Here is a 57671-nt window from a genome sequence, read left to right as displayed (position 1 = left end):
TCGACCTGGCCCGCGACCTCCTCGACGCCAAGACCGACGTCTACGGCGCCGCCGACCGGTTGCGTTCCTGGCAGATCTAGGACGCCCGGGACGCGCGACGACCGGCGGCAGGGTCCGGAAGAGATCTCTAGGAGCGTGCGGGGGGTCAGGCCCGCGGCCGGCGGTGGGGTCCGGGGGAGGCGCCCTCGGGCGGCGCTCGCCCGGAGCGGCCTTCCGGGCCGCCGGCCGAGGGCGGGAGGAACAGGGCCGGCGGCCGTTTCGCGGGGGAGAGCCGCCGTCCCGCGCGGGGCCTCGTGAGAGGAAGGGCCGGGACCAGTCCACTACGGCGCCCGGTGCCCGGGGAGCGTGCGCGCCGCGCCGTCGTGTGCGCGTGGTTCACACGGGGCGCGCGGGAAGAGCAAATCCGTTGTGTGCGGGGCGAATCGGGCTCGCGCTGTCGACTTTCTTTCAACAAGGTCCGGGATGTCCGGGCGGCTTGTTGTGCGCGACTCAGTTGTGCAATGGTGAACCACTCGTGCGGGGGGCCGGGGCCGGGGCCCGCTGTGTTCGCCGGCGGAGGCGAATGCGCACTCCCCGCCGCGCCGGACAGGTACGTACCGAAGGAAGCCGCCCAGTGCCGACCTCGCACCCCCCTCGCCCGCCCTACCCCCCGCCCGGCCAGGGGCCCGGGGAATCCGACGAGGCCCTCGCCGCCGGGACGCGCGGCGGGACGGACACCGAGGTCGCCCAGTCCACCGCCCTGCTCATCGCACGCCACTGGCGGCCCGTGCAGGAGTACGCGGCCGTCTGCCTCGCCTCCACCACGAGCGCCGCGTCCGCCGCCATGGTCACCACGGCCGCCTTCCACCAGGTCCTCGACCGGCTGAAGCTGGGCGAGCCGGGGACCGCGCTGCGCCCCCGGCTGCTGGTGACCGTGCGGGACACGGTCCGGCTGTGGGCCGCCGACGAGCAACTGTCCGGGGTGCTGCCGGACCTGCGCAAACCGGCGGGTGCCCGGGGCATGCGGACCGCGAAGTCCATGACCCCCGACAACCGGGTCCTCACCGAACGCTCCTTCCAGAACCTGCCGCCGGTCGCCCGCTGCGTGCTGTGGCACGTCGAGGTCGAGGCCGAGCCGATCACCGTCGCCGCCGGTCTGCTCGGCATGGACCCCGAGACCGTGACGGCCGCCCACGAACAGGCCCGGGAGAAGCTCCGCGAGGGCTGTGTGCGCGCCCACCGGGAACTCGCCCCCAGCAAGGACTGCCGCTTCTACAACCGCCTCCTCGACGTGCCCATGCGACGCGGCGGCGACCTGCTGCCCGACGTCCGTCAGCACCTGGACGCCTGCCGCTACTGCCGGGCCGCCGCCGAACAACTCGGCCACTTCGAGGGTGACTTGGGCGTACTGCTCGCGGAAGCCGTGCTCGGCTGGGGCGCCCGCCGCTACGTCGAGTCCCGCCCCGGGCGGGTCCGGCAGCAGCCGGTCCGGCTGCGCGGCTCCGCCCGGCACCGCGGCCGCCGGGCGCGGGACAGGCGCGCCACCCTGCTGGCGCGCATACCCTCGCCCCGCCGTCGCGGACAGGACGGCGGCCCCGCCGCGCAGCGGACCCTGTTCAAGGGCGTCGGCCTCGCCTCGGCCGGTCTGCTCACCACCCTCCTCGCCGCCGGCCTCTGGCCCGACGACGGGGGCGCCGACCCGGCCGCCGCCACGAGCAGCACCACCGGCGGCGGTGTGGCGTCCGGCGCCGACTCCCAGGGCGGCCGGCCCAGCGCGGCCCCCTCGTCACCGGGCACCGCCCCCGTGCCCGCCACGCTCCGCGAGGCCCGGCTGCGCAACGCCGCCGCCGACCTGTGCCTGGACATCCGCGGCGGGGCGAGGGCCGGGGCCGCCGTCGAACTGGCGGACTGCTCGACCGAACCGAGCCAGCGGTGGACGTACGAGGACGACGGCCGGCTGCGCAGCGCGGCCGCCCCCGAGCTGTGCGTGGACTCCCACGCGGACGCCGGCGTGGTCATCATGGGCGCCTGCGCCGACTCCGCCGACACCCGCGCCGACGACGTCCGCTACGACCTCACCGTCCAGGGCGAGCTGCTGCCCCGCTGGGACGAGGCGCTCGCCCTGGCCTCCGCCGGGCAGGAACCCGGCGCCGACGTCGTCGTCAAGGTCCGTGACCACTCCACCGGTCAGCGCTGGCTGCCGGAGACGGCCGTGGCCAGTCCGGGTTCCCTGTCGATCACGGGCACGGAGGCTCCGCCGGCGCGGCCCGTGGACCTGGCGGAGCGCCGGGCCTGAGCGTCCGCGGCCGGCCGGCCCGAGGGCCGGTCACCAGCCGGGGCCGGACTGTTCGACGAGGTCGGCCGGGCCGACGGTGGCCGGGGTGGCGTGGCCGGAGAGGGCGAGGGTGAGGTCGAGCTCGGCCAGGAGGCAGCGGATCACATGCTCCACCCCGGGCTGTCCGTCCAGGGCGAGGCCGTAGACGTAGGGACGGCCCAGCAGGACGGCCCGGGCGCCCAGGGCGAGGGCCTTGAAGGCGTCGTCGCCGGTGCGCACCCCGCTGTCGAACAGCACGGTCAGCCGGTCGCCGACCGCCGCCACGACCCCGGGCAGCGCGTCGGCGGCGGCGATCGAGCCGGCCACCTGCCGGCCGCCGTGGTTGGAGACGACCACACCGTCCATCCCGGCGTCGGCGGCCAGCCGGGCGTCGTCCGGGTGCAGGACGCCCTTCAGGACGATCGGCCCGTCCCAGTGTTCCCGCAGGAACGCCAGGTCCGGCCAGGTCTTGCCGGGGTCGGCGAACAGGCCGACGAACCGCAGCACGGCCGCGTTCGGGTCCTCGTGCACCGGCTTGGCCAGGCCCGCCAGGAAAGCCGGGTCGGTGAAGTAGTTGGCGGTGCCCACGCCGTGCAGGAACGGCAGGTACGCCTGGTCGAGGTCGCGCGGCCGCCACGCCAGCAGCGGGGTGTCCAGGGTGACCACGAGCACCGTGAAACCCGCCGCCCTCGCCCGGCCCAGGAAGCTGCGGGTCACCTCGCGGTCCTTGGACCAGTACAGCTGGAACCACCGCTCCGCGTCCCCCATCGCCTCGGCCACCTGCTCGATCGGTGTGCTGGACGCCGACGACAGGACGAACGGCACCCCCTGCGCGGCGGCGGCCCGGGCCGCGGCGGTCTCGGCCTCCGGGTGCACGATCGACAGCACGCCGACCGGCGCCAGTGCCAGCGGGGCGGGCAACGGGCGGCCGAGCACCTCGACCGACAGATCCCGCTCGCGCACGTCCCGCAGCATCCGCGGCACGATCCGCCGCCGCAGCAGCGCCGCCCGGTTGGCCCGCGCCGTGCCGCCGTCGCCCGCGCCGCCCGCCACGTACCCGACCGGCCCCGGACCGAGCCGCCGCTCGGTCAGCTCCTCCAGCCGGGTCAGGTCGGTGGGCAGCCGGGGGACCGCGCCGTTCATCCCGTTCAGATAGATCTCGTACTGGAAGTCCGCCCAGTGCTTCGCCATCCGTCCCACCCCGCCTGTCGTCGTCGAGCACGCGCCGCCCGCGACGATACCGGCGTCGACACCCGCCCCGACGGCCGCTCGCGACCCCGCGCGGGTGAACGGGAGAGGTCCGGCGGGGGTGCGGCCGGGGGCAAGCGGAAGCGGAAGCGGAATGTTTCCGGACGATTGCCGAAGCTATGGAATCCGGTCACTTCGGCGCACCGAGCGATCATGAAGCGCTTGCTTACGGACTTGGAACGTTCGAATTCCGTGACTTCACGCCACTGCTTCAACACGCAAGGTTACTGAAACCCATGGGGTCGATGTGAGTTTCGGCTGCGGACTCGGCAGACTCGCGCTCGCCGCGTCCGGCACCCACAGGGCCGGGCCGGCACACCCTCGAATCGAGCGGAAGGATGCACACAATGCGGAACACCGCGCGCTGGGCAGCGACCCTCGGCCTCACGGCCGCCGCCGTCTGCGGACCCCTCGCGGGGCCCGCGCTCGCCGCCCCGGCCGCCGCCCCGGCCTCCCTCTACGCCCCGTCCGCCCTGGTGCTGACACTGGGCCACGGAGAGAGCGCCGCCGTCGCCGGCCCGGCCCGCGCCGTCACCCTCACCTGCGCGCCGCGGCCCTCCGGAAGCCACCCCGCCGCCGCCCTCGCCTGCGCCGAACTGCGCGCCGCGGACGGCGACTTCGAGCTGCTGGCGGGCACCGGCGGCGGTATGTGCACCCGGGAGTACGACCCGGTGGTCGTCACGGTCGACGGCGTGTGGCAGGGCAAGCGCGTCTCCTACGAACGCACCTTCGCCAACGAGTGCGTGAAGAACTCCTCCGGGAGCAGCCTCTTCACGTTCTGAGACCGGGATCGCGTGGCCACGTGGACGCCGCGAGAGGCTCGTGACGTGGGGAGTACGGGCCACTGACACGGGACCACCGCGATCTCGCACCAGGGGCCGGACGGGCGGAGTGGGGCCGCCCGCCGGCCCCTGGGATCATCCGGACTCCGGCTTCTCCCGGGTCCGGTCACGATGGCTGGTGTCGCACCACGGGTAGCGACGACTGCGGCGGCAGGTGCACAGGGCGACCCGGAAGCGGTCGGAGACGACGGTGGAGCCGTCCTCCAGCTCCACTTCCACCGGGCCCTCGACGAGCAGCGGGCCCCGCCGCCGGAGGGTGATCCTGCGGGGCCGGTCAGCTGGGGAGTTCGGCACGGACGACCACCAGTTCCTCGGAGTTCTCGTCGTCGGACAGCAGGCCCCGCCCGCGCAGCCACTCCTTCCGGGAGCGCAGCACCGGCCCGAAGGGGATGCGACGGCGCCGGGTGACGGAGGCCTTCAGGCCGGCCGCGCGCAGCTGCGCGAGCGTGCGGTCCGGGTCGCTGAGCGCCGAGTGCACCATCAGCAGCACACCGCCGGGCCGCAGCAGCGCGGGCGCCTCCCGGCAGATCCGGTCGACGACCAGCCGGCCGTCGCCGCCCGCGTCCCAGGCCCTGGCCGTGCCGCGCGGCACCTGGTCGCCGGCGGGCGCCGGCACGTACGGCGGGTTGGTCAGGATGAGGTCGAAGGACCGGCCGTCCACGGGGTCGAAGAGATTGCCGTGCCGCACCCGCACCGGCAGCCCCGCCCGCAGGGCGTTCCAGCGGGTGGCGCACACCGCCCGCCAGGACACGTCGACCGCGGTGACGCGGGTGGCGCGGCGCGCCGCCGCCAGGGCCAGCGCCCCGCAGCCGGTGCCCACGTCGAGGACGTCGGCGCCCGGCGCGAGAGGTTCTTCGGACAGCGCCCCGGCCAGCAGGCCGGTGTCCTCCTGAGGGGCGTAGACGCCCGGAATGACCAGCGGATTCACGGCGACCAAGTACCCCGGTGCTCAGGATGTATGGGCCACCTCAGCGGGAAGGGGGGCGCGCAGCGAGGAGCGCCCCGCCCGCCAGTCGTCGAGCAGGCGTGCGGCGAGACGGTCCTCCAGCAGACCGGTGACGCCGATGCCGAAGGCGATGTCGGGGGCCAGCCACGGCTCCTCCTCCAGCAGCCCGCCGATGACGTCGTGGCGGACGACCTGCTCATGGACCGCGTCGGCTTCGACGTGCTCGTCGTAGAAGTACGCGGCGGCGAGGCCGGCGCCGGTGCGGCGCATTGCCTCGGCCAGCCGCCGGGAGCCGGGCGAGGAGGTGATCTCCACCGCGGCGAAGTGCCCGACGAGAGCGCCCCGCAGCGAGCGGTGCAGACCGAGCAGGGACATGAGGTTGACCGTGGCCAGCGTCTGCGCGCACGCCGCGTCGAGATAGCGGCCGTAGGTCGTGTCCAGGCCCAGGTCGGTCATCAGGTCCGCGAACAGGCGCGCGTGGACGCGGTCCGGGCGGCCGCCGCCGTACTCGTCGAACTCCACCGCCGCCATGGCCGCCTTGGCCCGGCCCCACAGCCGCGGCAGCACCCAGGCGTGCGGGTCGGCCTCCTTCAGGTGGTACAGGGAGCGCTGCGCCGCGTACTCGCGCAGCTGCCACAACTCGCCCTCGTCGCGCAGGAAGTGGGTGACGCCGGTTCCCTCGACCGGCTCGACGAGCAGCTCCGCGAGCGCGTCCTCGACGCTGTCGCACACCGGGGTCCGCGCGCGCAGGGCGGTCAGGAAGCGCCGCTCCAGAGCGGCACGGGTGCGCAGCAGGTCGGGGTCCCACTCCCGGTCGGGGTCGACGCCGGCGAAGCCCCGGTAGTGCAGTTCGTAGCAGACGTAGAGGGCGAGCTGGAGATCGTCGCCGTCGACCGGGGCGCCCCCGACCGCCTCGGCGTCCGGCAGGGGGCCGGTGCCCAGCAGGTGGTCCAGGACGCCCGCGGAGAGCGGGCCCCGGGCGGCCGGCGGACGGGGTCCTTCCAGGTGGTGTGCCATGGGGGCCGGGTACCCCGGAGCCGGCCGGGCACCGCACGGCGGACGCGGCGGGGCCGGCTCAGGGGGCGATCGGCAGCCGGCGCTTGTGCTCGGTGAGCCGGTAGCGGCGGACGACGGCGGCCAGGGCGGCCTCGCCGACCGGCTTGCCCTCCAGGAGGTCGTCGATGTCGTCGTAGGTGACGCCGAGCGCCTCCTCGTCGGGCCTGCCCGGGTCCAGTGACTCCAGGTCCGCCGTCGGGGTCTTCGTCACCAGCGCGTCCGGCGCGCCCAGGGCCCGCGCGACGGCACGTACGCGCCGTTTGGTGAGGCCGCTGAGCGGCACCACGTCGGCGGCGCCGTCGCCGAACTTGGTGAAGAAACCGGAGACCGCCTCGGCGGCGTGGTCGGTGCCCACCACCAGGCCGTCGTGCGCGCCGGCCACGGCGTACTGGGCGATCATGCGCTGCCGGGCCTTGATGTTGCCGTGCGTGAAGTCCTCGTGACGGGCGTCGCGGAAGACCGTGCCGGCGGCCAGCACCGCCGCCAGCGCCGCGTCACTGGCGGGCCGCACATCGACCGTCAGCACGCGGTCGGGTCGGATGAACTCCAGTGCCAGCCGGGCGTCCTGCTCGTCGGCCTGGACACCGTACGGCAGCCGCATCGCGAGGAACTCCGCGGCCTGCCCGGCGGCGCGCACCCGTTCCACCGCGAGTTGGCACAGCCGGCCGGCGGTGAGGGAGTCCACACCGCCGCTGATGCCCAGCACCAGCGAGCGGCGGTCCGTGGCGGTCAGCCGGCCGGCGAGGAAGGCCACCCGGCGCTCGATCTCCTCCCGTGCGTCGAAGACCGCGCTCACTCCGAGGTCCCGGGCGATCTCCTGCCGCAGGGACGTGGACGCCGGGCCGGTCACGGCCGCTCCTTCGCCGGGCCGGCCGGCGGGGCGGGCAGCGGCGGGGTGCCGGTGACGGACAGGACGACGGAGTACAGCGTGGTGTCGGCGGCGATGAACAGGCGGTTGCGCTTGGCGCCGCCGAAGCGGATGTTGGCGGACCTGCCGGGGACCAGGAGGCGGCCCAGCAGCGTGCCGTCGGGGTCGTAGCAGTGCACGCCGCCGTCCAGGGCGGCGGCCCACAGCCGCCCGTCGTCGTCGAAGCGGATGTTGTCGAAGTTGCCGTTCCCGCACTCGGCGAAGACCTCGCCGCCGCTGAGGGTGCCGTCGTCGTGGACGTCGAAGACGCGGATGTGGTTGGCCCGGCTGTCCGAGACGTACAGCCGCCGTTCGTCGGCGGAGAAGACGAGTCCGTTGGGGCCGCGGAAGCCGTCGGCGACCAGCCGTACCTCGCCGCTGCCGGGGTCCACGCGGTAGACGTTGCAGGCGCCGATCTCGCTCTCGGCGCGGTGGCCCTCGTAGTCGCTGGTGATGCCGAAGTCGGGGTCGGAGAACCAGATCGAGCCGTCGGACTTCACGGCGGCGTCGTTCGGGCTGTTGAGTCGCCTGCCCTCGAAGCGGTCGGCGAGGACCGTGATCGAGCCGTCGTGCTCGGTGCGGGTGACGCGCCGGTTCCCCTGCTCACAGGTGATCAGGCGGCCCTGCCCGTCCAGGGTGTTGCCGTTGGGGTGACCGGCGGGTGAGCGGAACACGCCGACCGTCCCGGTGGTCTCGTCCCAGCGCAGCAGCCGGTCGTTGGGGATGTCGCTCCACAGCAGGTACCGGCCGGCCGGGACGTAGAGGGGACCCTCGGCCCAGCGGCAGCCCTCGTAGAGGGTCTCCAGCGCGGAGTCGCCCGCACCGCACGGGCGGAAGCGCTCATCGAGGATCTCGTACAACTGGTCTCGCTCGCCGGGCATGCCCGCCACCCTCACCCTCGGAATCGGATGTTGATCTGACGAAACGAAACTATGCAGAATGAGATTCGGCAGATCAAGCTCTTCACCGAAGGAGATCCGTTGGACGACGTCGATCGGCAGTTGCTGGCCCTCCTCCAGGAGGACGCCTCACGCTCGTACGCGGCGCTGGGGCAGGCCGTCGGACTGTCCGCGGGGGCGACCCATGAACGCGTGCGCAAGCTGCGCGAGCGGGGCGTCATCCGCCGGACGACCGTCGACGTCGACCCCGCGGCGATCGGCCGGGGCGTGCTCGCCTTCGTCATGGTGGAGTCCACCCGGTGGGTGGGCGACTCGGGCGAGCGGTTCGCCGCCGTCCCGGAGATCCAGGAGGCGCATGTCATCGCCGGCAGCGCCTCCGTCCTGCTCAAGGTCAGGACCGCCACGACGCAGCAGCTCCAGGACGTGCTGCGACGTGTCTACGCCATCGAAGGGGTCAGCGGCACCCAGGCCACCGTGGTGCTCGAGACCTTCTTCGAGCGTCCCGTCACTCCGTAGCCCTGCCCCGCGGCCCTCCCTCGGATTTCTCCCGCGAGTCCTCCTGGGCGCGCGGGTTGGGGGTGATCGCCTCGGCGGCCTCGCCGTCGTGGTCGTCGTGGTGGTGGTCGGTGGTGCGGCGCTCGGCCTCCTCGATCTCGCGGAGCACCTCCTCGAGGGCGGAGCCGGGGTGGTTCTCGGGCTGCTCGGGCGTGTCGGGCACGGGGGACGTCCTCTCTCGCCGTGTGGATCACATCAGTGCTGGGCGGAGGCGATGCGCAGGGGGACCGGGCCGGGCGGAGCCTCCTCCTCGGCGAGCCGGGTGACCTCCGCCCACCAGGACGCGCCGTCCTCGATGTGGCGCAGCAGCACCCCCTCGCGGATCGCCCACGGGCAGACCGTGACCGTCTTCAGCCCGATGAGCTTCATCGCCGTGTGGCCGACCACCGCGCCGGCCAGGCTCTGCGCGGCGCGCGGCGCGGAGATGCCGGGCAGCCGGGCGCGCTCGGCCGCGGGCAGCACCGCCAGCCGCGGAATGGCCTCACCCAGGTCGCGGCAGGTCAGCGTGCGTGCGACGAAGGGACCCTCACGGCCGGGCGGCGCCCCGCACAGCCGGCCGAGCTGCTGGAACGTGCGGGAGGTGACCACCGCCGTGCGCGGCCCCTCCCAGCGGATCCGCGCCGCCACGTCCCGCAGCTGGTGGCGGACCTTGCGGCGCAGCGCCCTGACCAGCTCCGGGGGAGGCGGGTCCTGGTCCGCGAAGAACTCGTGGGTGAGCCGGCCGGCGCCGAGCGGCAGCGAGGCCACGAAGTCCGGCAGCCGGCCCCGCCCGAACGCCACCTCGAAGGAGCCGCCCCCGATGTCCATGAGCGCCAGCGGCCCCGACCGCCAGCCCATCCAGCGCCGCGCCCCCAGGAAGGTCAGCTCGGCCTCCACCTCGCCCGGCAGGGTGCTCAGCGGCACGCCGGTGCGCGAGCGCACCGTGCGCAGCACCTCCTGACGGTTGGGCGCGTTGCGCACCATCGCCGTCGCGAAGGCCAACGGGCTCGTCGCCCCCCACCGCGTCGCCGTCCGGCCCGCCGCGGCGACCGCGTCGACGAGCCGCTCGACGGCCTCCTCGGGGATGGGCTCACCGGGCTTGATCTGTGCGGACAGCCTCAGCCGCCACTTCGCGGTGTGCACCGGCAGCGGCACCCCGTCCTGCGCGTCCGCCACCACCAGCCGCACCGTGTTCGATCCCACGTCCAGCACGCTGACTCTCATGGCGGGCGAGTACCCAGACGCGTGCCGTCATGCCCGCCGACAGGGCGCGTCTCGGCCATGCGCCGGCCCCCCGCAGCGGCGTCCGGGCGCGCTCCTCACCCGTGCCGCCGCCGCGCCGCGGGCCGGTCCGCCCACGAAACGCCGCCACGAAAAACGGCGGACTTTCGCCGGGCCGAGCCCGGGCGAAGGTCCGCGGCGGAGCCCGGCGCACCGGGTGGCGTCGCCGGGGGAGGGCGCCGCTGCGGGACGGCCGGGCGGGTGCGTGTCACGCCAGCTGCCGTCGCACCAGCTCGTGCAGCCGCCCGCCGGTGTCCGCCAGCAGCCGCGCGGGCGGGCCCTGCTCGGCGACCCTGCCGTTCTCCATCACCACCACCCGGTCGGCGTCCATCACCGTCGACAGACGGTGGGCGATCACGATCCGGGTGGCGTTGAGCTTGCGGGTGCTCTCGATGACCGTGCGCTGCGTCTCGTTGTCGAGGGCGCTGGTCGCCTCGTCGAAGAAGAGGATGCGGGGACGGCGGATCAGCGCCTGGGCGATCATCAGGCGCTGACGCTGCCCGCCCGAGACCGATCCGCTGCCGGAGACGATCGTGTGCAGCCCCATCGGCATCCGCTTGATGTCCTCGGCGAGCCCCGCCATCTCGGCCGCCGCCATCGCCTCCTCCGGCGTGTACGACTCGGTGCCGCAGACGACGTCCAGGATCGAGCCGGTGAACGGCTGCGCGTGCTGGAGCACGACACCGCACTGCCGGCGCACGGCGGCCTGGTCGAGGGCCGCCAGATCCTGGCCGTCGTACAGGACGCTGCCGGACAGCGGGCGGTCGAAGCCGATGAGCAGGCGCAGCAGGGTGGACTTGCCGCAGCCGCTCGGCCCGACGACCGCCACGAACTCACCCGGCCGCACCTCGAACGACACGTCGTCCAGCACGAGCGGACCGTCGTCGGAGTAACGGAACGACAGCCGGCGGGCCTCCACCGCCCCGGACAGCGGCCCCGGCCGGGTGCTCGCCGTACGCACCTCGGGGGTCGCCTCCAGCACCGGCCGGATCTCCTCGAACAACGGCAGCGCCGCCACCGCCGACACGAACGCGCCGGTCAACGAGGTCACCGAGGTCAGCAGCATCGTCATGGAGGTGTTGAAGGTGAGGAAGTCCGCCGCCGACAGCGCGCCGCGCGCCGGACCGGCCAGCAGCATGAACATCAGCAGCGAGCACAACGGCAGGTACACCGCGCCGAGCACCGCGTTGAGGTTCTTGATCCGGCCGAGCCGCTGCTGGAGCTCGCGGCTGCGCGCGAACCGGTCGGCCCAGGCCGCGTACGCGTAGTTCTCGGCGGCCGCCACCCGCAGCTTCGGCAGGCCGCGCAGCGTCTGGAACGCCTGGTTGTTCAGCTTGTTGCTCAGCACCACCAGCCGTCGCTGCCAGCGCACCTGCCACAGGCCGAGCGCCAGGAACACACCGGCGATGACGACCAGCATCCCGATCGCCGCGAGCGCCAGTGGCACGCTGTACCACAGCAGCAGCCCCAGGTTCATGGCGCCGATCGTCACCGACTGCGCCACCGACGGGCCGAGCCCCGCCAGCAGCCGGCGGATCGCGCTGATGCCCATGGCCGCGCTGGCCAGTTCACCGGTCGAGCGCTCGGCGAAGAACTTCGTCGGCAGCCTGAGCAGCCGGTCCCACACGGCCGGCTGGAGCGTCGCCTCGATCCGGCCCTCCAGGCGCAGGATGGTCAGGTTCTGCAACAGCAGGAACGCCGCCGCCACCACGCTGGTGACCATCACCGCCAGACAGACCTGCACGATCAGGTCCTCCTGGGCCCTGGGCACGTACTCGCCGAGCACCTTGCCCGTGGCGATCGGCACCAGCGCGCCGATCGCCACCGTGACCAGCCCGCTGAGCAGCAGCTTCGTCACATCGCCGCCGGTGCCGCGCATGCTGAACCGCAGCAGCCCCAGCGGGCCGAGCCGCCGCTCGGGCAGCGGCCGGTAGAACATCACGGCCCGCGGCTCGAACTCCTCCGCGTTGGCCTTCTCCACCGGCGTCTCCCGCCCGGTCGCGGGATGGACGGCGACATAGCCGCCGCGCCGCCACAACAGCGCGACCGGCGCCCCCGACAGGGCCCGGTGCCCCACCAACGGGCCGACGTCGTCCCGCCACCACCGCCCGTCCAGCCGGACGGCCCGGGTGCGCACCCGGGAGGCGAGGGCGACCCGCTCGACCGGGTCGAGACGGTCGCTGCCCGCCCCCATCTGGGCGGGCTCGGCGAGGGCGATCCCGGCGGCCCGGGCGACCAGACGGCACGCGGCGAAGGTGGCGTCCGCGTCCGCGGCCGTCGCGCGCTTGTCCGACCGCTTGCCGATCGAGGCGAGGAGTGTCCGGTCGGCCTGCGCCCGCACCGCCTCACCGGCCTTGATCCCGGCGGCCGTACGCGTCTCGTGGGTGCGCTCCAGCTGCTCGATCCAGCGGTCCAGCGTGGTCAGCAGCCGGTACTGCTGGTCGACCATCGACTGCCACACCGCGGGGTCCATCAGCAGGTCGGCGGCGGCCTCCGCGCCGTACAGCGAGCCGTACTGGACGCTGCCGGGCGGCACCTGCATCCAGAACACGTCGTCGTCGGTGACCTCGGCCGGCCCCTCGGAGGCCATCGGCGCCTGGAAGAGCACCGACAGACCGCGGCCGACCCCGAGGGCCAGCGCGTACTCCAGCGGGCTCGACGTCGGCGGTACGTACTGGGGGTTGCCGTACTCGTCGTAGGACCAGGTCTGGGTGTGCGCGGGCTGGTACAGCTCGCGCAGGTTGATCCGGTGCACCACGCAGTCGCGCAACGGGCGGGCGACGAGGGTGTGCTGGGGTCCGGTGACCGGGCCGAGCAGCAGCGAGCCCGCCTCCAGCCGGCCCAGGTGGTGCCAGTGGCCCTGCTGTCCGGCGTCCACCGCGAACAGGTCCAGCGCGCCGGCCGCGACCAGCCACAGCACCTGCGGGCCCTCCAGGTCCAGCCGGCTGAAGCCCGCGCAGTCCAGGCGCGCGCCCGACCGCCCGAGCGCGCCGAGGACGAGATCACCGTCGTGCATGGCCGTCACCGCTCCCTGACCAGCGCCGCGTACGCACCGCCGCGCACCACGAGGTCCTCGTGCCGCCCCCGCTCCACGACCGTGCCGTGCTGGAGGACGACGATCTCGTCGCTGTCGCGGACCGTGCTCAGCCGGTGGGCGATCACCACGCACGCGCAGCCGCGCCGGCGCAGGTTGTCCATGACGACCAGCTCGGTCTCCGCGTCCAGCGCGCTGGTCACCTCGTCCAGCACGAGGATGCTGGGCCGGCGCACCAGCGCCCGGGCGATCTCCAGGCGTTGGCGCTGCCCTCCGGAGAAGTTGCGCCCGTCCTGCTCCACCTTGCTGTGGATGCCGCCCGGCCGGCGCATCACGACGTCGTACAGCGCCGCGTCGCGCAGCGCGTCCACCACCGCGTCGTCGGGGATCGACGGGTCCCACAGCGCCACGTTGTCGCGGACCGTGCCTTCGAAGAGGAACACCTCCTGGTCGACGAAGGAGACCGAGGCCGCCAGCGCCCCGCGCGGGATGTCCTCCAGGCGCTGCCCGTCGATGCGGATCACGCCCTCCCACGGTGTGTACAGGCCGGAGATCAGCCGGGAGACCGTGGACTTGCCGCTGCCCGAGCCGCCGACCAGCGCCACCTGCCGCCCCGGTCCGACGGTCAGGTCGAAGCCCGTCAGCAGCGGCTTGTCCAGCGGGCTGTAGCCGAAGGTGATGTTCTCCAGCTCGACGTGGCCGTGCAGCCGGCGGGTGGAGTCGGCGCCGGTACGGCGGTCGTAGAGCGGGTCGGCACGGAAGTTCTCCACGTCCTTCAGCCGGGCCACGTCCGCCGCGAAGTCCTGGATGCGCCCCGCGACACCGTTGAGGCGGGTCAGCGGAGCGGTGAAACGGGTGACCAGCGCCTGGAAGGCGACCAGCAGGCCCACCGAGACATGGCCCTCGATGGCCCGCATCCCGCCGATCCACAGGATCAGCGCGCTGTTGACCGTGGCGAGCGTCGGCGCGACGACGCCCAGCCAGGCGCTCGGCACACCGAGCCGCTGCTGCTCCTCCAGCGTGGTCGCGTGCTGCCCGGCCCACTTGCGGAAGTAGCCGTCCTCGCCGCCGGTCGCCTTCATCGTCTCGATCAGCTGGAGCCCGGTGTAGGCGGTGTTGGTCAGCCGTGCGTTGTCCGCCCGCAGCTTCGCCGTACGCGTCGCGCGCAGCCGGATCACGATCCGCATGGCGACGATGTTCAGCAGGGCCACGCCGATGCCGACGAACGTCAGCTGCGGGTCGTAGGTGTAGAGGAGGACCGCGTACAGCACGACGACCACCGCGTCCACGCCCGCCGAGGCGAGGTCGCGGGCCAGGGTCTCGGCCACGGCGTCGTTGGACTGGAGGCGCTGCACCAGGTCGGCCGGGCTGCGCTGGGAGAAGAAGGTCACCGGCAGCCGCAGCAGATGGCGCAGGAAGCGGGCGCTGGACAGGGTGGAGGAGATGATCCGGCCGTGATGGAGGTTGGCCTGCTGGAGCCAGGTCAGGGCGAGGGTGAGCAGCACGCAGGCACCCATGGACGCGAACAGCACGTCCAGCAGCGAGGTCTGGCCGCCGATCAGGAACATGTCGATGTAGGTGCGGCTCAGCGCCGGAACGGCCGCGCCCACCAGGACCAGCAGCAGGCTCGCCAGCACCGCGGCCGGCAGGGTGCCCGCGGTGCCGCGCAGCCGGGCCGGCATCGCGCCCAGCACACCCGGCCGGCGCCCGCCCCCCTCGAAGCCCTCACCCGGTTCGAGGACCAGCACCACACCGGTGAAGCTGCCGTCGAAGTCCTCCATCGGCACGAAACGGCGGCCCTTGCCGGGGTCGTTGACGAACACCCCGCGCCGGCCGAAGCGGCGGCCCATGCCGTCGTAGACGACGTAGTGGTTGAACTCCCAGAAGAGGATCGCGGGGGCCTTCACCTCGGCGAGGGCCGCCAGGTCCATCTGCATGCCCTTGGCGGTCAGTCCGTAGCTGCGGGCTGCCTTCAGCAGGTTGCTCGCGCGGGAACCGTCGCGGGACACGCCGCACGCGATGCGCAGCTCCTCCAGCGGGACGTGCCGGCCGTAGTGGCCGAGGACCATGGCGAGGGAGGCGGCGCCGCACTCCACCGCCTCCATCTGGAGCACGGTCGGGGTACGGACGGTCTTCGACCGGCTCTTGGGAACCGTGCGCCGGGGCGGTGCGGCCCGGCGTCTGCCCCGGGTCTCCTGCGTGGTCGTCACGGAAGCAGCCAATCGACGGGACGCTGATCGGCCAGCCGGATGGAACCCGTGGCCATGGTCATGGAGGTGAGCGGGTACGGCGGCCCGTCCGCGGACGACCACGCGTAGCCGCTCTTCGTCGACTTCGAGGTGTCCAGGCGGACCAGGACGGCCACCGGGCGGCCCTTCTTCGTGAACTGCTCGCCCAGCTGGCTGTCACCGAGGAACGCGGCGATCTGCTGCGCCGACTGGGCCGTGCGGTCGACCGACTTCACATGGCCGCGCAGCACGCCGTAGCGCTGCGACGGCACGGTCTGCACGGTCAGGTCCACGGACGCGTTCTCGGGGATGGAGGCGGCGTTCTCCGCCGGGACGTACACCGTCGCGTACAGCGGGTCGTCGGCGCGGGCGACCTTCTCCACGGCGGCGACGTTCGCGCCGGTGGAGATGATCTGTCCGATGGTGGCGGCGAGCGCGGTGATCCGGCCTGCGGCGACCGTGCGCACCACGGTGTCGCCCTCGGCCGTGCGCACGTTCAGCACGGGGGCGCCGGCGGGCAGCCGCTGCCCCTCCTTGACGAGGACGGCGGTGACCTGGCCCGCGGCGGGGCTCTGCAGGATGTAGCTGCCCTCGCCGTGGGTGAGGACGGCCGGCGCGCTCACCGTGGAGGCGACCGAGCCGGTCACGGCCCACACGGACGCGGCCGCGAGGGCGACCACGGTCACGGACAGCACCAGCCACCCCTGCGGGCGCGCGAAACGCACCGGCAGGTCGAGTTCCTCCGGTGACTGGAGCTTGGCGAGGGCCTGTTGGCGGAACTGCACGGTACTTCCCTCACCGGTCGAGGAGCGGCGTCACGGCATCGACGAGTCCCGGAACCGCGGGCGGCGGCTCCGGGACTCGGCGGTCACACAGGTGCGATCAGAGACCGGCGACCAGGTTGGTGACCGGGGCGGTGTTCAGGCCGGTGACACCCTCGACGGTGCCGACGGCCGTGTCGACCAGGCCGGAGACCGGGGCGACGCCGTCCACCAGGCCGGTGACGGTGCCGAGGGCGTTCACGGACAGACCGCCGGAGACGTTGTCGAGGTCGGCGTCGGAGATCTCGACGGTCTCAACCTGGGGGGTGGAGTTCATGGTGGAACTTCCCTTCATATGGATATCTCACAAGGGGGAGCGGCCCCCTCTGGGGACAGATGACGGCCGCGGCCGCGGCCACCGGGCGCCCGTCCGAACGGGAGCCCTGCGTGGCGCTGCGGTGCGATGGATCAAAGCAGGTCCGGCGCCGACGCATCCAATCAACCACCCGTCCCACCTGGGCACTTGCGTCACAGGAGCGTTGAACGGTGCAGGTACGCCCACGCCTTGTCGATGACTCCTTCACACCTCCGGCGGCATCCGCTCGGATGAGCGGAAGGCGCCGTCGCGGCGAAACCGACACTCCCGCCCCAATGGCGTGACCGGGGCCCCGTGGTTGTGCAGAACCCCGGCTCGCGGTGACCCGCTTGGGCAATCGGTGTGCAGATTCTCTGAAGCGGGGATTCCGCTCACCGATCCGAACGGACCGTTACCGGCCGGTCACTTGAGGTTCTGGATCGGTGTGTTCCGACGGGTCGTCAGCCCAGCAGGGCGTAGACCGTGCTCGCCCGCGCCGCCAGTTCGCCCGTCCGCTCGGCCGTCATCGTGATGTCGGCGAACGCCATCCGGCGCCCGAGCTTGGTCAGGACCGCCTCGATCAGGACATCGGAATCGACCACCGCACGCTGGAACGACGTGGACTGCTGCACCGTCGTCATCGGCCCGAAGGCCCCTCGGGCGGCCGACACGGCGATCACGGTGGCGGTGTCCGCCGCCGCCATCAACGCCTGGCCCGACAGCCCCCCGCCCTCCCGGGCCAACGCCTGTGACCAGGGCAGACGCAGAGTCGCGCGGTCCTGGCCGAGGGACTGGACCGACAGGCCCAGGGCGAGCACCCACGGAGCGAAGTTGTCGGAAAGGATCTTGTCGGCTTCAGCGGTGGTCATCGTCATATGGGCGATTGTTCCCCGGCCGGCCACGCCGGACGCCGGTCATGGCCGATTCACGATTGCGCACAGAAAGTCGTCGAACCGAGTTGAACGCACCACCCGCCCCGTGCGTACTCACCGGCAACCAGGCGCCGCTGTACGGAGCTGCCGGCCACGGCAGCACGAGACCCCGTCCCCCCAGGAGGTCGAGAAGTTGAGTCACAAGCGAATTCCGAAGCGTAAGGCCGCGATCGCGGTAGGCGGCGTGGCGGCGCTCGGAGCGGCGGCGCTCCTGCTTCCCAACGCCAACGCCTCGCAGGACGGCGGCAACAGCACCGCGGCCGCACCGAAGACTCTGAAGGCGGCGGACGCCTCGGACCTCGCCTCGCAGCTGGAGAACCTGCTCGGTGACGCCTTCGCCGGCTCGTACTACGACTCCGAGCAGCAGCAGCTCGTCATCAACGTGGTCAACGTCTCCGGCGACGACAACAATGTGATCGTGCAGGCCAAGAAGGCCGGAGCGCAGGTCCGCCAGGTCGAGAACAGCACCGCCGAGCTGAAGGCGGCGTCGCGGACCCTCAAGACCGAGGCGACCATCCCGGGCACCGCGTGGGCGGTCGACCCCCGGACGAACAAGATCCTCGTGACGGCCGACTCCACGGTCACCGGCAGCAAGTGGGACCAGCTGGAGTCCACCGTCCAGAGCCTCGGCGCGGGCATGGCGACCATCAAGAAGTCGGCCGGCACCTTCAAGACCTTCGCCTCCGGCGGCGACGCCATCTTCGGTGGCGGGGCGCGCTGCTCCCTCGGCTTCAACGTCACCGCCGGCGACGGATCCCCGGCCTTCCTGACGGCCGGTCACTGCGGCGTCGCGGCCGAGCAGTGGTCCGACTCCGAGGACGGCGCGCCGATCGGCACCGTCGACCAGGCGACCTTCCCGGGCGAAGGCGACTTCGCGCTTGTGAAGTACGACGACCCCGCGGTCGAGGCCCCGAGCGAGGTCAATCTCGGCCAGCAGACGGTCCAGATCACCGAGGCCGCCGAGGCGACGGTCGGCACGCAGGTCTTCCGGATGGGCAGCACGACCGGTCTCTCCGACGGCCAGGTCCTCGGACTCGACGCCACCGTGAACTACCCCGAGGGCACCGTCACCGGTCTCATCCAGACCAACGTCTGCGCCGAGCCCGGCGACAGCGGCGGCTCGCTCTTCACCCAGGACGGCCTCGCGCTCGGTCTGACGTCGGGCGGCAGCGGGGACTGCACGGTCGGCGGCGAGACCTTCTTCCAGCCGGTGACCACCGCCCTGGCGGCGGTCGGCGCCACCCTCGGTGAGGCCGGGGCCGGTGCGGGCGCAGGCGGCGGGGAGGCCGGCGCCGGCGGGGAAGCCGGTGCCGGTGAGGAAGCGGGCGCGGGCGCCGGCGAGGAGGCCGGTGCCGGAGCCGGTGAGGAAGCTGGCGCGGGCGAGGAGGCCGGCGCGGGTGCGGGCGCGGGTGCCGGTGAAGAGGCCGGCGCCGGTCAGGAAGCCGGTGTCGGCGAAGTGGCCGGCGGCCAGGAAGCCGGTGTCGGTGAAGAGGCCGGCGGCGAGAAGGCCGGCGCCGGAGCCGAGGACCAGACGGGCGCGGGCGCCGAGGACAACTCGGGGCTGAACCACTGACCCCCCACTGACGCGGACCCGCCGCCGGCCCACCAGCGGTTCCGGCCGACGGCGGCAACGGTCCGGCCCTCCTGCACGGAGGGCCGGACCGACGCGCGTACGGGGTGGCTGTGTGCCTCCCGCTCGGAACCTTTGTCCGGCGCCTGACGGTGTCTGGGCGGACACCGCGCGCCTCCCGCCCCGCGCCTGACGGTGTGTGGGCGGACACCGCGCGCTTCCTGCCCCGCGCCTGACGGTGTGTGGGCGGACACCGCGCATCACGCCCGGCGTCCCGGCGGTCCGTCAGGGGCCTTCGTGGGCGCGTAGGAGCAGCAGGGCCACGTCGTCGATGCGCTCCTCCGCGGCCGCGTGATAGCCCACCAGGCCGTCGGCCACTTCCTCCAACGGCCGGTCGCCGGACTCGCCGAGCCGCCGCCCCAGTGCGGTGACGGCGTCCTCGATGTCCGTCCCGGGCGCCTCGATCAGCCCGTCCGTGTACAGGGCGAGGACACTGCCGGGGGAGAGGCCGACCTCCGTCGTGGCGTACGTCGCCTCGCCGTCGATGCCCAGCAGCGGGCCGCCCGCGAGGTCGAGGACACGCACCCGGCCGTCCGGCCGGCGCAGCAGCGGCGGCGGATGCCCGGCCCGCGCCATGACCGCGCGCCCATGCCCCGGATCCAGCCGCAGGTACAGACAGCTGGCGAACAGCTCGGCCCCGAGGTCGATCAGCAGCCGGTTGGTGCTGCGCATCACCTCCGCCGGCTCCTGGCCCACCGTCGTGTACGCGCGCACGGCGGTACGGATCTGCCCCATCAGCCCCGCCGCGGTCACGTTGTGCCCCTGGACGTCCCCGATGACCGCCGCCGGCAGTGGCCGTGAGGGCACCAGGTCGTAGAAGTCGCCGCCGATCTCCATGCCCCGGGTGGCCGGCAGATAGCGTGCGGTGGCCTCGATGCCCGGCAGTGGCGGCAGCGAGGGCGGCAGCAGCGCCGCCTGGAGCCCGTGCGCGAGCTGGTGCTTGGTGTCGTACAGCAGCGCCCGGTCCAGGGCCTGCGCGATCAGTCCGGCCAGACTGGTGAGCACCGCGCGTTCGTGGGTGGAGAAGGCGTGCGGCTCGGAGTAGGCCAGCACGCACGCGCCCACCGGACGGCCGGAGGCGATCAGCGGCAGATAGGCCCAGGCTGCGAAGCCGTCGGGGGTGGCGTGCCGGGCGGGGTAGAGACGCTCCAACTGCTGGACGGAGTCGAAGAACGCCGGCACGCCGTGCGCGAGGACGTGCGCGCCCGGTGTCGGCGAGGTCAGCGGCATCCCCTCGCACCGCTCCACCACCTGCGGATCGGGGTAGCCGTGGTGCCCCAGGACACGCAGCCGGCCCACCCGCGTGCCCAGCAGGGCCAGCGCCTGACTGCCCACCGCCGGGGCGATCTCCGTCGCCACCAGCCGCACCACGTCCTGCACGCTCACCGTCTCGGTGAGCGCTCCCGCCAGGCTCAGCGCCTGCGACATCGACACCAGCCGGGTCGGCGCGTCCCCCCGCGCCGGCCGGGCCGGGCCCGTCTCGGACACGCCCCGGGCCCGGCTGATCCGCAGACTGATCCCGGTGGTGCTCGGATACAGCCGGAACGACAGCCAGTCGGAGGGCGGGCGCAGCGCCACGAACGACGTGGCCTCCTGACTGAGCAGCGCCGCGCGGTGGCGCTCCTCGTACATCGGGTCGTTGAGCCAGGGCACCGACGCCCACAGCTGGGTGCCCAGCAGCCGGCTCGCCGCGACGCCGAGCAGACCGGTCGCGGCGGCGTTGGCGAAGGTCACCCGCCCGTTCAGGTCCAGCGAGCACAGCCCGTACGGCAGCCGCGCCACCATCCGCGCCGCCTCGATCGGGCCGAGCGTGTCGGCGACGGCGCCGATCGGCCCCGTGTCCAGCGGATCCGTCTCGGGCAGCACCGGACGGTTCTCCGCCGCCGCCCGCTCCAGCCGCCGCCCGAGCCGCTCGCAGGCCGACTCGAGCTCCTGGCGCTCCCCGTCGGACAGCTCCGGCGGGTGCGAGCCCGGCCAGGTCACGAAGACCGCCCCGTACACCTTCGACTCGGTCGCCACCGGCAGCGCCGCCAGGGCGAAGGGGTAGGGCAGCACCACGGCGATACGCGGATAGCTGCGGGCCATGTCCTCCTCGCCGCCCACCCACACCAGCCGCCGCTCACGGGCCGCATCGGCGACCGGGACCGGCGCGCTCAGCCCCACCCGTTCCCAGGGAGCCGCGAACGACCGGGGCAGCCCGGCCATCACCGCCATGTCCAGGACCGGTTCGTCGCCCACCCGCAGGTAGACGGCGCCGGAGTGCGCCCCGACGGCGTCCATCATCCCGGTCAGCGCCAGCGACAGCAGCGGATGGCCGACCGGCGCCCCGACGGCCGTCGGCGCCCGGCCGGACCCGGGTCCGTCGGACACGGCGACCACCTCCTCGCCCGGTCCCGCGCGTCCAGGAACCCAATCTGCCCCCTGGCGGCCCGGAGCGCACGGCGAGCGGCGCCACCGCCTACCCCGTCGCCCCGTGACCATGCCTCCTCAGTCGAAGCGCGCCGCGGCGTACGGGCGCCGGACGTGCGCCCCCGCGCCTCGCGATGGCCGGATCTTCGCGCCCAGAAACGGTCCGGGGACCCAACAATGGGGCACGCGTTCATCATCGGGAAATCCGGCGGCGGCAGGACCGAAGGGGCGGGGCAGTGATCCGGGTACTTCTGGTGCACGACGAGTGTCTGGTGCGAGCGGTCCTCGCGCAGTGGCTGTCGGTCCAGCCCGACCTGCGGGTGGACGACACGCCGTGGCGTGGCGCGTCGGCCCGGGTGCGGTCCGTGCGGCCCGACGTGTGCGCCGCCGACCTCGAGTGCGCGGACACCTACGGCATACCGCCGCTCGGCGAGCTGAGCCCCCGGGGTACCGGGGCGGAGCCGCCGCGGCTGCTGGTCCTTGCCGGTGCGAACAGACCGGGACTGCTGAAACGGGCCCTGGAGGCGGGGGCGCTCGGTTACGTCGACAAGGCGGGTTCGCCGGAGCGCCTGCTGCACGGGATCCGCAGGGTCGCCCAGGGGGAGCGTTTCGTCGACGAGTCGCTGGGGTTCGGTTTCCTCCAGGCCGCCGAGATGCCGCTGACCCGGCGGGAGCTGAGCGTGTTAACCCTCGCCGCCGAGGGCGCGTCGGTCGCGGAGATCGCCGGGAACCTGCACCTGTCGCATGGGACCGTGCGCAACTACATGGCGGCCATCACCCGCAAGACCGGGGCCCGCAACCGCATCGACGCCATCCGCATCTCGCAGGGCCAGGGCTGGCTGTGAGGACGGCTCCCACCGGCCGACGAGCTCCCGGTACAGGGCCGAGCGCCGCAGCACCTCCTTGTGCGTCCCGTACGCCGTGCGCGGGCCGTCCATGACCAGCACGCGGCCGGCCCGACGGGCCGAGCTGATCCGGTGGGCCACGACCACCAGGCTGCCGCCCGGCCGCGCCGCGAAGGCACGCTCCGCGCGCTCCTCCGCCTCCGGGTCAAGATGACAGGTCGCCTCGTCCAGCAGGGCGAGCGGCGCCCGCGACAGGTACGCGCGCGTGAGCGCGATCAACTGCCGCTCCCCGGCGGAGAGCGTCGCCGGGTCCACGTCGGCCCCCGTCCCGCCGAGGCGGTCGAGCAGCGGGCCCAGGCCGACCGTCTCGGCGGCGGCCAGCATCTCGCTCTCGGGCACGGGGCCGGACCGCAGATACGCGAGGTTCTCGGCGAGCGTGCCGCTGAAGACGTATGCCTCCTGCGGAATGAGCACCCGCAGCCCGCCGGCCTCCGCCGTCGGCCGCCCGAACACCCGCACCTCCCCCCGCCCCGCCTCCACCAGTCCGGCGACCAGGGCGACGAGGGTCGACTTCCCGCTCCCGCTCGGCCCGACGACGGCCAGATGACCGCCGGCCGGCAGCGTGAGGCCGAGACCGTCCAGGACGGGGGCGGAGGCGGGCCCGTAGGCGAAGGACACGGCGGTGAGGGAGACGGCGGGGACCTCGGCGTCCGGTGACAGCGGTGTGTCGTCCCGTGCCGTCGCGCACGGGGGGCCGCCGGCCGCCGGCACGGCCAGGCGGCGCAGGACCACCGTCAGCCGGGAGCCGCTCGTGCCCAGACCGTGGACGAGGTCGGCGAGGGCCGGAAGGAGGGACTGGGTGACGTAGGTGAGGGCACCGACCAGGGCGCCGGGGGTGACGCCGTGGCCCAGCAGCCACGGGCCGCCGGCCAGGAGCAGGACGACGGGGAGATGGCCGCCCAGCGCGAGGCAGACCACCCGGGCCACGCCCCAGCGGGCGAGGGAGCGGGCCGCGCGCAGCTCGGCGTCGGTGTACACGCCGGTGTCCGCGGCGATCCGGTCCTCCGCGCCGGCGGCCGTGATGTCCCGCAGCCCCGGGCAGACGGCACCGAGGTGGCCCGCCAGGGCCTCGTCGGCGGCGAGGAACGCCTCCTGGCGGCGTGCGAGCGGCCGCAGCGTCACCGCGAACAGCCCCACCCCGGCGATCAGCGGGGGCACCACCACCAGCAGCAGGACGGGGGCCAGCGAGAACAGGCCGATCAGCGCGCCGGCGGCGGTGAAGACGAACGAACGCGAGACCATCACCAGCCCGGCGAAGGTGTCCCGGGCGATCTCCACCTGCTGGGTGAGACCGGACAGCGCCCCGCCGTCCGCCTCCCGCACCCCACACTCCACCACCCGCGCCACGAGCCGGTCCCGCAGCGGCTCCACCAGCGCCGCGACCGCCCGGTACACCCGCCCGGTCCCGTACGCGCCGACGAGCACCCCCGCCCCGGCCACCGCCAGCCACCCGAGCCCCACCCGCGTCCGCCCGGCCAGGAACCCGTCGTCCAGGGCCCGTGCCAGGGCGAAGCCGAGCAGGAAGGCCTGACCGGCCTCGAGCACGGACCAGCCGGCGAGCCGCAGCAGGACCCGCGGGTGGGCCCGCAGGAAGCGGAGCCCGCGCCGACGCAGTCCGTCGGGCGCGCTCACGTGTCCGCCCCTTCCTCGTCCGGTGCGAAGACCGCCCGGTAGGCCGCCTCCCGCCACAGCTCCGCGTGGGTGCCCACCGCCCGTATCCGGCCGCCGTCCAGCCAGGCGACACGCTCCGCGCGGGCGGCGGTGCCGGCGCGGTGGGTGACGACGAGGCGGGTGCCGGGCCGGTCCGGGTCGAGGAGCGCGCGGGTGACCTGGTGCTCGGTGACCGTGTCGAGGCTGGAGAGGGCGTCGTCGAGGACGAGGAGGCGGCCGCCGCGGGCGAAGGCGCGGGCGAGGCCGAGACGCTGGGCCTCCCCGCCGGAGTGGGGGGCGTGCGCGCACGGGGTGGCGTAGCCGGCGGGCAGGCGGCGGACGAAGTCGTCCGCGCGCGCCGAGCGGGCGGCCTCCCGCACGCGGGCGGGGGAGGGGCGGGGCAGTCCGAGGCCGATCGTGTCCTCGACGGTGGTGCCGAGGAGGGCGGGGCGGTCGAAGGCGTGGGCGACCGCAGCGCGCAGCTCGGCCCGGGAGAGGTCGGGCAGCGGGACGCCGTCCAGCAGGACCTGCCCGGCGTCCGGGTCGGCCAGCCGGCCGGCGAGCGCGGCCAGCAGCGACTTGCCCGAACCCGAGCGGCCCACCAGCGCGAGGGTGCTCCCGCCGGGCACCACCAGGTCGACGCCGTCGAGGACCGTGCGCCCGTCGTGCCGGGCGGTCACCCCGCGCAGCTCCAGGCGGCCCGGTCCGTCCGGGGGCAGGCGGCGGTCGCCGTACACCGGGACCGGCCGGGCCAGGACCTCGCCCAGGCGGTCGGCGGCCGCGCGGGCCCGGACGAGGCCGGAGAGCCGGCCGACCAGCACGCCGACGCCGGTGGCGAGGACCGCGTACCGGGAGGCGGCGAGGACGTCACCGGCCGACAGCCGGTGCCGGGCGAGGAGCAGACCGGCCACCGCGACGACGCCCAGGTGCAGCAGCGGGGCGACGGCGACGGCCCGGGCGGAGGCGCGGCCCTGGACGTGCCACATGCGCCGGCCCGCCCGGGCCAGCTCGGGCAGCGGGCGCAGGATCCGGGCCATGTCCCGGTCGGCCGTCCCGGCCGCGCGGACGGTGCGGGCGCCGCCGACCGCTTCGGCGAGCGCGGCCGCGATCCGCCCCTGCGCCCGCTGGTACTCCGCCACGCAGGCGGAGGTGTCCCGGGCGAGGGCCCGCAGCAGCAGTGTCAGGGCGGGCGCGCCGGTCAGGAACACGGCCGCCAGCCACGGGTCGATCAGGGCGAGCGCCACCACACCCCCCACGGGCCCGGCGAGCGCGGCCAGCAGGGCGGCGCGGGCGGCGGGCGACGTGCCGGCCTGGGCGGCGCTGCCGACGAGCCGGGCGACGAGGTCGCCGGGCCCGAAGCGGGCGGCCGGCCGGGGGCCCGCGGCCAGGACGTGGCCGGTCGTCCGGCGGCGCAGAAAGGCGGTGGTGCGGGCGTCGACGGTGCCGGTGAGCACCGTCTGGCAGGCGTCCAGCACGGTCAGCGACAGAACCAGGACCGCGCAGGCCGCGACCCAGCGGCCGGCCGGTGCCCCGGCGAGCAGCAGGTCCAGGGCGCGGCCGAGGGCGGCCGGCAACAGCAGTCCGGCGCCGGCCGTCGCCACGCTCACCAGGCACAGGACCGTGCAGCGGGCGCCGCTGTGGCGGGCCGCCGCACGGAGCAGTTCGCGGGTGGTCCGCTGCACCGGGGCGTCCTTCCTCGGGATCACGGGACGGACCCCGGGCGGCCCCTCCCTCGCGGGAGACGGCCGCCCGGGGCGTTCAGCGCCTGGTGCCCGTCACAGACAGAGCAGGACGCTCGCGGCGCTGACGCAGGACAGCAGGCTGAGGGTGCTGGCGCCGCCGCCCCCGGTGAGCTCGTCGGATTCCATCGTCTGCAGGTCGAGCAGGGCCATGGTGGTGTCCTTTCGTCCGTTCGGATGATGTGTTCGTCCCGTGGGGACGGGGTTGCGTCACGACTCCTTCAGAGGCGGAGCCGCGTCATGAGGGCCGCCGGTGCGGCGGCGGGAGGAAGGGCAGATGGGCCCGGAGGCCTCCGCCCGGGACCGGGCCGGTGTCCTCGCCGAGGGCCGCGGCGAGCGCGAGCAGACAGCCCGCCGTTCCGGTGGCGAGGTCCATGGACAGGCGCATCATCTGGTGTCCGGGGAAGGCGAGCTGTCCCTGGTAGGGCATCGCGAACCAGCCGAGCCCGGCGATCTGCTCCCGGAGCCGTTCCCGTGTCGCGCCGGGAGTGTCGGTGCGGGCCAGGTGCAGGATCATCCCGGCGCGGCCCTGGAAGAGGCCGGGCTGGGCGTAGAAGCGGGAGGTGGCCGCGGTGAGGACGCCGGCCCGGGCCCGCTCGAAGGCGCCGTCGGGGTCCCCGGCGAGGGCCAGGTACGCGTCGAGCACCATTCCCACGCCCACGCTGCCGTCCCCGAGGTACGGCAGCGTCCGCCACCCCTCGTCGACCTCCAGCGCGCCGCCCGCGCGCTGTACGCAGCACTCCAGGTCCCGGCGCAGCGCGCTCGCCGCCGCCTCCAGCAGCGCCCGCTCGCCCGTCGCCTCGTACTGCCGCAGCAGGAACAGGGCGGGGCCGCTCGCGCCCCGCAGCAGCCCGGCCCGCCGCCGGTCCGGCGCGGCGGGCGCCGGTTCGGCGAGGCGTCCGACGACGAGTTCCGCGGCCTCGGCGGCCCGCGCCCGCAGCTCCGGCTCACCCGTCTCGACCGCCAGGTGTCCGAGGACCAGGCCGAGGCCGGCCAGGCCGCCCCGCAGGTCCCAGGACAGGTTCCGCCAGCGCTCGCGCAGGATGCCCTCGACCAGGTCCAGGGCCCGCTGCCGGTGGCCGAGCAGGTGCAGGACGTGTGCGACGCCCGCGAGTCCGTCGTACAGGCCGAGCGGGGTGCCCGTGGGCGGCGGCGCCGTGTGCTCCAGCAGCCAGCGCTCGCCCTCCTCGTGGCGTTCGGCGCCGGTCGCCGCCAGCGCGTACAGCACACCGGCGGCGCCGTGCGCGAGACCCAGGCCGCCGCCGTCGGAGAACTGGGCGATGTCGCCGGGGTACAGCCGGTCGTCGCGGTCCGGGGTCGCGGAGGCGAGGATCGCCTTGACCATCGAGTCCCGGCTGTGCGGCCAGTCACCGGGCTCCACCCGGGAGGCGGGCGCCGAGGGCACCGGACCACCGCCGGCCACGGTACGGGTGATCTCCGCGACCGCCTCGTCCAGGAAGGCGCGCGGCACGTCCGGGAACTGCTCGGCGATCACCTCCGCCAGATGGGCGGCCTTGCCCCGGTCGACCACGAACAGCGTGGTGACCGGCATGAACAGGGCGAGCCGCAGACAGGCCAGCGCGTACCGGTCGACGTCGGCGCCCCGGCGGTCCGGCGGGGCGAAGAAGCCCGGGTGCGCGACCACCTGGCGGCCGTTCTCCTCGGCCGGGGCGGCCGCCTCGAAGTCGATCAGGAACACCGACTCCTCGTCGGGCGCGACCATGATGTTGAAGACGTGCAGGTCGTTGAAGACGATCCCGCGCGCGTGGACCTTCTCCACCGCCCGCTCCACCGCTCCGTGGATCCGCACCGCCCACGCCGTGTAGGCGGCGACGGCCGCCGGGTCGGGGTCGGGGGCCAGCAGCGGGTGCCGTTCGGCGAAGAACGAGTTGAGCGGGCGTCCCTCGACGAAGTCCATGACCAGGAACCGGTGGTCGCCGAGGGTGAACCAGTCCCGCACCTCGGGCACCACGCCCGTGCCCGCGACCGCCTCCAGCGCCCGCTTCTCGCGCTCCAGCCGGGCGATCGCGTCCGCCCCGTCGGAGGCCAGCCCCGCGTGCGGACGCCCCTCCTTCAGCACCACCTTGCGCCCGTCGCGCAGATCGGTGCCCGCGTACACCCCGCCGCCGTTGGAGAAGTGCAGCGCCTTCTCGATCCGGTACGGCAGCTCGCCCACCGTGGTGGCGCCGCGCGCCGCCAGATGCGGTTCGAGGAACGCCGGCAGTGTCACCCACTCGGGCACCTGGAAGGACGGCGCCCGCCGGTCGGGCACCAGCGTGCCGGACCCGTCGCGCACCGCCGGCACCAGCGAACCGCGCTCGTCGACGGTGAACACGCGCGCGAAGGCGCCGTAGCGGACGTACAGCGGGCCGTCGTACCAGCGCAGGTCGGTGAGGATGTAAGGGCCCTCGAAGCCCTTCAGCAGCTCGCCCAGCTCCCGCAGGACGGTGTGCAGCCGCTCCTCGTCGGCCGGGTAGAGCGTGACGAACTTCCCGCTGGTGTCGCGGCCGGCGTACTTGGTGTTGCGCAGGTGCAGCAGGTGCGGGCCCGGCACGAACTTGAACGGGATGCGGCGCGGGACGCAGTAGTCCCACACGATCGCCGCGATCTCCTCCGCGTTCGCCCGGGTGGCCGAGGCGTGGACCTTCCAGCCCTGGGCCGGTCCCGGAGCCGGCGCCCCGTCGGGGCCGAGCGGCGTCAGGTTCAGCCAGTCGCCGGTCCGCGCCGCCTCCCAGCCCTCCGGCACCGCCCGCCGCGCCGTCTCGAACAGCGGTGCGGCGCCGCCCGCGTCCAGCCGGTCGGGCGTCTCGTAGAAGTGCGTGTCCGCCAGCGCGTACACCTCGTACCGCTTGTCCATGCGTCCCCCTCCGTCGGCCCGGCCACGAGATTCGCAGTGGGCCATGGGGCGCCGACAGTCACGCCTGTCACCAGATCGACGTGCGGAACGCACAGGTAAAGACATGTTCGGTCCGTTTCGAGTGCCGGCCCGGCGGGTCCCTCGTCGAACCCCCGCCCGGCCTCCACGACTCGGCCCCAGGGGCTGCGCGAACGTCGCATAAGCGCTGTAATACCGACGTGGTGAGTCAGGGTGCGGCGGAGCGCGACAGGAGAGCGTTGCGGACCGAAGTTGCCCTCAAGACGATCACGGTCGATCCCGCCTCACCCGAACGGGTGCGCCGCGTCCTCGAACAGGCGCTCGTGTTCAGCGGCGCCGCCCTCGCCGCCGTCTACGCCCCCGGCGACGACGGCGACCTGCTGTGCCTGGTCGAGTCGGCCGGCGTCCCGCGCACCCTCTACGGGCTGCGCGAGACCTACCCCGTCGAGGGGAACTCCCCGGCCGCCGGCGCCCACCGCGCCCGACGGCCCGTCTGGCTGGGACCCGAGCAGCTCGCGGAGTACGCCGAGTCCCGGCGGATGGCCGCCCGGGACGTCCACCTGGCGGCCCTGCCCGTGGCCGACGGCGCGGGCGGCTGCCTGCTCGCCGTCAGCGAGCACCCCGGCGGCTTCGACCCCGACGACCGCGAGAGCCTGGAGCTCATCGCACAGGCCGTGACCCTGCCCGCCCCCGCCGCACCCGTCGAGGGCGAGGAACTGCCCGCCAACGCCTTCACCCTCGCCATGGACAGCGGACGGGTCGAGGTCGGCGACGAGATCCTGGAACTGTTCGGCCTGAGCCGGACCGCGTTCGACGGCCGCGTCGAGACCCTGCTCGGCCTCACCGTCCCCGAGGACCTGCCCGCGCTGATGTCCGTGGTCGAGGCCGACCACATGTCGATCGGTGAGCGGGAGCTGGAGTTCCGGGTGCTGCGGCCCGCCGGCCCGCCGCGCTGGCTGCGGCTGCGCGGCCGGCTGCTGCCCGGCGGCGAGGGCCACCCGGCGCGCCTGGTCGGCACCGTCGCCGACGCCTCCACCCTGCGCTCCGACGTCACCGACGTGGCCCGGGTGCAGCGCCTGGCCGCCGCGCTCGCCACCGCCGGCACGGTCCGCGACGTCAGCCAGGCCGTCGTCGCCGCGCTGCGGGCGCCACTGCGGGCCGACCGGATCGCGCTCGCCGAGCTGGAGAACGAACGGCTCGTGGTCACCGTCCTGGACCCGCCCGAACCCGAGGCCTGGCCCGAGCTGTGGCGGCTGGAGTGGCGCACCGAGTGGCCGGACGCGCCGGTGCGCGCCATGCCCACCCTCGCCGCCGCCCTGCGCGGGGGCCGCGCCCAGATCTGGCCCGCCGGCACCGGCCTGGAACCCGCCCTCGCCGAGGTCGGGCCCGGCGGCCTCGCCGTGCTGCCGCTGCCCGCCGCGGGCCGCATGGCCGGCGCCTGCCTCATCGGCTGGGACGCGCCCCACGACTTCGGCCCCGACGAACGCGCCCTGCTCACCGCCTCCGCCGGCCTCGTCGGCCAGGCCCTGATGCGGGCCCACGCCTTCGACGCCGAGCACGAACTCGTCGGCATGCTCCAGCGCCAGCTCCTCCCGCGCCGTCTGCCGAAACTCCCCGGCGCGGTCGCCGTGGCCCGCTACCTGCCCGCCACCGCCGGTCTGGAGGTCGGCGGCGACTGGTACGACGTGATCCCGCTGCCCGACCACCACGTCGCCCTGGTCATCGGCGACGTCCAGGGGCACAGCACCGGCGCCGCCACCCTCATGGGCCAGATGCGCACCGCGCTGCGCGCCTACGCCGCCGAGGGACACCCGCCGGACGTGGTCGTCTCCCACGCCAACCGGCTTCTGATGGAGCTGGAGACCGACCTCTTCGCGACCTGCTGCTACGTCGACGTCGACATGGAGGCCGGCACCGCCTGGTGCGTACGGGCCGGACACCCGCCGCCCGTGCTGCGTCACCCGGACGGCGCAACCGACATCGTCGAGTCCGACGGCGGCCCCCCGCTCGGCGTCGTCACCCAGGCCGACTTCCCCATGGCCCCGCTGCGGCTGATGCCCGGCACCGTCGTCGCGCTGACCACCGACGGACTCCTGGAGTCCGCCGACTCCGACATCGACGCGGGCATCGACCGCCTCGCCCACGGCCTGTCCGTGGCCGACCCCGCCCACCTCGGCCTGGTCGCCGACGCCCTGCTCGGCCACGCCCACCGCGGCGACGACGTCGCCCTGCTCCTCATGCGCTACGACGGCATGGCCGTCAAGCCCCTGCGCGAGGGCTGGACGGTGTGGCGGGTGCCCGAGGCGGCCCGGCACGCCCGCCGCTTCAGCCGCCGCACCCTGCGCTCCTGGGGCGTCTCCGACGCCGCCATGGACGCCGCGCTGCTCATCGTCTCCGAACTCGTCACCAACGCCCTCGTGCACACCGACGGCCGGGTCCGCCTCGACCTCACCCTCATCAACCACCGGCTGCGCGTCGCCGTCACCGACTCCTCCCCGCGCAGCCCCGTCAAACCCACCGGCCTCAGCTGGGAGGCGACCGGCGGCCGCGGTGTCCTGCTCGTCGAGGCCATGTCCGAGGCGTGGGGAACGGTCCCGGTCAGCGGCGGCAAGCAGGTGTGGAGCGAGGTGGCGCTGACCGAGTGAGCCGGGCGCGGCCCGGGTGTCCCGCGGCGCGCCCGGGGTACCCGGCGTCCATGGACACCATCGCCACCGCCCACCTGGCAGCCTCGGGCAGCTCCGTGCTGGCCTCCGTGGCGTTCGTCGTCGTCGGCGTCGTCCTCGTCGCCGGCCTGATCTGGGCCTTCCGGCTGGGCTTCCGGGTCCGCAGGAACGAGCCCGCGCCGCCCCGGCCCGACGACCAGCCCCGGATGCCCGCCTCCGGACCCGTCCGCGAGAGCCACCGGGTGCGCGAGCCGAACGAGATGCCGCAGTCCGCGGACGGCGAACGCCTCACCCCGCACGAGCTGCGTCCCACCGGCGGACGCGACAGCGACGACCAGAGCCGCCCGCGGTGGGACCCCGGCTCCAGCGGCTCGTTCGGCAGCGGCGGCCCCGGTGCCCGCTGACCGAGACCCACAGAAAGGTGCTGAACCGTCGTGACCTCGCACACCGTGGAGAAACCCGCCGCGCGCCGGCCCGAGACCGGCTGGGCCAGGGCCCGTCGGCTCCGCCGCCAGAGCCCCGCCCTGCGCACCTGGATCCCCGCCGTCGACGCGCCCGGCGTCGTCCTGGGCCCACGGTCCGCTCCGGAGGGCCACATCATCAGGGGCGAGGACTGACCCGCGGCGCGCACCCGGCGGGGCCGGCTGGCCCCCGGCGGGTGCGGCGAGGTACAGATCCCGCATGAACCTCCTCGTCACCGGGGCGGCCGGCTTCATCGGCTCCGCCTATGTCCGCGCTCTCCTCGCCGAGGGCGGCACCGACATCACCGTCCTCGACAAGCTCACCTACGCGGGCACGCTCACCAACCTGCCGGCCGGCCACCCCCGGCTGGAGTTCGTCCACGGCGACATCTGCGACGCGGACCTCGTCGACAAGCTGATGGCCGGCGCCGACCAGGTGGTGCACTTCGCCGCCGAGTCCCACGTGGACCGCTCCATCGAGGGCGCGGACGTGTTCGTCCGCACCAACGTGCTCGGCACCCAGACCCTGCTGGACGCGGCACTGCGGCACGGCGTCGGACCGTTCGTGCACGTCTCCACCGACGAGGTCTACGGCTCCGTCGAGACCGGCGCCCGCACCGAGAGCGACCCGCTGGCCCCCACCTCGCCGTACTCCGCCTCGAAGGCCTCCGCCGACCTGATGGCCCTTTCCTACCACCGCACCCACGGCCTGGACGTCCGCGTCACCCGCTGCTCCAACAACTACGGCCCGCACCAGTTCCCCGAGAAGGTCGTCCCCCTGTTTGTGACGAACCTCCTCGACGGCGAGAAGGTGCCGCTGTACGGCGACGGCCGCAACGTCCGCGACTGGCTGCACGTCGAGGACCACTGCCGGGGCGTCGACCTGGTGCGCGTCCAGGGCCGCCCCGGTGAGACATACAACCTCGGCGGCGGCACCGAACTGAGCAACCGCGAACTGACCGGCCTGCTCCTCGAGGCCTGCGGGGCCGGCTGGGACCGCGTCGAGCACGTCGCCGACCGCAAGGGCCACGACCTGCGGTACTCCGTCGACTGGACCAAGGCCCGCACCGAACTCGGCTACCGCCCCCGCCGGGACTTCGCCACCGGCCTCGCGCAGACCGTCGCCTGGTACCGCGACCACCGCGACTGGTGGGAGCCCCTGAAGCGACGGCGCTGACCCGCGCCCCAGGGGCCGCGCCGCCGTACGCTGGTCCCGTGCGCCTGCTGATCACGTCGGACACCCATCTCCCCCAGCGCGCCAAGGCCCTCCCGGCCCCGCTGCTCGACGAGCTGCCGCACGCCGACGTGGTGATCCACGCGGGGGACTGGGTCGACGTCGCCACCCTCGACCTGCTGGAGCACCGCAGCCGCCGGCTGATCGCGGTGTACGGCAACAACGACGGGCCCGAGCTGCGCGCCCGGCTGCCCGAGGTCGCCCGCGCCGACCTCGGCGGGGTGCGCTTCGGCGTGGTCCACGAGACCGGCCCCGCCCAGGGCCGCGAGGCGCGCTGCGCGGCCCGCTTCCCCGACCTGGACGTCCTCGTCTTCGGCCACAGCCACATCCCGTGGGACACCACCGCACCCGGCGGGCTGCGCCTGCTCAACCCGGGTTCCCCGACCGACCGCCGCCGCCAGCCGTACCGCACCTATCTGACCGCCTCGGTGGCCGACGGCCGCCTCACGGACGTCGTCCTGCACCGGCTGCCGCCGCGCTGAGCCCGCCGCGCCCTCACCGCCCGTGGATCGCCCCGGACGTCACGGTCAGCGGGGCGCCGCTGCCGCCCCACCGCAGCGCGACGATCTCGGCGGCCACGGACACGGCCACCTCCTCGGGCGTACGGGCCCCCAGGTCGAGCCCGACGGGGGAGCGCAGCCGGGACAGTTCACGCTCCGTCAGCCCCGCCTCGACCAGCCGCCGACGGCGGTCGTCGTGGGTGCGGCGGCTGCCCATCGCCCCGATGTACGCGGCCGGCCGGCGCAGGGCCACCTCCAGCAGCGGCACGTCGAACTTCGGGTCGTGGGTCAGCACGCAGATCACCGTGCGCCCGTCGGTGTCCGTGGCGCGCAGATAGCGGTGCGGCCACTCGACGACCACCTCGACGCCCTCCGGGAAGCGCTTCGGCGTGGCGAACACCGGCCGCGCGTCGCACACCGTGACCCGGTAGCCGAGGAAGTCCCCGAGACGGGCCACGGCCGCCGCGTAGTCGATCGCGCCGAACACCAGCATCCGCGGCGGCGGCGCGAAGGAGTGCAGGAAGACCGAGACGGCGTCCTCGCGCCGCTGTCCGCGCGGGCCGTAGTGGCGTACGCCCGTGGCGCCGAGGGCCAGCTCACCGCGCGCGTCGGCGGTGACCGCCGCGTCCAGGCCCTCGGTGCCGAGCGTGCCGGAGGTGCGCTCCGGCCAGACCGCGAGAGTGGCGCCGCGCGTGGCCGGTCCGTCCGTCACGGTGGCGACGGTCACCGGCCCGCCCGCCGCCACCGACCGCGCCACCGCCCCGAACGCCGGGTCGCGGCCGGGCGTCACCGGCCGCACCAGCAGAGTGATCTCGCCGCCGCAGGTCAGACCGACCGCGAACGCGTCGCCGTCGCTGTAGCCGAAGGTCTCCAGCCGCGCCTCACCGCTCGCCACGACCTCCCGCGCCAGCTCGAACACCGCGCCCTCCACACACCCCCCGGACACGCTGCCGGCCACCTCGTCGCCGGGCCCGACCGCCATGGCCGCGCCGGGCCCGCGCGGCGCGCTGCGGCTGACGGCGACCACGGTGGCCAGCCCGAACGGCTCACCGGCCGCGTACCACCCGTCGAGCACCGGGAGAATCTCACGCACGGTCCGCTCCTTCCCGGCCACCGCCGGCCTCGCACCCCCCAGGGCACGAGTTCCCCCCTCCTGCGAACCCGGCCAGGGCGGGGCGGCTGAAGCTTTCGGTCATGCCGGTTCCCTGGTAGTGGGAGCGTTCCCATGCCACCATGGCGCGGCTCCGCCCGCCCTCAGGGGCGCACGCGCATCGTCGAACGGAGACCCCCCACATGATCATCGAACGCATTCGGGCGTGCCTACGCCGCTCGGGAGTGCTGCTGGCGCTGACGGCGACGGGCGTGACCCTCGCGGTCGCCCCCGCGTCGGCCGGCCCGCCCACCGCGCCGCTCCCCACCGCGGCTCCCGCACCGGCTGCCGCGCAGGCCGCCAAGAGCGTCTACATACCCCCCAGCTGGGCCGCGACCGGTGAGGTGCCGTGGGCACAGAACCGCACCCGGGAGTCGGCCGACTTCATCCTGCTGTGGGGCGAGAAGTCGGGCACCGACCCGAAGAACGCCCCCGCCGACTACCGCTTCGACCCCGACAACATCCTCGGCCAGTTGGAGAACCTGTACTCCTACTACGTGAACACCATGAAGTTCACGCCGGAGACCGGTCTGCTGGCCCAGCACAAGATCGTCGTGATCGTCACCCGGACCTGGAACCGCACCGCTCTCGACGCCTGGGCCACCGGCGGCTCGGCCGACGGCAGGGTCGGGGTCATCAACATCGCGCCCGCCGCCGCGGCTCCCGGCTCCTGGGGCCTGGCCCATGAACTCGGCCACGTCTTCCAGAACTACACCTTCCTCGGCAGGGGCGCGGGCGTCGGCTTCACCGCCCCGTCGGCCGGCACGTTCTGGGAGACCAGCGCCGAGTTCATGGCGATGCAGGTGTACCCGAACGGCGGGGCGGGCGACCTGACCCGGTTCCTGCGCACCGAGAACCTGGCCTACTCCTCCAGCCGCCACCACTACGGCAACTGGATGCTGGTGCAGTACCTCGTCGACAAGTACGGCGGCATCAAGACCTTCACAGACCTGTGGAACCAGGCCCGCAGCACCGAGCACCCCCTGGAGACCTACCGGCGCGTCAACAACCTGACCCAGGCACAGCTGAACACGCGGATCGCCGAGTACGCCCAGCGTCAGGTCACCTACGACTACTCCAACCGCGCCCACTTCATGCCGTTCGTCACCAACGTGTACGGCGCGGGCTTCATCAACGCCTACAACGGGGTCCCGGTGACCGCGGTCAACAAGGCCGCGGGCCACTACGCGATTCCCGACGCGCTCGCTCCCTCCGACTACGGCTACAACAAGATCAAGCTGGTGCCGGCCGCCGACGGCGCCCTGATCAAGCTGCACCTCAAGGGGCACACCACCGCGGACTCGGCCGGCTGGTCGTACGGGTTCGTGGCCGTCAGGAACGGTGTTCCGCGCTACGGGGCCCTCTCCAGCGGTTCCGACGGTCAGATCAGCTTCCAGACCCAGCCCGGCGAGCGGGAGGTCTACCTCGTCGTCACCGGTACGCCGAGCAGGGTGCACCACTACGCGTTCCTCGACGGCTACCCCAGGAACCACCGCTACGCGTACGAGTTCCGGATCAGCGGTGCCACCCCCTCCGGTCACGAGTCCGGGTACCAGAAGCCGGCCGCGACCGGCGGCGGGCACTGGCACGCCAACGGCGGCGGCTGGGTGGACAACCGCGCCAACGTGGCCGCCACCGCCTACGTCGGCCCGCGCGCCGCGGTCCTCGGCAACTCGACCGTCACCGGCAACGCCCGGATCGAGGGCCTCGCCTGGGTGAACTCCGGAGCCACGGTCGGCGGCAACGTCGTCGTACGGGACAACGCGATCGTGCAGGGCGGCGCCAACCTATCGGGCAGTCTCGTCCTCGGTGGCGACGCCGAGATGTGGATCAGCTGCTCGTCCGGCACCTACCTGATGTTCAACCCCGACCGGGGCTGCGACGGCAGGGGCGGCGAGAGCGACGTCAACCCGCCGCACGGCACGTTCACGGACGAGGAGCTCGCCATCACCATCTGAGGGCGGTCAGTAGTCGCGCCACTCGTTGAGGACGTACTCCAGCACCGCCGGGTCCATCAGGGTGCTCGGCCGTACGTCCTCGCGACGGCGGTCGACGGGGAACACCGTGGCCGCCTTCAGCACCGCGTCGTCCAGGTAGCGCAGTCGCGGCGCGTCCGGCGCCAGCCGCAACGGCGGCGCCGGACCGTCGCCGGGCGCGGCCAGCACGTAGCCCCAGTTGCCGAAGCTCGGCACGTCGACCTGGAACTCCGTCGTGGTGTACCCCGCCGCCTCGATCGTCGCCGCGATCGACCAGAACGTCTTCGGCGCGAAGAACGGCGACCCGCTCTGCACGATCACCCTGCTCTGCGGCGTCAGCACCTGGCCGAGCAGGCCGTAGAACTCCACCGAGTACAGCTTGGCCAGCGCCGCCGTGTCCGGGTCGGGGAAGTCGACGACGACCGCGTCGTACCGCTGCCGGGCGTCGCGCAGCCAGTTGAAGGCGTCGGCGTCGACCACCTCGACCCTCGGGTCGTCCAGCGCCCCGCCGTTCAGCCGGCGCAGCGGTGCGAAGTCGCGCGCCAGCCGGGTCATCGCCGGGTCCAGCTCGACGAGTGTCACATGCCGCACGTCGTCGTAGCGCAGCACCTCGCGCAGCGCCAGCCCGTCGCCGCCGCCCATGATCAGCACATCGCCGCGGCTGCCCGACAGCGCCGGGTGGACGAGCGACTCGTGGTAGCGGTACTCGTCGACGGAGCTGAACTGGAGGTCGCCGTTGAGGAAGAGCCGCATGTCCGCGTCGCCGGTGAAGGCGGTGGATCGGGTGACGACGATCTCCTGGTACGGCGTCGTCTCGGCGTGCACGATCGGGTCCCGGTACAGCTGCTGCCGTGCGGTGACCTCCAGGTCGTCGGCCAGCGCGTACGCCGTGCCCAGCACCCCCAGCACCACCGTGCCGAAGCCGAGCAGGCCGAGCCGGACGACCCGCCGGGTCTGCCGGCGGAAGATGAACAGCACCACGACGACCCCGGCGAACGCGTTGACCGCGCCCACCACCAGCGCGCCCCTCAGCTGGCCGAACGTCGGCAGGAGCAGCAGCGGGAAGCACAGTCCGCCGACCAGCGCCCCGATGTAGTCGACGGCGAACATGTCGGCGACCGCGCTGCCCGCCTCCTGCCGCCGGATCCGCTGCAACAACGTCATCAGCAGCGGGATCTCGGCCCCGATCAGCAGCCCGACGAGCAGGGTGATCACGATCATCGCCGGGGTGTACAGCCGCAGCCAGGCGAACGCCGCGTACAGCACCAGCACGGACAGTCCGCCGACCAGCGCCAGGATCCCCTCCACCAGCGCGAAGGCGCCCACCGCGCGCCGGCGCAGCGGTTTGGCGGCGAGCGAGCCGATGCCCATCGCGAAGACCATCACGGAGATGACCACGGAGGTCTGGAGCACCGAGTTGCCGATGAGGTAGCTGCCCAGCGCGGTGAGCGCCAGCTCGTACACAAGGCCGCAGGCCGCGCAGAGGAAGACGGCGAAGAGGAGAAGGAAACGCGCCCCCCGAGAGTGCCGGACGGCCGGGGGGCGGGAGGGGGCCGCGCTGTCGCGGCCCAGGGTGGTGGTGCTCATGGCAGGGCTCAGGACAGTGCCGCGCTGACCATGAAGGCGGTGCCCAGGTACATGCCGGCCTGCACCCAGGCGCCGGGGTGCGGGCGGCCGTCCTGGTCGTCGAGGACCATCGCGCCCATCTGGCCCGGGGTGAGCAGACCGATCACGATGCCGACGACCGTCATCACCAGCACGCCGGCCAGGCCGTACAGCAGGGTGCTGACCAGGCCCTGGCCCAGGCCCTGCTCGGACTCGCTGGCCCGGATGGCCTCCATGATGACCAGGCCCACGGCGACGGACTGGCTGCCCAGCAGCACGGCCGCGCCGCGGTTGCGGTCCGTCCACACCACGTGGAACAGCTTGCCGGGCGTGACGAGGTCGAGGGCGAGGAAGCCGGCGGCCATCACCGCGAGGCCCACGACCCCGTAGAGCAGGGCCTGGCCGGTCGACTCGAAGATCTCGGTCACTGCGTTGCCTTTCTTGAGGGCGTCGTCAGGGGCGGGAGGGCACGTGCCCGCGCCGGGGAGTCAGGTGTCTGCGCGGGGGAGTCACTTGCCGGAGCCGGTGCCGCCGCCGCGGAAGCTCGAGCTGTTGGGGTCCGGCCAGTAGTTCAGGTACTGGCTGTGGCGGCGGTAGCCGTTGCGGTAGTCCTCGATCTCGATCTGGCTGCCGTTGCGGTACGGCGACACGGTGACCATGTCGTCGCCGTAGCGGAGGAACTCCATGCGGCCGCCGGACGCGCGGTCGACCGCCTTGCGGTGGCCGTGGATCGCGTCGGCGACCTGGGTGGGGCTGCTGTCCGGGTCGACCCAGCCCGCCCCGCCGACGGTGTACTTGTCCTTGATCCAGCCGCGCGGGACCCCGTCGCCGCCGCCGGAGGAGCAGGCGGTGAGCAGGGCCGCGGCCAGCACGGCCGCCACCGCTGCGCGGACGAGTCGGGCGCTGTTCATCGGGCCTCCAGCCGGGTGTGCGTCGATACGATCTGGCCGCTCTGCGGATAGGTGTGCCAGGTCCGCCAGACCAGCCCGCCGCCGGGCGAGCCGTCGGCCGCCTCGACGACCACCGCCGTCAGCGCCTCCGGTGAACCGGGGAAGATCCCGCACAGGCTGTCCTCGTCCCCGTCCACCCGGTCGAGGATCCGTGCCACCTCGGCGCTGAACTCCTCGGGGGTGAGCCGCAGCGTGCGGGCGCCGAAGTCGTAGGTCCAGCCGGGCGGCTGCCAGGTGTACCGGGCCGGCAGGCCCTTGACGGTCCCCGGCAGACAGGCCACGGTCTCCCGCACGGGGCCCGCGAAGACCTGGTGCGAGGCGCCGAGCAGCCGCAGTCGTACGTCGAGGCCGCCCACGGTCACCTGGCGTTCGGCGAGCGCCGGCCGCTCGGTCGGATCCAGCGAGAAGCAGAGCTGATCCGCATGCGTGTCCAGGTAGGGGGCGGCCAGGGAAATGGCGTGCAGAAGAGCCCCCCGGTCAGATAGTGCTACGAGCGGCGCCGAGTATGACACATAGCGCCCAGACGGGTCGGACGGGGGGCGTCTCCGATGGCCGGGGCCGGGTGCGCGGGCTGCCGCTGGGACGGCGCGGACCCCTGGGGTGACTGATAACCAACTTACTCGGGGGTCAGAAGCTATTGACGGTGTCCGGAAATCACCGGACTGTAGTGGACATGCCGAATATCCGGGCACGTCTGCTCGCTGTTCTGGTCGTCCTGTGCGGATTCCTGACGGTGACGGGTACCCCGACCGCCACCGCCGCCCCCCTCCCCGACTCCCTCCCGTTCGACGGCACCCCCCTCACGGTCTCCGGCGGCCGCTTCGTCGACGGAGCCGGCCGCGAGGTCGTCCTGCGCGGCTACAACGTCTCCGGCGAGACCAAGCTCGCCGAGAACAACGGTCTGCCCTTCGCCTCGGTCACCGACGCCAAGAAGTCGGCGACCGCCCTGCGCGCCCTCGGCGGCGGGAACTCCGTGCGCTTCCTGCTCTCCTGGGCCTACGCCGAGCCGGTGCGCGGCCAGGTCGACACCGCCTACCTGGCAGCCGCCACCGACCAGATGCGCGCCTTCCTCGACGCCGGCGTCCGCGTCTACCCCGACTTCCACCAGGACCTCTACTCCCGGTACCTCTTCGACCCCGACAGCTGGTACACCGGCGACGGCGCCCCCCAGTGGGCCGTGGACCTGGGCCATTACCCCGACGAGTCCTGCGGCATCTGCTTCCTCTGGGGCCAGAACATCACCCAGAACGGCGCGGTCAAGGCCGCCCAGCACGACTTCTGGCACAACGCGTACGGCCTCCAGGACGCCTTCCTCACCACCGCCCAGCGGACCATGGCCTACGTCAAACAGAACCTGACCGCCGAGCAGTTCGCCGGCGTCGTCGGCTTCGACCCCTACAACGAGCCCTACGCCGGCACCTACGACTCCGGACAGAACAGCCGCACCTGGGAACGCGACCTGCTGTGGCCCTTCTATGTGAAGTTCCGGGCCCGGATGGACGCGGCCGGCTGGCAGGACAAGCCCGCCCTGGTCGAGCCGAACCTCTTCTGGAACGGCAACGTCAGCAAGGAGGAGGGCGGCCTCCTCGACGCGGGCACCCTCGGCTCCCGCTATGTCTTCAACACCCACTTCTACGACCAGAAGGCCATCTCCGGCATCCTGATGTGGGGCAAGGCGGCCGACGGCCAGTACGCCACCGACTTCGGCACGGTCCGCGACCGGGCGGCGGCGGCCGGCACCACCGCCGTGGTCAGCGAGTTCGGCCACCCCCTCGCGGGCACGGTCGCGGACAAGGCGCCGACCGTCCTGAAGGCCATGTACCAGGCGCTCGACTCACGGGTGAAGGGCGCGAACTGGTGGACGACCCCGGCGGCCTCCGGCCCCGTCCTCTCCGGACAGCAGTGGCAGTGGGACATCTACAACGGCCGCCACCACGAGCTGATGAACGGCAACCCCGACAAGGTCCTCACCACCGGCGACGCCTGGAACGACGAGGACCTCTCCGCCGTACGCCTCGACGACACCGGCAAGGCGACGCTGCGTCAGGACGCCCGGCTGCTCGACCGGATCTACCCCAGCGCCACCAGCGGCACCACCCTCGCCTTCACCTACGAGGACCGCTCCCGCGACGGCTCCACCACCCTCACCTGGAACCCGGTGCCCAGCTCCCTGCCGAACGTGGCCCAGCTGGTCGGCTCCGGCCAGTACGGCCTGCTGGTCTGGCGCTCCAACGGCACCGCGGCCCCCACCGAACTGCATCTGCCCGCCTCCTTCCCGACCGCCGGCACCACCGTCGTCTCCGACCTGGGCACGGTCCACGCCCCGCCCGCCTACACGAACACCACGAAGATCGCCGCGGCCCCCGAGCCGGGCGGCACGGGCAGCCGCCGTCTGCTGCTCACCACCTCCGACTCGGGCACCCTGCACTACGCCCTGGTCACCAACGGCGCGAGCGCACCGTCCACCACCCTGCTGGCGGCGGCCCGCGCGGAACTCGCCTCCTGGGTCGCGCAGAAGCTGGGATGATCGCGGCTTGACCCTCCCCTTACGTCAGGGTCGAGGCTCGACCTCGACGAAAGGGCAGATGGATGAGGTACTCCGTGCGGCAGGTCGCGGACTTCGCCGGCGTGTCGGTGCGCACACTGCACCACTACGACCGGACGGGTCTGCTCACCCCGCAGGGCCGCAGCCGGGCCGGATACCGGCTCTACGACGACGCCGATCTGGCCCGGCTCCAGCAGATCCTCTTCTATCGCGCGCTCGGCTTCCCCCTCGACGAGATCGCCGCCGTCCTGACGGACCCCCAGGCCAACGCCCTGGACCGGCTCCGGGCGCGACAGCGGCAGTTGACCGAGGAGATCGCCCGGCTCCAGCGGCTCGTGGAGGTCGCCGAGCGGGCCATCGAGGTCCAGCAGACCGGGGTGTCCCTCACCCCGGAGGAACGCTTCGACGTCTTCGGCGGTATCGCCTTCGACCTCAGCTACGCCACCGAGGCCCGGCTGAAGTGGGCCGACTCTCCGGGGCAGCGGGAGGCCATGGCACGCGCCGGGTCCCACAGCAAGGAGGACTGGCGGCGCCTGATGGCCGAGGCCGCCGACTGGCGCACCGCGCTGCTCGACGCCTTCGACGCCGGCGAACCCGCCGACGGCGAGCGGGCCATGGACCTCGCCGAGGAACACCGCCGGCACATCACCCGCTGGTTCACCGACTGCCCGCCCGCTATGCACCGCCGTGTCGCCGACGACTTCGTCGCCGACCCGCGCGCCTTCGCGCTGGTCGTGCCCGTGGCGGAACAACGCCCGGGCCTGGCCGCCTACCTGTGCGAGGCCGTGCACCACAACGCGGCCCGCGTCCCCGGTGAGGAGCACCCGTGAGAATCCTGATCGCCGCCGCCGGATCCCGCGGCGACATCGCCCCGTACACCGGACTGGGCGCGCGGCTGCGTGGCGCGGGACACGACGTCGCGCTGGCCGCGACCGAGGAGTTCGCTCCGCTGGCGCGGGCGTGCGGAGCGGAGTTCCGCCGACTGCCCGGCCGGGCGCGCGGCGACGCCTTGGGCCGACGCGAACTCCTGCGCAGCGCCGTCGACTTCATCACCGAACTGGGGCAGGGCTTCGCCGACGCGGTGACCCCGGACACCGACCTGCTCCTGCTGTCGGCCACCACCGCCCCGCTCGGCTGGCACCTCACCGAGGCCACCGGCGTCCCCTCGGTCGGCGTCTACCTGCAACCCACCGCGCCCACCGGCGACTTCCCGCCCACCGTGACCGCCACCCGCTCACTGAGCCGCCCCGGCAACCGCCTCGCCGGCCGGCTGGCGCTGCGCATGGCCGACCGCGTCTACGGTCCGGCCGTCACCGCGCTGCGCCGCCGTCTGGAGCTGCCCGCCCGCACCCCCGCCGCGACGCGCCGCAGGCAGGAGCGGGCGCACTGGCCCGTCCTGCACGGTTTCAGCACGGCGCTCGTGCCGCGCCCGTCCGACTGGCGCCCCGGACTGGAGATAGTCGGCACCTGGTGGCCCCATGTCGACACCGCGCGCCTGCCCACCGAGGTGGAGGACTTCCTCGCGGCCGGCCCGCCGCCCGTGTTCGTCGGCTTCGGCAGCATGGCGGCCGGGCACGGCGAACGGCTCGGTGCCCTCGCCGTACGGGCCCTGCGCGCCGCCGGTCTGCGCGGCGTCCTGCAGAGCGGCAGCGCACAGCTCGCCGCCGACGGCGACGACGTCCTCACCGTCGGGGACGTGCCCCACGAGCTGCTCTTCCCCCGGACGGCCGCCGTGGTCCACCACGCCGGAGCGGGCACCGCGGCGGCCGGACTGCGCGCCGGGGTGCCCGCGGTACCGGTGCCGGTGTCGGCGGACCAGCCGTTCTGGGCGGCACGGCTGGCCGCGCTGGGCGCCGCCACCGCGCCCCTGCCGTTCGCGTCCCTGACGGCCGAGGCGCTCGCGGACGCCGTCGACCGCGCCGTGCGCCGGCCGGAGCACGCCCGCTCGGCCGGGGCCGTCGCACGCCGGCTGGCGACGGAGGACGGGGCGGGACGCGTCGTCGGCTTCCTGACGGAACGGTTCGGGTGAGTCAGTCGCCGGGGCTCGTCCAGTCGGCGGCGACATGGCCCAGCCGGACGCGCTGCGGGTGGTCGCCCACCGGCACCGACACGACCTTCCGACCGGTGGCGAAGTCGATCGCCGTGACCTGGTCGGTGCCGCTCTCGGAGACGACACAGCTCTTGCCGTCGCCGCTGACCGTGGCCCAGTAGGGCTTGGACGCGGTGACGAGCGGACCCTCCTGGAGGGTGGCGCGGTTCACGACCGTCGCGTAGTCGTCCATGGTGCCCGCGACGCACAGCTTGCTGCCGTCGGGGCTCATCGACAGGCCGTGGTGACGCGAGTCGTTGACGAAGGTGGTGCGGTCGTCGCTGGTCGCCGGGTTCTTCGGCAGGGTCTTCGTCCGGGTGATCTTGTCGGTGGCGATGTCGTACTCGAAGAAGCCGTTGAAGAACGAGACCTGGAAGTACAGCTTGGACTCGTCCGGGGAGAGCACCGCGGGGCGGACGGCGTCCGAGTAGTCGGAGAGGCCGATCGCGTCCAGGCGCTGACGCATGTCGATGACCTTGACCTGCTGGAAGGTGGTCGCGTCGACGACGGTGACGCGCCGGTCGCCCTTCGTCCAGTCCAGCCACGGGGCGTCGAGCGCGGTGTTCACCTCGCCGATCGACATGGTGTAGATGTACTTGCCGTCCTTGGTGAAGATGTTCTCGTGCGGCTTGTCCCCCGTGGAGTACGAACCGAGCTGCTTGCCGGTGTTGATGTCCAGCACGTGCACGGTGTTCGACGTGGAGGCGGAGACCGCGACGCGGGTGCCGTCGGGGGAGACGGCCATGTGGTCGGAGCGGAAGCCCGACACCGGGAAGCGCCAGTTGATGGCCCCCGTCGACAGGTCGATCGAGACCACGTCGGCGAAGCTGGGCCGCGAGACGACCACCGAGGAGCCGTCCGGCGTGGAGTACATGTCGTCGACGAACTGGTCGTGGCCCTCGCCGACGCTGTTGCGGATGGTCATGAAGGCGATCCAGCGGATCGGGTCGGCGTTGATCTCCGCCATCCGCTGGTCCTTGTCGGGGACGACGTTGATCCGGCCGATCTTCGCGAAGTCCCCGCTGGACTTGATGACATCGGCGGTGCCGTCCCAGTTGTTGCCGACGAACATCACCTCGCGCAGCGCGGCCGCGCCGGGAGCGGCGGTGGCGGCGGAGGCGGCGGTCGCGGGGACGGTGACGGTCAGGACGAGGGCGGCGGCCACGGAGCATAGGTGCCTGGTGGTGAAGGCAGGCATGAGTGCTCTCTCCTCTGGGTGGGGGCGGGTGCGTGGGCGCGCGGAAAGGCTCGCCCTGATCTGAACACGGGTGCGTTCAGAGTTGACTTACTGGAAAGTAAGGAAGGGGTGGCCTTCGCCACAAGACTGCGTACACGACAAAATCGACCGACACAGCGACAGGGGAGGGCCAGTGGCGGGCAGGCTGAGGGCGCCGACCGGCCGGTACGCCGGAAAGTCCGCCGCGGAGCGGCAGGCCGAGCGGCGCCGCAGATTCCTGGACGCGGCGCTGCGGCTGTTCGGCGACACCCCCGGCTACCGGGGCACGACGGTCGCCGCCCTCAGCGAGGCGGCCGGTCTGTCGACCCGTCAGTTCTACGAGGAGTTCCGCACCCTGGAGGACGTCCTGGCGGCGCTGCACCTCCAGGTCAACGACTGGGCCGAGGAGGCGGTCGTGGCCGCGCTCGCCGACGCCCAGGACCTGCCGCTCGCCGACCGGGCCACCGCCATCTTCCGTGCCTACGCGGGCGACGTCACCGGCGACCCGCGCCGCATCCGCATCACCTTCGTCGAGATCGTCGGAGTCAGCCCGCGCCTGGAGGAACAGCGTCTGGCCCGCCGCGCCCGCTGGATCGACCTGATCTGCGCCGAGGCCACACAGGCCGCCGCCCGCGGCGAGGCCGCCCCCCGCGACTACCGCCTCGCGGCGACGGCGTTCATCGGCAGCGTCAACGGCCTCCTGCACGACTGGAGCGCCGGCTGGGTGGACGCCACCCTGGACGAGGTGGTGGACGAACTGGTCCGCCAACTGCTCGGCATCCTGCGGCCGACGGGGTGGACGCCGGGCGCGTCCTGACCCGCCGGCCGCCGGCGGTTCAGCCCGTCGGCCGGGCCTTCCGGATCTCCTCACCGGGCCAGTCGCGCGCCCACGCGGCGGTCACCTCGGGGTGGTCCCGGGGCGCGGGGCCGGGCGCGCGCACCTCGATCAGGTACCTGGGGCCGCGGCAGACGGCCCATCTCGCCGCGCGGCGGGCGGAACTCGCCGGACAACCACCCGCACGCACAACCGGATCGGGCTCCGGCCCGTCAGGCCATCCGCCCGACCGCCTCCACCACCCGTCCCGTCCCGTCCTCCGCCCGCACCCGGGCCCCCACCTCCCGCGCCCGCTCACTGAAGCGGTCCTCGCGGGTCGCCCGCACCAGCGCCGACGCCAGCGTGTCGGCGGTCAGCTCGCGCAACGGGACCACGCGCGGCGCCACTCCGATCGCCACCAGCCGGTCCGCCCAGAACCCCCCGTCGAACTGGATCGGCACCGGCACCGCCGGCACCCCGGCCCGTACCCCGGCCGCCGTCGTGCCCGCGCCGCAGTGGTGGACGACCGCGGCCGTCTCGGGGAAGAGCAGGGAGTGCGGGACCTCGTCGACGGTCAGCATGTCCGGGCCGTCCGCCGCCAGACCCGCCCAGCCGCTCTGGATCACCCCGCGCAGCCCGGCCCGCCGCAGCGCCCGCACGATCTCGGCGCTGACCCGCCCCGGGTCGGGCACCGTGGCACTGCCCAGCCCGACGAAGACCGGCGGCGGCCCCGCGTCCAGGAAGTCCCGCAGCATGGCCGGAAGCCGCCGCTCGCGGTCGTACGGCCACCAGTAGCCGGCGATGTCCAGTCCCGGCCGCCAGTCGCGGGGGCGGGGCAGCACCTCGGCGCTGAAGCCGTGCTGGACGGGCCACCCGTGCCGCTCGCGGGCCCGCCGTCCCGCACCACGGCGGCGCGCCGCGGGCAGGCCCAGCCGGGCGCGGACCACCGGCAGGGCCGGGGCGAAGACCTGCTCGACGGCGAGCTCGACCCCGTGCCCGGCGAGCCGGTTGCCGATCGCCCCCCACGACCCGCCCCCGAGCATCGGTGGCGCGAACTCCCGTGTGGGTGCGACGGGTTGGAGGTAGAGGCCGAGGCTGGGCAGGGACAGCCCCTCGGCGATGGTGTGGCCCAGCGGCGCCATCGAGGCCGACAGCAGCAGGACGTCACTGGTGCGGGCGGCGGCCAGCAGGTCGTCGGTCATGTCCGCGACCAGCGCCCGTGCCATCCGGGCCACCCGCAACAGCTTGCCCACGCCGCTGGTGCTGCGGTGCAGCCCGCGTCCCCGTTCCGACTCCAGCTCCGCCCGCGGATCCACCGGCAGCGGATGGAAGCCCACGCCCGATCCCGCCACCAGCGGCGCGAAACGCCCATGGGTGACCAGGGTGACCTCGTGGCCCGCGCGCACCAGCGCGTGCCCCAGACCGGTGAAGGGGGCCACATCGCCCCGGGAGCCCGCCGTCATGATCGCCACTCGCACGACGCACAGTATGGGGGCGCGGAGCCGGCGAAGGGGTGAACGACCCTGCGAAAGCGGCCACTTCACTCCCGTCGCCCCGACGGGCCCGCTCCGCACCGCCCCGCCGGCTGCGGTGACCGGCCGGGCGGTGTCCCTGCCGCTACTCGTCCCAGGCCTGGATCAGCGTCTGATCGACGATCTTGCCGTCGCGCAACGAGAGCATCGACTCGGACAGGACACGCACCCCGTCCGAGTACACGCAGGACTCGCTGTACGCGGCGCGGTCGCCCTGGACGACGCAGTCCTCCAGCTTGTGCGTCATGTCGCGGCTGTAGACGTCGTCGAGCAGCCGGGCGATCTCGTCCCGGCCGTGCAGCACGGCGGGACGGCTCGGCTGGGTGTTGCGGTCGACGACGCGCAGTTCCGCGTCGTCCGCGTAGAGCGACAACAGTGTCTCCGACGTGTCCGCTTCGATGCCCCGGCGCAGAGTGTCGGCGTCGAAGGTGGAACCTGCCATACCCATGGTGACCTCCTGAAGAGGGCCGCGACCGAGGGAGGACGGGCCGCCGGGCCCTCCCTTCCGAGACTCCTCCGCCCCACCGGCCCCGGCAAGCGCAGGGGTGGTGCCGTGCCTGTCGGGTGAGCGGCTCCACCCGCTCCGTGTCCGCGAGCCGTCCGGCGCGTCGCCGGAAGGGACGATCCCCACTCGACGCATCGCCGCCGGTGGTCCGCTCACTCGGCCGTCGCGAGGAACTGGGTCGCCGCCAGCTCCGCGTACAGCGGATCGGCCGCGACCAGCTCACGGTGCGTGCCCACCGCGCGCACCCGGCCGGCGTCCATGACCACGATCCGGTCGGCCGTGGTGACCGTCGACAGCCGGTGGGCGACGACCAGCACGGTCGTGGTGCGGGCGACGTCGGTGACCGTGTCGCGCAGCGCCGCCTCGTTCACCGCGTCCAGCTGCGAGGTCGCCTCGTCGAGCAGCAGCAGCCGGGGGGCGCGCAGCAGGGCGCGGGCGATGGACACACGCTGCCGTTCCCCGCCGGACAGCTTGGTCCCCCGATGCCCGACCAGCGTGTCCAGACCCTGCGGCAGCCGGTCGACCAGGTCCTCCAGCCGGGTCGTCTTCAGCACACGCCGCACGGCGTCCTCGTCGGCGTCCGGGTTGCCCAGCAGCAGGTTGTCGCGCAGGCTGCCCGACAGCACGGGGGCGTCCTGCTCGACGTACCCGATCGCGGACCGCAGCCGCGGCAGCTCCCAGTCGGGCAGGGCCCGGCCGTCGAGGCTGATGGTGCCGGACTCGGGGTCGTAGAACCGCTCGATCAGCGAGAACACCGTGGTCTTGCCCGCGCCGGACGGCCCGACGAACGCCGTCATGCCCCGGGCCGGGACCTCGAAGCTCACCCCGTGGTGGACGTACGGCAGGTCGTCGGCGTACCGGAAACGCACGTCGGTGAAGGCGAGCGAGGCCGGTTCGGCGGCCGGCGACGGCAGCGGCGCGGGCCGGGCGGCGGGCTCGGCGGGCAGCCGCAGCGCCTCCTGGATCCGCCCGAGGGCCGCCGAACCGGTCTGGTACTGGGTGATCGCACCGACCACCTGCTGGATCGGGGACATCAGATAGAAGACGTACAGCAGGAACGCCACCAGCGTCGCGACGTCGATCGCGCCCGTCGCCACCCGCGCCCCGCCCACCGCCAGCACCGTGATGAACGCGGTCTGCATCGCCAGGCCGGCCGTGTTGCCCGCCGCCGCCGACCACTTGGCGGCCCGCACGCTCTGCCGCCACGACTCCTCGGCAGCCTCGTGCAGCGCCCGCTCCTCGCGGGCCTCCGCGCCCGACGCCTTCACCGTGCGCAGCGCGCCCAGCACCCGCTCCAGGGAGGCCCCCATCACGCCCACCGCGTCCTGCGCCCGCCGGCTGGCCCGGTTGATGCGCGGCACGATCACCCCGAGGACCGTGCCGGCGCCCAGGATCACCGCCAGCGTGACGCCGAGCAGCACCGGATCCACCACCCCCATCAGCACCACCGTCGCCACGAGCGTCAGCCCGCCGGTGCCGAGGCCGACCAGCGAGTCGGTGGTGACCTCCCGCAGCAGGGTCGTGTCGGAGGTGATGCGCGCCATGAGATCACCCGGCTCGCTGCGGTCCACCGCCGTGATCCGCAGCCGCAGCAGATACGACGACAGCGCGCGCCGCGCCTCCAGCACCACCGACTCGGCCGTCCGCCGCAGCACGTAGGAACCCAGCGCGCCCACCGACGCGTTGGCCACGACCAGCGCCGACAGCCCGAGCAGCGCGCCGGTGATCGCCCGGTCGTGCGCCAGGTCGTCGATCAGGCCCCGCGCCACCAGCGGCAGCAGCAGCCCGGTCGCCCCGGTGACCAGCGAGAGCAGCGCCCCCGCCAGCAGCGCCCAGCGGTGCGGCCGTACGTAACCGAGGAGCAGACGCCACGGGGGCGGGACGGCGGCTGATTCTGCGGTGCTCACAAGGCTCCTCGGGACGGTTGCGCGGGACGGTTTCGGATGGCGCCGTTCAGGCTACGCGGACAGCGCCGGCAGCTGGCCGGAAGGAGGTGTTCCGGCCGATGGGAGGCCCTGTCGCCCGTGCCCTTACCGATCAGTCACGCGTAGGGTCGGGGCAACGGTTGGCCGCCGACGAAAGGGACAGTGCCATGGCGCAGGAAGTGCGGGGTGTGATCGCACCGGGCAAGGACGAGCCGGTACGGGTGGAGACGATCGTGGTGCCGGACCCGGGGCCGGGGGAGGCCGTGGTGAGGATCCAGGCCTGCGGGGTGTGCCACACCGATCTGCACTACAAACAGGGCGGGATCAACGACGAGTTCCCCTTCCTGCTCGGGCACGAGGCGGCGGGTGTGGTGGAGTCGGTCGGTGACGGCGTCACGGAGGTCGCGCCGGGCGACTTCGTGATCCTCAACTGGCGTGCGGTGTGCGGGCGGTGCCGGGCGTGTCTGCGGGGCAGGCCCTGGTACTGCTTCGACACCCACAACGCGCGGCAGAAGATGACTCTGACCGACGGCACGGAACTCTCGCCGGCGCTGGGCATCGGGGCGTTCGCCGAGAAGACGCTGGTGGCGGCCGGACAGTGCACCAAGGTGGACCCTTCGGTGTCGCCGGCGGTGGCCGGGCTGCTGGGCTGCGGTGTGATGGCCGGCATCGGGGCGGCGATCAACACGGGCAACGTCGGCCGGGGTGACAGCGTGGCCGTGATCGGCTGCGGCGGCGTCGGGGACGCGGCGATCGCGGGGGCGAACCTGGCGGGCGCCGCGAAGATCATCGCCGTCGACATCGACGACCGCAAGCTGGAGACGGCCCGGACGATGGGCGCCACGCACACGGTCAACTCCAAGGAGACGGACCCGGTCGAGGCGATCCGCGAACTGACCGGAGGCTTCGGCGCGGACGTCGTCATCGAGGCCGTCGGCCGCCCGGAGACCTACCGGCAGGCCTTCTACGCCCGGGACCTGGCCGGGACGGTGGTCCTGGTGGGCGTCCCGACACCGGAGATGAAGCTCGAACTGCCCCTGCTGGACGTCTTCGGGCGCGGCGGGGCGCTGAAGTCGTCCTGGTACGGCGACTGCCTGCCCTCCCGTGACTTCCCCATGCTGATCGACCTGCATCTGCAAGGCCGCCTGGATCTCGGGGCGTTCGTGACCGAGACCATCCAGCTCGACGAGGTGGAGAAGGCGTTCGAGCGGATGCACCACGGTGACGTGCTGCGCTCGGTGGTGGTGCTGTGATGGCCGCCCGCATCGAACGCCTCGTCACCTCCGGCCAGTTCACCCTCGACGGCGGAACCTGGGACGTCGACAACAACGTCTGGATCGTGGGCGACGACCACGAGGCCGTCGTCATCGACGCCGCGCACGACGCGCAGGCCATCGCCGCCGCCGTCGGCGACCGCCGCCTCACCGCCATCGTGTGCACCCACGCCCACAACGACCACATCGGCGCCGCGCCCGCCCTCGCGGACCTCACGGGCGCGACGATCTGGCTGCACCCCGACGACCTGCCGCTGTGGAAGCTGACCCACCCCGGCCGCGAACCCGACGCCCATCTGGCCGACGGCCAGGTCATCGAGGCAGCCGGGGCCGACCTCACCGTCCTGCACACCCCCGGGCACGCGCCCGGCGCGGTCTGCCTGTACGACCCCGGGCTCGGCGTGCTGTTCACCGGCGACACCCTCTTCCAGGGCGGCCCCGGCGCCACCGGCCGCTCCTACTCCCACTTCCCGACGATCATCACCTCCATCCGCGACCGGCTCCTGACCCTCCCGCCCGAGACGAAGGTCCTCACCGGTCACGGCGACGCCACCACCATCGGCGCCGAGGCACCCCACCTCCAGGAGTGGATCGACCGGGGCCATTAAGGAAGCGAACGGTGCGACGGATCACCGTACGATCGCGGACATGACACCCACTGCGACGCTCGTGACCCTCCATGGCATCCGTGTCCTGCGCTGCGCCCCCGACGGCCCGTCCCTGGACGGCGAGAGCGCGGCGCTCGACCTGATCGGTGACGCGTTCGGGCAGGAGGCGCAGCTCGTCTGCGTGCCCGCCGAGCGGGTCGGGGAGGAGTTCTTCCGGCTGCGGTCGGGCGTCGCGGGCGCGATCGTGCAGAAGTTCGCCAACTACCGGCTGCGACTCGCCGTCGTCGGGGACATCTCCCGGCAGGTCGCCGACAGCTCCGCGCTGCGCGACTTCGTGTACGAGTCGAACCAGGGCGGCCAGCTCTGGTTCCTGCCGGACGACGACGCCCTTGAGGAGCGGCTGCGCCCGACCGGGTGACCGCGACCAGGAAAGACGACGGGTCCGCAAAAGACGACAGAAGATGTCCGGCTTCCACGCGATCCTCGATCACGCATCGACGGAACACACACGGGAGGCCGGACATGTCCGTTTCGCTGGAAGGCAAGGTCGCACTGGTCGCCGGGGCGACCCGGGGCGCGGGGCGCGGTATCGCCGTGGAACTTGGAGCGGCCGGGGCGACCGTCTACGTCACCGGCCGCTCCACCCGCGCCCGCCGCTCCGAGTACGACCGCCCGGAGACGATCGAGGACACCGCCGACCTCGTCACCGAGGCCGGCGGCCAGGGGATCGCCGTCCCCACCGACCATCTCGACCCCGCGCAGGTCCGCGCGCTCGTCGACCGGATCGCCGACGAGCGGGGCCGGCTCGACGTCCTGGTCAACGACATCTGGGGCGGCGAGAACCTCTTCGAGTGGGAGGCGCCCGTCTGGGAGCACGACCTCGACAACGGCCTGCGGCTGCTGCGCCTCGCGGTCGAGACCCACGTGATCACCAGCCACCACGCCCTGCCGCTGCTGCTGCGCCACCCCGGCGGCCTGGTCGTCGAAATGACCGACGGAACCGCCGAGTACAACCGCGACACCTACCGCAACAGCTTCTTCTACGACCTCGCCAAGGTGTCCGTCCTGCGCATGGCCTTCGCCCTCGGCCATGAACTCGGCCCGCGCGGCGCCACCGCCGTCGCGCTCACCCCCGGCTGGCTGCGCTCGGAGATGATGCTCGACCATTACGGCGTACGCGAGGAGAACTGGCGCGACGCCCTGGAGACGGTGCCGCACTTCGCCATCTCCGAGACGCCCCGCTACGTCGGCCGGGCGGTCGCCGCCCTCGCCGCCGACCCCAAGGTGTCCCGATTCAACGGGCAGTCCCTCTCCAGCGGCGGCCTCGCCCCGGAGTACGGGTTCACCGACCTCGACGGCAGCCGCCCCGACGCCTGGCGCTACATCGTCGAGGTACAGGACCGGGGCAAGCCGGCTGACACCACGGGGTACCGGTGACAAGGCGCTGAGGCGCCACCCGGCGGGAGCGGCCGTGCGGTGACGCCGGGGGACGGACGCTGTAGAGACGCTCAATCGTTCGTGCAGAACATTTCACTTGTCCTGTCAGGGCGTTCTCGGGCAGCGTTCCCCCGTGCAGACCCCCACCCGCCCCGCCTCGCCCTGGCACGTCCGTGACTTCCGTGTCCTGTTCTCCGCCACCGCGCTGAGCCAGTTCGGCACCAACGTCGGTTACGTCGCCGTCCCGCTCGTCGCCGTGGCCGCGCTGGACGCGACACCCGGCCAGGTCGGCGCCCTGGCGACGCTGTCCACCCTGGCGTTCCTGCTGATCGGGCTGCCGGCCGGGGCCTGGGTGGACCGGATGCGGCAGCGACGGGTCCTGGTCGCCGCCGACCTGGCCCGCGCCGCCCTGCTCGCCTCGGTCCCGCTGGCCTGGTGGTGGGACGCGCTCACCCTCGGCCAGCTGTACGCGGTCGTTCTGCTGAGCGGCTGCGCGACCGTGTTCTTCGACGTCGGCTCACAGAGCGTGCTGCCCCGACTGGTCGACCGCGGCGCCCTCGTCCAGGCGAACTCCGCCGTCGTCGGCCTCCAGGCGGTGGGCAACATCGCCGGCCGCGGCGCGGGCGGCGGCCTCGTCCAGCTCCTCACCGCGCCCGTCGCCGTGGTCTGCGCCGCCGGCGCCCACCTCGCCTCGGCGCTCCAGCTGCTCGCCGTACGGCACCGGGGGACCGACCGGCTCCCGGCGGGGACGGCGGGCCTGCGGGATCAGATCGCCGAAGGCCTGCGGCATGTCCTCGGCAACCGCGAACTGCGCGCCCTGGCCCTGACCGCCGCCCTCAGCAACCTCGGCTCGCAGCTCGTCAACACCATGCTGCCGATCCTCTTCATCCGCGAACTCGGTCTGTCGGCGGGCGCGTTGGGCCTGTACTGGGGAGCCGGCGGCCTCGGGCTCCTGCTCGGCGCCCGCTGCGCCCGCCCGCTCGCCGCCCGCCTCGGCCACGGCCGTGCGCTCGCCCTCGCCGGTCTCGTCCTGGCACCGGCCGCGCTGCTGGTCCCGCTGATCGGACGCGGCCCGTGGCTCTGGCTCGCGGGCGCGGGCTGGGTGCTGGCCATGCTCAAGATCGGCACGGACAACGTCCTCGGCGTGAGCCTGCGCCAGCGCATGACCCCGGACGCCCTGCTCGGCCGTATGAACGCCACCTTCCGGTTCCTGCTGACGGGAGCGCTCGCCGTCGGCGCCGCCGTCTCCGGCCTGCTCGGGGAACTGATCGGCGTGCGGGCGACGTTGTGGGTCGGCGGGGCCGTGCTCGCGGTGGCGTTCCTGCCGGTGTCGCTCTCCCCGGTCCGGTCCCGGCGCGAACTCCCCGCCCAGGAGCCGGTGACGGCGTCTCCCGCGCGCGTGCCCTGACGGACAGGAAGTTCACCGTTTCGTCACAACATGGGCAGCCCTACAACCGATGCCGCGGCCGAGCGGTCTAGTGGGACGAGACGTGCCGCATTCATGTCAGGGAGAGGGCAGCCATGGGGGACATACGCAGACGAGGAGCCGTCGCGCTCGGGGTCACGGGCCTGGTCGCGCCGTTGACGCTCGCACTGGGCGCGGCGCCGGCCCAGGCCGCGAGCTGCACCACGCAGGCCGGGCCGTACCAGAAGCAGGTCGAGAAGTTCCTCGGCAGGCCGGTCGACGGCAAGCAGTCGGCCGCCGACTGCAAGGCCATCCGGGCCTTCCAGAACAAGCACGGCATCACGCCGAACATCGGCTACGCGGGACCCGTCACCTGGGGAGTGATGGATCTCATGAACAAGCAGAAGGCGGTCGGCAACAAGCCCAACAAGGACGGCAAGTGCCCGACCAACAAGGGCCGCATCGCCTGCGTCAACCTCACGCTCCAGCTCAGCTGGATCCAGGACGGCAGCCGGCTCGTCTACGGTCCCGTCCCGGTCCGCACCGGCCGTGACGGGTACGAGACCCGCACTGGCCTGAAGAAGATCTACTGGCGCAACATCGACCACGTCTCCAGCATCTACAACGTGCCGATGCCCTACAGCCAGTTCTTCGACGGCGGCCAGGCGTTCCACTCCGCGAGCGTCAGCATGTGGAACCCGCCGGGTTCGCGCGGCTGCGTCAACCTGACCACGACCGCCGCCAAGAAGTACTGGTCGCTGCTGAAGAACGGCGACGACGTCTTCGTCTACGGCCGCAAGCCGGGCACCTGACGGGCGCCGTGGCGTGCCGTGGGGACGGACAGACGGACGTGATCAGCAACACGTCCGTTCTGTCCGTTTAACTAGGTATTACTCACGGCGCCTTCACCCTCGACATCGTAAGATTCACACCATGTCCACCACTGTTGAACGCCTCTCCGAGCGATCGGCCGAAGAGGTCAACGAGGAGATCCGGGCCCTGTGGCTCCGGTCGGGCGGGACACTGAGCGTCGAGCAGCGCGAGGAGTACCAGCGGCTCGTCATGGAGTGGGCCGCCGCGGTTCCGCAGCCGGTCGAGGCGGCCTGACCGCCGTCCGACCGCGGGGCCGACCCGCATCGGAGCTCCGTCCGAGGGCACCCCACAGCTCATGGGTGCCCTCCTCGCACTTTCCTCGGCCGTCCTCTACGGCCTCGTCGATTTCGCCGGCGGGCTGCTGTCCCGCCGCGCCCACTTCGCCGCCGTCACCCTCCTCGGGCAGATCGGCGGCCTTCTTCTCGCCGTGGCGGTCGCCCTTGTCGTCCCCGCCGAGGCCGTCCACCGGGGCGACCTGGCGTGGGGCGCCCTGTCGGGCGTCGGCAGCGGGATCGCCATGCACTTTCTCAACCGGGGGCTCAGCCACGGCGCGATGAGCGTCGTCGTGCCCGTGAGCGCCGTCACCTCCGTCGCCCTCTCCGTCGTGTGCGGTGTCCTCCTCCTCGGAGACCGCCCCGGACTTCTCGCCTGGACCGGCATCGCCGTCACCGTGCCCGCGCTGTGGCTGGTCGCCGGCGGCGGTGTGGGCGGTGTCGCCGGGGGCGGAGTGCGGGACGGGCTGCTCGCCAGCGCGGGCGTCGCCGTGCAGTATCTCGCCCTCGGGCAGGCCGACCCGGGCAGCGGGCTGTGGCCCGTGGCGGCGGGACGGGTCGCCGCCGTGGCCGTGCTGCTGCCGGTCGCGGCCCGCCGCATGCGACGGCCGGGCACCCCGGCGCTCGGCGCGGCCGCCCTCGCGGTCGGTGCCGGGGCCGCGCTGGGCCTGTCCCTCTTCCAGCTCGCCGCCCACCGTGAGCTGCTGGCGGTCGCCGTCGTCATCGCCTCCCTGTACCCGGCCCTGCCCGTCGTCCTCGGCCTGGTCCTGCTGCGTGAGCGGGTCGACCGATGGCAGGCGGTGGGGCTGGTGGGCGCGGCGGCGGCCACCGTGCTGCTCGCGGTCGGCTGACCCGGCCCGGGCCCGACGGCACCTCATCCCCACGTCGTCGAGTAGTACCGCTGATAGGCCTTGCGGTCCTGCTCCGCGCGGATGAAGCGGGTGGCGACGAGCGCGACCAGGCTGCCCGCGATCACCAGCAGACCGGGCCCGATGTTGCGGGGATCGGTCAGCCGGGCGGCCAGCGACGTGCCGATCGACCCGCCCGTCACCGGGGTCGTCGAACCCGGTGAGGCCGCGCCCGGCGCGATCGCGGCCGCCGTCGAGGACGGCGACGGCTCCGGCTCGCCCTGGGTCGGCGCGGGGGAGCCGCCGCTCTGCGCCACGTCGGACGGCGCCGCCACGATCAACTGCACACCGAGCTGGGCCAGCGCCTTCGTCACCGGCTGGAAGAACGTCGTACCGCCCGCCGTGCAGTCGCCGCTGCCGCCCGAGGTGATGCCGAGCGCGATGCCCTCGGAGAACATCGGGCCGCCGCTGTCACCGGACTCGGCGCACACGTTCGTCTCGATCAGCCCGGAGACCGTGCCCTCCGGGTAGTTGACCGTCGCGTCCAGGCCGGTGACCTCGCCCTCGCGCAGCCCGGTGGTGCTGCCGCTGCGGAACACCCGCTGGCCGACGGCCGCGTCGCCGACGCCCGTGATGCGCACCCCGTTGCCGTCCCCGATGGCCACGATGTCGGCGCCCTCGCCGGCCTCCCCGCTCGCGTACTGCACCAGGGCGAAGTCCCCGCCGGGGAAGCTGGAGTTGACCGTGCGGCCCACCTGCTGGGTGCCCTGGCTGTCCGCGAACCAGGTGGAGCCGGTGGGCCCGCAGTGTCCGGCGGTCAGGATGAAGTCGTTGCTGCCGTTGGTCACGTTGAACCCCGCCGAACAGCGCCCGCCCGCCGAGATGATGGGCTGGGCGCCGTTGATGCGGGTGGTGAAGGTGCCGGAGGTGCGCTCCATACGGACGAAGCTGCCGATGCCCGACGCGACCTTCGTCAGGTCGGCCCAGGCGGACGCCGACACGGTGGTGTCGCCCCGCACGACGACCTGGTTGGACTTGTAGTCCAGCACCCACGCCGTGCCGGGGACCCGGGGCGCCGCGCGCAGCGCCGCCGTGGCCGACTTCAGCTCGTTCATGCTGTGCCCGACGACCTTCGCCTCGGCGCCCGCCTCACGGACCGTCGCCGCCGTGTTCTCATCGGTGACCGCGACCACCGGACGGCCGTCGGAGCCGATCCAGGTGCCCGCGGTGCGGGAGCTGCCGAGCCGCTTGACCAGGTCGGACCC

General features: G+C 73.6%; 51 protein-coding genes and 1 pseudogene (1 of these 52 cut by a window edge). 24 read left to right on the top strand and 28 right to left on the bottom strand.

The window, feature by feature from the left end; all coding sequences use genetic code 11:
- Together ALMP_RS08020 and ALMP_RS08015 are read left to right on the top strand one after the other, a co-directional pair.
- A protein-coding gene (locus ALMP_RS08020) for a toxin Doc (RefSeq protein ID WP_264925550.1) crosses the window boundary here: on the top strand, positions 1-80 show its final stretch. Its footprint begins 298 nt before the window's first position; only the last 80 of its 378 coding nucleotides appear in the window; the start codon falls outside the window, past its left edge; the stop codon is at positions 78-80.
- Positions 81-613: 533 nt separating this feature from the next.
- Positions 614-2275 (top strand): RICIN domain-containing protein, encoded by a 1662-nt coding sequence (locus ALMP_RS08015; RefSeq protein WP_264925549.1) that lies wholly within the window; start codon positions 614-616, stop codon positions 2273-2275.
- Positions 2276-2305: 30 nt separating this feature from the next.
- Here the strand turns inward: ALMP_RS08015 and ALMP_RS08010 are convergent, their stop codons facing one another.
- Entirely contained in the window at positions 2306-3484 is a 1179-nt protein-coding gene (locus ALMP_RS08010; RefSeq protein WP_264925547.1) for an alpha-hydroxy-acid oxidizing protein, read from the bottom strand.
- Positions 3485-3888: 404 nt separating this feature from the next.
- Between ALMP_RS08010 and ALMP_RS08005 the strand changes: the two genes are divergently transcribed.
- A complete protein-coding gene (locus ALMP_RS08005) occupies positions 3889-4323 on the top strand; it encodes a protease inhibitor (protein ID WP_264925546.1) in 435 nt (144 codons plus the stop codon).
- Positions 4324-4458: 135 nt separating this feature from the next.
- Here ALMP_RS08005 and ALMP_RS08000 read toward each other — a convergent pair whose 3' ends face one another.
- From ALMP_RS08000 to ALMP_RS07980, 5 genes are read right to left on the bottom strand one after another with little or no spacing between them, the layout of a single operon-like run.
- Complete coding sequence (locus ALMP_RS08000; protein WP_264925545.1) at positions 4459-4677, bottom strand: CDGSH iron-sulfur domain-containing protein; 219 nt, start codon at positions 4675-4677, stop codon at positions 4459-4461.
- Positions 4658-5320: a HemK2/MTQ2 family protein methyltransferase gene (locus tag ALMP_RS07995; protein WP_264925544.1), complete on the bottom strand. Its 663-nt coding sequence runs from the start codon at positions 5318-5320 to the stop codon at positions 4658-4660. Before ALMP_RS07995 ends, ALMP_RS08000 begins: the two co-directional genes overlap by 20 nt.
- Positions 5321-5332: 12 nt before the next feature.
- The gene (locus ALMP_RS07990) at positions 5333-6346 is read right to left on the bottom strand and encodes an iron-containing redox enzyme family protein (protein ID WP_264925543.1); all 1014 of its coding nucleotides are present in this window, start codon (positions 6344-6346) and stop codon (positions 5333-5335) included.
- A gap of 58 nt (positions 6347-6404) precedes the next feature.
- Entirely contained in the window at positions 6405-7235 is an 831-nt protein-coding gene (gene nadE, locus ALMP_RS07985) for an ammonia-dependent NAD(+) synthetase (protein WP_264925542.1), read from the bottom strand.
- Positions 7232-8173 carry an SMP-30/gluconolactonase/LRE family protein gene (locus ALMP_RS07980; RefSeq protein WP_264925541.1) on the bottom strand — a complete coding sequence of 314 codons (942 nt, stop codon included), beginning with the start codon at positions 8171-8173 and terminating at the stop codon, positions 7232-7234. Before ALMP_RS07980 ends, nadE begins: the two co-directional genes overlap by 4 nt.
- A gap of 99 nt (positions 8174-8272) precedes the next feature.
- On the opposite strand from ALMP_RS07980, the gene ALMP_RS07975 reads away from it, so the two are divergent.
- The gene (locus tag ALMP_RS07975; protein ID WP_264925540.1) at positions 8273-8707 is read left to right on the top strand and encodes an Lrp/AsnC family transcriptional regulator; all 435 of its coding nucleotides are present in this window, start codon (positions 8273-8275) and stop codon (positions 8705-8707) included.
- Here ALMP_RS07975 and ALMP_RS07970 read toward each other — a convergent pair.
- The 7 genes from ALMP_RS07970 to ALMP_RS07940 all read right to left on the bottom strand — a co-directional run bounded on the left by ALMP_RS07970 (position 8697) and on the right by ALMP_RS07940 (position 17259).
- Complete coding sequence (locus ALMP_RS07970; RefSeq protein WP_264925539.1) at positions 8697-8909, bottom strand: hypothetical protein; 213 nt, start codon at positions 8907-8909, stop codon at positions 8697-8699. The genes ALMP_RS07975 and ALMP_RS07970 overlap by 11 nt on opposite strands.
- Positions 8910-8941: 32 nt before the next feature.
- Entirely contained in the window at positions 8942-9949 is a 1008-nt protein-coding gene (locus ALMP_RS07965) for a Ppx/GppA family phosphatase (RefSeq protein WP_264925538.1), read from the bottom strand.
- Positions 9950-10214: 265 nt separating this feature from the next.
- A complete protein-coding gene (locus tag ALMP_RS07960; protein WP_264925537.1) occupies positions 10215-13031 on the bottom strand; it encodes an NHLP bacteriocin export ABC transporter permease/ATPase subunit in 2817 nt (938 codons plus the stop codon).
- The gene (locus ALMP_RS07955) at positions 13028-15250 is read right to left on the bottom strand and encodes an NHLP family bacteriocin export ABC transporter peptidase/permease/ATPase subunit (RefSeq protein WP_264925536.1); all 2223 of its coding nucleotides are present in this window, start codon (positions 15248-15250) and stop codon (positions 13028-13030) included. Before ALMP_RS07955 ends, ALMP_RS07960 begins: the two co-directional genes overlap by 4 nt.
- On the bottom strand, positions 15247-16053 hold the full coding sequence (locus tag ALMP_RS07950) for an HlyD family efflux transporter periplasmic adaptor subunit (RefSeq protein WP_264925535.1): 807 nt from the start codon (positions 16051-16053) through the stop codon (positions 15247-15249). The genes ALMP_RS07955 and ALMP_RS07950 overlap by 4 nt, the downstream gene beginning before the upstream one ends.
- A 97-nt stretch (positions 16054-16150) precedes the next feature.
- Positions 16151-16366, bottom strand: a complete 216-nt coding sequence (locus ALMP_RS07945) for a type A2 lantipeptide (RefSeq protein WP_264925534.1) — start codon at positions 16364-16366, stop codon at positions 16151-16153.
- A 479-nt stretch (positions 16367-16845) separates the two neighbouring features.
- Positions 16846-17259 (bottom strand): PaaI family thioesterase, encoded by a 414-nt coding sequence (locus ALMP_RS07940; protein WP_264925533.1) that lies wholly within the window; start codon positions 17257-17259, stop codon positions 16846-16848.
- 190 nt (positions 17260-17449) lie between these two features.
- Here ALMP_RS07940 and ALMP_RS07935 point away from each other — a divergent pair, with 190 nt between their 5' ends.
- The gene (locus tag ALMP_RS07935) at positions 17450-18889 is read left to right on the top strand and encodes a S1 family peptidase (protein WP_264925532.1); all 1440 of its coding nucleotides are present in this window, start codon (positions 17450-17452) and stop codon (positions 18887-18889) included.
- A 282-nt stretch (positions 18890-19171) separates the two neighbouring features.
- Here the strand turns inward: ALMP_RS07935 and ALMP_RS07930 are convergent, their stop codons facing one another.
- Positions 19172-21325, bottom strand: a complete 2154-nt coding sequence (locus ALMP_RS07930; RefSeq protein WP_264925531.1) for a SpoIIE family protein phosphatase — start codon at positions 21323-21325, stop codon at positions 19172-19174.
- A gap of 164 nt (positions 21326-21489) precedes the next feature.
- Here ALMP_RS07930 and ALMP_RS07925 point away from each other — a divergent pair.
- Positions 21490-22116: pseudogene (locus ALMP_RS07925) on the top strand (LuxR C-terminal-related transcriptional regulator); the annotation flags it as partial.
- On the opposite strand, the gene ALMP_RS44125 reads toward ALMP_RS07925, so the two are convergent.
- From ALMP_RS44125 to lanKC, 4 genes are all read right to left on the bottom strand, one after another.
- Positions 22039-23892: an ABC transporter ATP-binding protein gene (locus tag ALMP_RS44125; RefSeq protein WP_309299442.1), complete on the bottom strand. Its 1854-nt coding sequence runs from the start codon at positions 23890-23892 to the stop codon at positions 22039-22041. The pseudogene ALMP_RS07925 and the gene ALMP_RS44125 sit on opposite strands and share 78 nt — an antisense overlap.
- Entirely contained in the window at positions 23889-25592 is a 1704-nt protein-coding gene (locus ALMP_RS07915) for an ABC transporter ATP-binding protein (protein ID WP_264925529.1), read from the bottom strand. Before ALMP_RS07915 ends, ALMP_RS44125 begins: the two co-directional genes overlap by 4 nt.
- Positions 25593-25685: 93 nt before the next feature.
- On the bottom strand, positions 25686-25802 hold the full coding sequence (locus ALMP_RS07910; RefSeq protein ID WP_264925528.1) for a SapB/AmfS family lanthipeptide: 117 nt from the start codon (positions 25800-25802) through the stop codon (positions 25686-25688).
- Positions 25803-25887: 85 nt separating this feature from the next.
- Positions 25888-28506, bottom strand: coding sequence for a class III lanthionine synthetase LanKC (lanKC, locus tag ALMP_RS07905; RefSeq protein ID WP_264925527.1), 2619 nt, complete (start codon positions 28504-28506; stop codon positions 25888-25890).
- Positions 28507-28724: 218 nt separating this feature from the next.
- Between lanKC and ALMP_RS07900 the strand changes: the two genes are divergently transcribed.
- The 5 genes from ALMP_RS07900 (at position 28725) to ALMP_RS07880 (ending at position 33364) form a co-directional block, all read left to right on the top strand.
- Complete coding sequence (locus ALMP_RS07900) at positions 28725-31169, top strand: SpoIIE family protein phosphatase (protein WP_264925526.1); 2445 nt, start codon at positions 28725-28727, stop codon at positions 31167-31169.
- Between the two features lie 50 nt (positions 31170-31219).
- Positions 31220-31591 carry a DUF6479 family protein gene (locus ALMP_RS07895; RefSeq protein WP_264925525.1) on the top strand — a complete coding sequence of 124 codons (372 nt, stop codon included), beginning with the start codon at positions 31220-31222 and terminating at the stop codon, positions 31589-31591.
- Positions 31592-31621: 30 nt separating this feature from the next.
- The gene (locus ALMP_RS07890) at positions 31622-31804 is read left to right on the top strand and encodes a hypothetical protein (protein ID WP_264925524.1); all 183 of its coding nucleotides are present in this window, start codon (positions 31622-31624) and stop codon (positions 31802-31804) included.
- A gap of 64 nt (positions 31805-31868) precedes the next feature.
- On the top strand, positions 31869-32825 hold the full coding sequence (gene rfbB / locus ALMP_RS07885) for a dTDP-glucose 4,6-dehydratase (RefSeq protein ID WP_264925523.1): 957 nt from the start codon (positions 31869-31871) through the stop codon (positions 32823-32825).
- Between the two features lie 38 nt (positions 32826-32863).
- Positions 32864-33364: a metallophosphoesterase gene (locus tag ALMP_RS07880; protein WP_264925522.1), complete on the top strand. Its 501-nt coding sequence runs from the start codon at positions 32864-32866 to the stop codon at positions 33362-33364.
- Between the two features lie 13 nt (positions 33365-33377).
- Here ALMP_RS07880 and ALMP_RS07875 read toward each other — a convergent pair whose 3' ends face one another.
- Positions 33378-34475 (bottom strand): XdhC family protein, encoded by a 1098-nt coding sequence (locus tag ALMP_RS07875; RefSeq protein ID WP_264925521.1) that lies wholly within the window; start codon positions 34473-34475, stop codon positions 33378-33380.
- Between the two features lie 200 nt (positions 34476-34675).
- On the opposite strand from ALMP_RS07875, the gene ALMP_RS07870 reads away from it, so the two are divergent.
- The gene (locus ALMP_RS07870; RefSeq protein ID WP_264925520.1) at positions 34676-36490 is read left to right on the top strand and encodes a DUF6055 domain-containing protein; all 1815 of its coding nucleotides are present in this window, start codon (positions 34676-34678) and stop codon (positions 36488-36490) included.
- 6 nt (positions 36491-36496) lie between these two features.
- Here the strand turns inward: ALMP_RS07870 and ALMP_RS07865 are convergent, their stop codons facing one another.
- From ALMP_RS07865 to ALMP_RS07850, 4 genes are all read right to left on the bottom strand, one after another.
- The gene (locus tag ALMP_RS07865; protein ID WP_264925519.1) at positions 36497-38095 is read right to left on the bottom strand and encodes a polyamine aminopropyltransferase; all 1599 of its coding nucleotides are present in this window, start codon (positions 38093-38095) and stop codon (positions 36497-36499) included.
- Between the two features lie 8 nt (positions 38096-38103).
- The gene (locus ALMP_RS07860) at positions 38104-38541 is read right to left on the bottom strand and encodes a DUF350 domain-containing protein (protein ID WP_264925517.1); all 438 of its coding nucleotides are present in this window, start codon (positions 38539-38541) and stop codon (positions 38104-38106) included.
- Between the two features lie 81 nt (positions 38542-38622).
- On the bottom strand, positions 38623-39024 hold the full coding sequence (locus ALMP_RS07855) for a DUF4247 domain-containing protein (protein ID WP_264925516.1): 402 nt from the start codon (positions 39022-39024) through the stop codon (positions 38623-38625).
- Positions 39021-39527 (bottom strand): DUF2617 family protein, encoded by a 507-nt coding sequence (locus ALMP_RS07850; RefSeq protein WP_264925568.1) that lies wholly within the window; start codon positions 39525-39527, stop codon positions 39021-39023. Before ALMP_RS07850 ends, ALMP_RS07855 begins: the two co-directional genes overlap by 4 nt.
- 209 nt (positions 39528-39736) lie before the next feature.
- On the opposite strand from ALMP_RS07850, the gene ALMP_RS07845 reads away from it, so the two are divergent.
- From ALMP_RS07845 to ALMP_RS07835, 3 genes are all read left to right on the top strand, one after another.
- A complete protein-coding gene (locus tag ALMP_RS07845; RefSeq protein WP_264925515.1) occupies positions 39737-41590 on the top strand; it encodes a cellulase family glycosylhydrolase in 1854 nt (617 codons plus the stop codon).
- Positions 41591-41652: 62 nt separating this feature from the next.
- On the top strand, positions 41653-42438 hold the full coding sequence (locus ALMP_RS07840) for a MerR family transcriptional regulator (RefSeq protein ID WP_264925514.1): 786 nt from the start codon (positions 41653-41655) through the stop codon (positions 42436-42438).
- The gene (locus tag ALMP_RS07835; RefSeq protein WP_264925513.1) at positions 42435-43637 is read left to right on the top strand and encodes a glycosyltransferase; all 1203 of its coding nucleotides are present in this window, start codon (positions 42435-42437) and stop codon (positions 43635-43637) included. Before ALMP_RS07840 ends, ALMP_RS07835 begins: the two co-directional genes overlap by 4 nt.
- Position 43638: 1 nt before the next feature.
- On the opposite strand, the gene ALMP_RS07830 is transcribed toward ALMP_RS07835, so the two are convergent.
- Positions 43639-44895, bottom strand: coding sequence for a YncE family protein (locus ALMP_RS07830; protein WP_264925512.1), 1257 nt, complete (start codon positions 44893-44895; stop codon positions 43639-43641).
- A 172-nt stretch (positions 44896-45067) separates the two neighbouring features.
- On the opposite strand from ALMP_RS07830, the gene ALMP_RS07825 reads away from it, so the two are divergent.
- A complete protein-coding gene (locus tag ALMP_RS07825; RefSeq protein ID WP_264925511.1) occupies positions 45068-45730 on the top strand; it encodes a TetR/AcrR family transcriptional regulator in 663 nt (220 codons plus the stop codon).
- Positions 45731-45960: 230 nt separating this feature from the next.
- Here ALMP_RS07825 and ALMP_RS07820 read toward each other — a convergent pair whose 3' ends face one another.
- From ALMP_RS07820 to ALMP_RS07810, 3 genes are all read right to left on the bottom strand, one after another.
- On the bottom strand, positions 45961-47190 hold the full coding sequence (locus ALMP_RS07820) for a glycosyltransferase (protein WP_264925567.1): 1230 nt from the start codon (positions 47188-47190) through the stop codon (positions 45961-45963).
- Between the two features lie 154 nt (positions 47191-47344).
- Positions 47345-47707 (bottom strand): nuclear transport factor 2 family protein, encoded by a 363-nt coding sequence (locus ALMP_RS07815; protein WP_264925509.1) that lies wholly within the window; start codon positions 47705-47707, stop codon positions 47345-47347.
- 209 nt (positions 47708-47916) lie between these two features.
- Complete coding sequence (locus ALMP_RS07810) at positions 47917-49671, bottom strand: ABC transporter ATP-binding protein (protein ID WP_264925507.1); 1755 nt, start codon at positions 49669-49671, stop codon at positions 47917-47919.
- 185 nt (positions 49672-49856) lie between these two features.
- On the opposite strand from ALMP_RS07810, the gene ALMP_RS07805 reads away from it, so the two are divergent.
- From ALMP_RS07805 to ALMP_RS07770, 8 genes are all read left to right on the top strand, one after another.
- Complete coding sequence (locus tag ALMP_RS07805) at positions 49857-50942, top strand: S-(hydroxymethyl)mycothiol dehydrogenase (RefSeq protein WP_264925506.1); 1086 nt, start codon at positions 49857-49859, stop codon at positions 50940-50942.
- On the top strand, positions 50942-51571 hold the full coding sequence (locus tag ALMP_RS07800; protein ID WP_264925505.1) for an MBL fold metallo-hydrolase: 630 nt from the start codon (positions 50942-50944) through the stop codon (positions 51569-51571). The genes ALMP_RS07805 and ALMP_RS07800 overlap by 1 nt, the downstream gene beginning before the upstream one ends.
- A gap of 40 nt (positions 51572-51611) precedes the next feature.
- Positions 51612-51989, top strand: coding sequence for a DUF4180 domain-containing protein (locus ALMP_RS07795; RefSeq protein ID WP_264925503.1), 378 nt, complete (start codon positions 51612-51614; stop codon positions 51987-51989).
- 104 nt (positions 51990-52093) lie between these two features.
- On the top strand, positions 52094-53008 hold the full coding sequence (locus ALMP_RS07790; RefSeq protein ID WP_264925501.1) for an SDR family oxidoreductase: 915 nt from the start codon (positions 52094-52096) through the stop codon (positions 53006-53008).
- Between the two features lie 133 nt (positions 53009-53141).
- Positions 53142-54416 carry an MFS transporter gene (locus tag ALMP_RS07785; RefSeq protein ID WP_264925499.1) on the top strand — a complete coding sequence of 425 codons (1275 nt, stop codon included), beginning with the start codon at positions 53142-53144 and terminating at the stop codon, positions 54414-54416.
- A 113-nt stretch (positions 54417-54529) separates the two neighbouring features.
- The gene (locus ALMP_RS07780) at positions 54530-55225 is read left to right on the top strand and encodes a L,D-transpeptidase family protein (RefSeq protein WP_264925498.1); all 696 of its coding nucleotides are present in this window, start codon (positions 54530-54532) and stop codon (positions 55223-55225) included.
- Positions 55226-55346: 121 nt separating this feature from the next.
- Positions 55347-55520: a hypothetical protein gene (locus ALMP_RS07775; protein WP_264925497.1), complete on the top strand. Its 174-nt coding sequence runs from the start codon at positions 55347-55349 to the stop codon at positions 55518-55520.
- Between the two features lie 61 nt (positions 55521-55581).
- A complete protein-coding gene (locus ALMP_RS07770; RefSeq protein ID WP_264925496.1) occupies positions 55582-56409 on the top strand; it encodes an EamA family transporter in 828 nt (275 codons plus the stop codon).
- Between the two features lie 23 nt (positions 56410-56432).
- On the opposite strand, the gene ALMP_RS07765 is transcribed toward ALMP_RS07770, so the two are convergent.
- On the bottom strand, positions 56433-57671 hold a 1239-nt coding region (locus ALMP_RS07765; protein ID WP_264925495.1), incomplete at its 5' end, for a S1 family peptidase.

Source organism: Streptomyces sp. A012304 (genome assembly GCF_026008495.1).
Taxonomy (GTDB): domain Bacteria; phylum Actinomycetota; class Actinomycetes; order Streptomycetales; family Streptomycetaceae; genus Streptomyces.
This window is presented reverse-complemented; position numbering and strand designations above follow the sequence as displayed.

What these genes read in the sequence shown, in the direction of transcription:
- ALMP_RS08010 (WP_264925547.1), bottom strand. Translation starts at nt 3,484, where the DNA reads ATGGCGAAGCACTGGGCGGACTTCCAGTACGAGATCTATCTGAACGGG.
- ALMP_RS08005 (WP_264925546.1), top strand. Translation starts at nt 3,889, where the DNA reads ATGCGGAACACCGCGCGCTGGGCAGCGACCCTCGGCCTCACGGCCGCC.
- ALMP_RS07990 (WP_264925543.1), bottom strand. Translation starts at nt 6,346, where the DNA reads ATGGCACACCACCTGGAAGGACCCCGTCCGCCGGCCGCCCGGGGCCCG.
- ALMP_RS07980 (WP_264925541.1), bottom strand. Translation starts at nt 8,173, where the DNA reads ATGCCCGGCGAGCGAGACCAGTTGTACGAGATCCTCGATGAGCGCTTC.
- ALMP_RS07965 (WP_264925538.1), bottom strand. Translation starts at nt 9,949, where the DNA reads ATGAGAGTCAGCGTGCTGGACGTGGGATCGAACACGGTGCGGCTGGTG.
- ALMP_RS07945 (WP_264925534.1), bottom strand. Translation starts at nt 16,366, where the DNA reads ATGAACTCCACCCCCCAGGTTGAGACCGTCGAGATCTCCGACGCCGAC.
- ALMP_RS07940 (WP_264925533.1), bottom strand. Translation starts at nt 17,259, where the DNA reads ATGACGATGACCACCGCTGAAGCCGACAAGATCCTTTCCGACAACTTC.
- ALMP_RS07910 (WP_264925528.1), bottom strand. Translation starts at nt 25,802, where the DNA reads ATGGCCCTGCTCGACCTGCAGACGATGGAATCCGACGAGCTCACCGGG.
- lanKC (WP_264925527.1), bottom strand. Translation starts at nt 28,506, where the DNA reads ATGGACAAGCGGTACGAGGTGTACGCGCTGGCGGACACGCACTTCTAC.
- ALMP_RS07895 (WP_264925525.1), top strand. Translation starts at nt 31,220, where the DNA reads ATGGACACCATCGCCACCGCCCACCTGGCAGCCTCGGGCAGCTCCGTG.
- rfbB (WP_264925523.1), top strand. Translation starts at nt 31,869, where the DNA reads ATGAACCTCCTCGTCACCGGGGCGGCCGGCTTCATCGGCTCCGCCTAT.
- ALMP_RS07870 (WP_264925520.1), top strand. Translation starts at nt 34,676, where the DNA reads ATGATCATCGAACGCATTCGGGCGTGCCTACGCCGCTCGGGAGTGCTG.
- ALMP_RS07865 (WP_264925519.1), bottom strand. Translation starts at nt 38,095, where the DNA reads ATGAGCACCACCACCCTGGGCCGCGACAGCGCGGCCCCCTCCCGCCCC.
- ALMP_RS07855 (WP_264925516.1), bottom strand. Translation starts at nt 39,024, where the DNA reads ATGAACAGCGCCCGACTCGTCCGCGCAGCGGTGGCGGCCGTGCTGGCC.
- ALMP_RS07845 (WP_264925515.1), top strand. Translation starts at nt 39,737, where the DNA reads ATGCCGAATATCCGGGCACGTCTGCTCGCTGTTCTGGTCGTCCTGTGC.
- ALMP_RS07840 (WP_264925514.1), top strand. Translation starts at nt 41,653, where the DNA reads ATGAGGTACTCCGTGCGGCAGGTCGCGGACTTCGCCGGCGTGTCGGTG.
- ALMP_RS07830 (WP_264925512.1), bottom strand. Translation starts at nt 44,895, where the DNA reads ATGCCTGCCTTCACCACCAGGCACCTATGCTCCGTGGCCGCCGCCCTC.
- ALMP_RS07820 (WP_264925567.1), bottom strand. Translation starts at nt 47,190, where the DNA reads ATGACGGCGGGCTCCCGGGGCGATGTGGCCCCCTTCACCGGTCTGGGG.
- ALMP_RS07815 (WP_264925509.1), bottom strand. Translation starts at nt 47,707, where the DNA reads ATGGGTATGGCAGGTTCCACCTTCGACGCCGACACTCTGCGCCGGGGC.
- ALMP_RS07805 (WP_264925506.1), top strand. Translation starts at nt 49,857, where the DNA reads ATGGCGCAGGAAGTGCGGGGTGTGATCGCACCGGGCAAGGACGAGCCG.
- ALMP_RS07800 (WP_264925505.1), top strand. Translation starts at nt 50,942, where the DNA reads ATGGCCGCCCGCATCGAACGCCTCGTCACCTCCGGCCAGTTCACCCTC.
- ALMP_RS07795 (WP_264925503.1), top strand. Translation starts at nt 51,612, where the DNA reads ATGACACCCACTGCGACGCTCGTGACCCTCCATGGCATCCGTGTCCTG.
- ALMP_RS07790 (WP_264925501.1), top strand. Translation starts at nt 52,094, where the DNA reads ATGTCCGTTTCGCTGGAAGGCAAGGTCGCACTGGTCGCCGGGGCGACC.
- ALMP_RS07780 (WP_264925498.1), top strand. Translation starts at nt 54,530, where the DNA reads ATGGGGGACATACGCAGACGAGGAGCCGTCGCGCTCGGGGTCACGGGC.
- ALMP_RS07775 (WP_264925497.1), top strand. Translation starts at nt 55,347, where the DNA reads ATGTCCACCACTGTTGAACGCCTCTCCGAGCGATCGGCCGAAGAGGTC.
- ALMP_RS07770 (WP_264925496.1), top strand. Translation starts at nt 55,582, where the DNA reads ATGGGTGCCCTCCTCGCACTTTCCTCGGCCGTCCTCTACGGCCTCGTC.